Raw genomic sequence first — 57,671 nt, forward strand, 5'->3', positions numbered from 1 at the left:
GACCAATTAATGTTACTGGCATCTGATAAATCCTGAACAATAAAATTTCTAAAATCAGGATGTTTAATATCCGATACATTATCTAAATCAATAAGCGTATAAATTTTAGTGGTCAGTACAAGCGGTTCGCCTTGATAAATGCTTCTCTTATTCGGCGTTACTTTAATAAAAAGATCATCATTAGAAAATGAACCACTTTCTGATGAAGATTGATTTTGCTGTGCTTGAGATGATCCTGCACCAGCATTTTTAATGATTTCAACATTCAGCGAATTACTGGAATATTTTTTGCCATCAATTGTAATTTGAGCAGGGGCTATATTATACTTACCTTCTTTATCACATTTTAAAATGTAGGTATAAGTATATTGTCTGCTACGAGTCACTTTTCCATTAATAATTTGAGTGCTTGAACTCGTCATAACGCTCGGTCCCATTAATACAGAAAAGTCGGCTAAAGGAGGTAACCTGAAATCTTCACCTTCTTCGTTGACTGAATATACCAACTGGAATTTTTCTCCAGTTAAAACGGCCGATTTGGCTTTAGCCGTAAACTGAATATCTTGCGCTTTAATATTGCTGATAAAAGCAAATAATAAGCAGGCAAATAGTATGTATTTAATTTTGTACATCATCTCAATGTTGAAATTCTTAGGCAAAAATAGAATTTTTATCTAGTTGTGTGCGAATAAAGCTTTACCAGTTTTTTTCAATGCTTTTAACTGCTTTACCTTTTTTCTTTTGCATGTTTTCTTGCAATTCCTTTTCATCTTCGTTTAGCGCATTTAAAATACGTTGCGCATCTTCCTTCGAAATTTGGTTTGGATCTGGCTTTTGTTCCTGGCTATCTGGTGTTCCATCGTTGTTGGAATCTGTATCACGATAGTCTGGCGTTCCGTCTCCATCTGTATCTTTGGGCTCATTAGGATTATCTCCAGCTTCTTGCTTATCAGGTATCCCGTCATTATCCGAATCTTCATCTTGATAATCAGGTTTTCCATCCTTATCAGTATCCTGCTGTTCGTTTTGCTTTCCGTTTTGGTCTTCTTTTTCCTTTTCGTCTGGAATACCATCACCATCAGAATCTTGTTTTTGCTGATCCTGTTGATCTTGATTCTGGTCCTTATTTTGATCTTGGTCCTTATTCTGATCCTTATTTTGATCTTGGTTTTGTTCCTGGTCTTCTTGTTGCTGTTTCATCTTCATGGCAGCAATCAGGTTGTACCTAGTTTCATCATCCGAAGGATTGTTTCTTAAAGCATCCTTATACGACTTAATGGCATTATCAATATCCTTTTTAGCCATGTAGGTATTACCAATATTATGCTGCAAAATAGCTTTCTGCTCCTTGCTTAAATCTTCCTGATTAATACTTTTAAACTGGTTAAAAGCCTCTTCGTATTTTTCTTGTTTATAGTAAGCATCGCCCAGATTAAACTCCGCCTCAAAAGATTTTTCTCCTTCTTTTAAATTATCCAAGGCTTTTTTATACTCAATTTCCGATTCTATAAAGTTACCATCCTGAAACTCACCGTTTCCATTGCGAATAAACTTACGTTCCTTTTGTGCAAAGGAACTTACTGACAAGCTAAAAAGTGCTATATATATAAGTGCTAGTCTCATTTTTTATCCTCCTCTTCAAATAAGTTAATTTTACTGAGGTATTTGTTTTTACGCTCCAATACAATAAACTCAATTAATAGAAACAGCAAAGCTAAAATGGCAATAAACTGAAACTGACTTTTGTAGTCGGTATATATTTTAGCTTCCATTTCGGTTTTTTCAAGTTTAGATAGATGGTCTACCAAATCGTTCATTCCTTTACGGATGTTATTGGCAGCAATAAATTCGCCTTCACCCGCATTGGCAATGTCTACCATCATAGCCTCATTCAACTTCGAAATAACCACATTTCCTTCACGGTCTTTCATAAAGTTGTTTTTTCCACCACCGGGAATCGGTATAGGAGCTCCTTTGGGTAATCCCATACCTACAGTGTATACTTTAATGCCTTTTTCAGCAGCCGCTTTGGCAGCTCCAATGGCGTCGTCCTCGTGATTTTCTCCATCCGTAATAACAATGATAGCTCTATTTACATCTTCTTGTGCACTGAAAGAGCCTGCACACTTATTAATAGCAGTTCCAATGGCTGTACCCTGTGTTGTAACTATCCCTGTATTGATAGTTGAAATAAACATACGTGCTGAAGGATAATCTGTAGTAATTGGAAGCTGTGTGTAGGCTTGACCTGCAAATACCACTAATCCAATTTTATCATTCTGTAGCTTTTCTACCAGCTGATATATCGCTCTTTTGGCTCTGTCCAATCTGCTAGGCTCAATATCCTGCGCATTCATACTGTTAGAAACATCGAGTGCAATGATAATTTCAATTCCCTTGCGTTTTACCGTTTCTAGCTTTGTGCCAAATTGTGGTCCAGCCAAAGTAAAAATGATGGCGATTAAAGCCAATAGCATTAAATAAAACTTAATCACTGGTCGGGTAGAGGAGGCGCTTGGCATCAATGGGTTTAATAACTCAGGATTACCGAATCGCTCCAATGCCTTTTTTCTTCTTTTACCAATAATTAAACTGGTAAATGCAAGCACAGGTATAAGTATGAGTAAGTATAGAAATTCTGGATGTTCAAATCTAAACATGATAATATAGTTTTAAGATTAAGGAAGGTTACGTAAAACCGTACTTCTTAAGAATACTTCTGCCAACATAAATACGGCTGCTAAAATGGCCCATATCATATATTCTTCCGACCTCTTTGTGTATTCTTTTACCTCAATCTTCGTTTTTTCCAATTTGTCAATGTCCTCGTAAATCTGTTTAAGACCTTTTTTGTCAGTAGCTCTAAAATATTGACCTCCCGTAATGTCAGATATTTCCTGCATCATTTCTTCGTCAATTTTAACTTCTTCTTCTACCAATCGAGTGCCGTATGGTGTTTGTACAGGGCGTTTAGCAATTCCTTTAGAACCAACCCCAATGGTATAAACTCTAATGCCAAATGTTTTAGCAATTTCGGCAGCTGTTAACGGAGCTACTTCACCTCGGTTATTTACTCCATCGGTTAAGAGGATAATTACCTTCGATTTTGCTTCACTATCCTTAATACGGTTAACCGCAGTAGCTAATCCTAAACCAATGGCAGTACCATCCTGCACCATATGAGTTTTAATTTCCGACATCAGATTAACCAAAACACCTTTGTCTGTGGTTAGCGGACATTGCGTAAAGCTCTCACCCGCAAAAATTACCATCCCAATTTTATCGTTTTCACGAGCTAAAATAAATTCTTTAGCCACATCTTTTGCAGCTTCCAGTCTGTTGGGTTTAAAATCTAAGGCTTCCATACTCGACGAAATATCCATCGTCATAACAATGTCGATACCTTCGGTAATGACATCGTGAGAGCTATTGGACGACTGTGGGCGAGCTAGCACAAACACCAACATGGTAATGGCCAGCGACCTTAAAACGATAGGTACATGCCTTAAATATACTTTCCAGGAAACAGGTGCATTCTGAAATCCTTTTAAAGTAGATATTTGAAGCGATGCTTGTGAACTCTTATGTTTCCAGATGTACCAACCAATTATGAGTATCAAAACCAATAAAAGGTAAAAGTAATATGGATGTAAAAAATTAATGTTGCTCATTGTATATTATTGTTTCGCAATAACCTAAATTACTTCTCGTCGGAATCACCTTCTTCTGCTTCAGACTCTTTAGCTAAGAACTCTTCTTTTTCTTCCTCCAAGGTTTTTATCTCTTCTACCTTAGTTTGATTCACAAAAAAGTATGAATTCATTAAGGTTAAACCATTCTCATCTGGCAATGGCTGAAACTTGGCAAACTTAACCAAATCGGCTAATTCAAGTATCTGCGTTAGCTGCTCCATTGATGTTTTATCCATATCTACACTTTTCAGCGAATCGAATATTTCAATGGATGTTTGCTCTAATGCAGGTTGCTCATATCTATGCTCAATGTAATTTCTGATGGTGTTAGAAACCTCAGTATAAAACTCTTTCACCTTATCGTGTTCCCAAAGTTTTGATTCTTTGATTTTATCCAACTCTCGCAGTGCGATGATATGAGGTGGTTCTGTTGGTTTTGGCTTGCTAAATGAAAGACCGCCTTCTGTGCGATTTTTACGTAAGTATAATATCAACCAAACAATTAAACCTAGCCCTAGTAGTATTCCCCCGTATAAATATATATAACGTAATATCTCTACAATTTTAAAAGGAGCATCCTGCGGTCCTTTAATGTCAGTAACTCCATCTTCGGGGTTGACTACCTGAAATGGGTTGACTACCATTAAACTCAAAGCATTGGAAGCTGCAATATTCCTGACTTCATTTTGAATAATTTCAAACTCGATAGGAGGGATGTAATGTAATCCGCTATCGAAAGAAGTAATGCGATACAATTGAGACAGCACCAATCGGTTATTGTCCATTCGTAAACTATCTACGCCACCTTTTTCAATTATCTCTATGTTTTTAGTAATTGTATCGGTAAAGTGCGGAAAGTTGACTTGTAAATCGCCTGGTTGACTCAGCTCAAGTTTTAAGTCTATCTGACCACCAATAAAGATTAAAGTAGAATCTAATGTTGCCGTAGCACTAACCTCTTGCGCTTTTGCTGAAACGCCAATAGCCAGTGTAAACAGGGCAACAAAACCTAATTGTTTACTCCATTGCTTTATATTTTTGACAAGTGTAATACGATTCATTACATTCGTTTTTTAAATAAGTACATTAAAGACTTTACATAGTCTTCATCGGTTCTGATGGAGGTATTGTCGATGCCACATTTTCTGAAAATTGAATTTGTGTTTTCCTCGCTATCTTTCCACCATTTATTATACGCTTCTCTAACCTGACTATTCGAGGTGTCTATCCATGAATACTGCCCTGTTTCGGCATCTTTCATTTTAATCAGTCCCACCGAAGGCATTTCAGTTTCGCGTTTATCGTAAACCTTTAAGGCCACCACATCATGTTTCTGATTGGCAATCTTAAGCGGGTTTTCAAAATCATCATCCATAAAGTCGGAGATAACAAAAGCCGTACATCTCTTTTTAATAGCATTGGTCAGATAACGCAAAGCCTCGCCAATGTTGGTGGTTTTATTATCAGGCGTAAACGAAATAAGTTCACGTATAATATGTAAGATGTGCTTTCTTCCTTTTTGTGGAGAAATAAACTTCTCAATTTTATCAGAGAAGAATAAAACGCCTATCTTATCATTGTTCTGAATAGCAGAAAAAGACAATACTGCGGCAATTTCTGTGATGATGTTCTTTTTATACTTATAAGATGTACCAAATTCTCTTGAGCCAGAAACATCAATCAAAAGCATCACCGTGAGTTCTCTTTCCTCTTCAAAAACCTTGATGTAAGGGTGATTAAAACGAGCCGTTACGTTCCAGTCTATATTTCGAATGTCGTCGCCATATTGATATTCACGAACTTCACTAAAGGTCATACCTCTACCTTTAAAGGCTGAATGATATTCTCCAGCGAATATATTGCTGGAAAGCCCTCTCGATTTAATCTCTATCTGTCGAACTCGTTTAAGAAGCTCTGCTGTTTCCATAGTGTTTTATTTTTTGCAACTATTTAGTATAAAGTATTAAGATTTAAGTATTAAGACTTGTTTTTAAAAGTTATTTAAATGATTGCTATAATTATGACAGTCATTAAACTTAAGTCTTTTGTCTTTATACTTTTGTCTTTCTACTGAATATTAACCTTGATTATAAAAAAAAACTATGGTACTTCAACTGTATTTAAAATATCATTAATCACATCAATAGAAGTAATGTTATTGGCCTCTGCTTCGTACGACAAACCAATTCTATGACGCAATACATCGTGGCAAACAGCACGTACATCTTCAGGAATAACATACCCTCTTCGTTTAATAAAAGCATACGCCTTAGCTGCCATAGACAGACTGATACTGGCACGAGGAGAACATCCGTAAGAAATCATTTCTTCATATTTCTCTAAACTATATTTTGCTGGAAAACGTGTAGCAAAAACAATATCTACAATGTACTTCTCAATTTTCTCATCCATATATACATCCTTTACTACTTTACGAGCACGGATAATATCGTCTGGCTTTAGGATAGAAGAAGCTTTAGGGAATGACTGTGCCAAATTATGACGGATAATCATTTGCTCTTCTTCTTTTTGTGGATAACTGATCACTATTTTCAGCATAAAACGGTCAACCTGTGCTTCAGGGAGCGGATATGTACCTTCTTGCTCAATGGGGTTTTGCGTGGCCATTACCAAAAATGGTTCCTCCAATTTATGCGTAGTATCACCAATGGTTACTTGACGCTCTTGCATAGCCTCAAGTAAAGCACTCTGTACCTTAGCTGGGGCACGGTTAATCTCATCGGCTAATACAAAGTTAGTGAAGATTGGTCCCTTCTTCATTACAAACTCTTCATTCTTCTGGCTATATATCATTGTACCCAAAAGGTCGGCAGGAAGCAAATCAGGGGTAAACTGAATTCTACTAAAATCCGCATCAACTACAGTTGCTAATGTGTTAATGGCAAGCGTTTTTGCTAACCCAGGAACTCCTTCTAATAAAATGTGTCCATCACTTAATAAACCAATTAATAGGCCTTCCACTAAATGTTTCTGACCTACAATAACCTTGTTCATTTCAATGGTTAGTAAATCTACAAATGAACTTTCAGCTTTAATTCGTTCGTTTAACTCTCTTATATCAACAGATTGCTCCATGATTTTAATATTATTGTTAATGATTTTATATTTTTTCTACTGGATTCCAAAATTAGTTTTTTAATGAGGAGTGCTATATGTAGGATTGTTAAAAAAAGTTAATTTAATATCCGAATCAGGCATAAATACTCTACTTTAACACTTCCTTAACTTTTTGTATGGGATGCTTTAACGGATGAACCAATTTTAATATTTTTGGTTTTAAGTATTTAAAAAGTGTTTTTGTGACAGACTTAGTAATTTTACAAAAGAGTTTGATAGAAAATAGTTAAAAGAAACATTATAAAATAGACAAGATGAGCAAGTTTGAAGATAGAGATTTTGTGTGTAAACACATGATGCTAAGAAAAATTGATTTAGTGAATACCATTCATGAGAAAAACCTAAAAACGGTAGAGGATATTCAGGACGAAACCAATGCAGCTACTATCTGTGGTTCCTGTTATGATGACCTTTCAGATATTTTAGAAGAGGAATTAAAGAAAGGGAAGTAGAGAATTTATTATTTTAATATGGAGCTGTCTAATTATATTAGATGGCTTTTTTTATTTTTCAAAAGGCAGGCTGGGTTTAATTCAACTCCGAATTTATAAATATATAGCTATGTTAAAATTATAATGGAAAAAGCTTATGAAGTAATACTGGTTCATGGCCCACAGTTTTATTAGCCTTATTGGTATTAATTATTCCTTTAAATATAAATCAACAAAATTTTTCTCTCGTTCTAAATCTGAGATTAAATGAGGCATTCTATTGCGCGTATCCATAATTAAAGAATTAAGCTCGCAGTTCGAAGAAGATAATTCATTTAACAATTCATTTGCCGCATATATTCCATTGTCAGCGTTATCGATTAACTCTTTAACCTGTGTGTCATTCAGTTCTGGATCTAGAAAATATCTATTTTTATGATTGATAAATAAATTAAAATATTTCACCCCGAAATTAAATGTATCAATCGCTAAATTGTATTTTCTATTCGTTATTTGAAGAATATTTCTGTCAACTTCTTTTTTAATAAGATTGTTTATTATTCCATTTTCAATAATTCGTTTATTCGACTTTTCAAGTTGAGCCAATTCATTGCCTTCTTTGCGTTTTTTTATATAATCGTTAAATGCAAAAGTACCTTGCACATCAAGTTTTGAAAAGTCTTTTGATATGAACTCATTGTTATTAATTGGGTTATCCAAAAATTGCCATATTGGGTCAAAAGGCATATGGTTTTTTATAAATTCTTTTGGTGATATGATAAAATAATCATCTCTAAATTCATGAATGTATTCATCTTTAAATTTATACCCTGCCGCCCATGTTACATCAATTAAGTAATAACTTGAATCAATTTCAATCCCATTCCATGCATGACCCTCATCTGAAATTTCACCAAATGAATTGCGTGTATATCCACCTATCAAATAACTATTTAACCCAGCAGACTTACTCATGGCGTGAAATAATTCTGAGTAATGTTGGCATACTCCTTTTCGTTTAGTGAGAACCTCGTCAATGAAATCTTGTGAAGATTCATAGCTTGTATTTGAATATGAATGGTCCAAGTCATATTTAATATTGTGAGCAATCCAAATGTATATTGCTCTAGCTTTTTCCTTATCGGTTTTTAAAACATCGGTTATATAGTGAGCTATCGCTTCGTTGTTAATTATGGAGTCAGGTACTGTTTTTGAATTTTCATCAACTACTAAATATTCTGAAGGTTTAGAAGGTGCACATCCGAATGTTGTTATTAAAATAAATCCAAAAAGTAAAATCTTATTAATCATCTATAATTTATTATTACTCACATCTATGTGTATACCGCATTAAAACATATTTCAGAAAAGCATTTTAGCGAACTCTACCTAACTAAAAGTTGCGGCGTATTCAAATGTAGAACTATTGTTTATATCCCCTAATCGTTTAAATTTGTTATACACAGATAACAAGCACGATTTATTTTTATACGCACTAAAATAGTATTTTATCTTATTAATCATATGACTAATAGCAATGGACTTTAAAGCTGTGTGCACACAAAAGTCATCATAGCTTAATACAATGATCGCTTAGAGTCACTCGGATTCCTGATAGCTTAGAATTTCTGCTTTTTTAAAAGAATTAAATGATACTTGTTTTTCTGCAATATATAAAACAGTTCTTTTCAGATTACTAATTTATAGTACTTTTAATGTTCAATCAATAGGTGAGTACCCCTTAAAATATTTACAGTTTAAACCAGAAAAATGAAAAACGTATTATTATTTGTTGTCCTTGTCGCAAGCCTTGTTGCTTGTAAAACAGAGGAAAAGCCCAATGTGGTATTGATTGTAGTGGACGATTTAGGCTGGACTGATGTGGCATGTTATGGTAGTGATTTTTACCAAACACCCAATGTAGATAAGTTAGCCGCTGATGGTATGAAATTTACCAATGGATACGCAGCATGCACTGTATGTTCGCCCACCCGAGCGGCTATTATGAGTGGTAAATATCCAGCTACGATTAATTGTACCGATTGGATTAGTGGGCATAAAAAGCCATGGGCTAAAATGGCTATTCCTAGTTGGACAGAATATATGGCTGTGGATGAGACTACTTTGGCAGAATCATTTAAGGCAAATAACTACAATACGATACATATTGGTAAATGGCATTTAGGTGAAGAAGAAAAATATTGGCCCGAAAATCAAGGTTTCGATATTAATATAGCTGGTTATAAAGTAGGTGCTCCGCAGAAAAAGAATGGTGGGAATGGCTATTTTCCTCCATATTTAAACCCTCGTTTAGAAGATGGTCCGGAAGGGGAGTATTTAACCGAGAGACTAGCGCAAGAAGCCGTTGCTTATATTGAGAATCATAAGAATGATAGCGAACCTTTTTTTATGAACTTATGGTTTTATAATGTACACACACCTTTGCAAGCTAAAAAGGAAAAAATAGCCAGGTACAAGACCTTGATGGATACTACCAAGCATCATAGTAACCCGGTTTATGCTGCTATGGTTGAGCATATGGATGATGCAGTAGGAGAGATCATCAATAAATTAAAAGAAGCTGGTTTAGATGAGAATACCATTGTAATGTTTACCGGGGACAATGGTGGTTTGTGCGGTAATAAAGGTAAAGTCACTTCTAACTTTCCTTTGCGTTCTGGTAAAGGTGATATTTACGAAGGCGGTGTTCGTGAGCCTTTTATCGTAAAATGGCCGGGTAAAATTAAAGGTGGTTCGGTGAATGAAACGCCTATCATGTCCATTGATATTTACCCTACTTTGTTAGGCTTAAGCGGTACTGCAAAGAAAAGCGCAGACCAAATAGATGGACTTGATTTTACCGAATTGCTTACCAAGGGAATGAGCGTTGAAAGAGAAGCTATTTTTTGGCATTATCCACATTATCATTTAGAGGGGGCTAAGCCATATAGTGCCATTAGAAAAGGAGACTGGAAGTTGATAGAAGTATTTGAAAATGATTCTCTAGAGCTATATAATCTAAAAGACAATATTGGTGAGGATATTAATTTGGCTGCTACAAATCCTGAAAAAGTAAAGGAGTTAATGGCAGATTTAAAGACTTGGAGAACCAAAGTAGGAGCACAAATGCCTGTCCCAAATCCTGATTATGATGAAGTTTGTGAGGAGTTTTGGCCCAAAGGTAAATGGGCAGATAAATCAAAAGAAGAAGTTAAAGCATTTTTATTGAGTCAACAGAAGTAGTCGTTTTATAAAGGTATATCTAATAATACAACCTTGTAAGTTGTTTTTTAATTTAAAAACCATTTTAATAATTGATAATAGCAAAGCCATCTCTGCATTGAGGTGGCTTTGTTGTTGCTAAACTCAACTTGTTTCACTTTTACATTCGGCTGATAACTTATTTTAGTGGATGATGGTCATCATCCTTATTCGAGTCTTTAGGGTATTGGACGCCCAGATAAGAGGCGTTTAACTCCTAGTATTAAGCAACTCTGTATTCTCTTCACCTTTCTTCAATTTTTAAGCCTTAACCCTTACTGGATTTTTCTCTCCATTTACAAGTTCGTCAGTTTTAGTAATGACTTTTTCTATGTTTTTGTTATCCTCCATATAATATTTTCTTATTAGTTCATGGCTTTCACGCGCAGTATAGTATCGGTTATGGCTACTGAATCTTATTCCTCATGGATGATTATATGAAAAATAATCCTGCGCTAACCTATAAGTGTTTTATAATGTCAATTATTCTGCAAGACTACATCAAGATCTAGTTAATATATGTATTTGTTATTCTTTACTGTGGCTATACAAGAGGGGCTAATTAGTTAATTAATACAAGGTGTAGGGGTGTGTAGGTGGGTGAAATGCAAATAGAGCAGCGGTAAAAAATATTTGTACGCTTGTAATGTGTTGAATGATAATTGTTATGAAGTGTGTGTGCTGGTCGGTTTTATTAGGTATTGGAGTGATGTGTACGTTTAGTTAATATTTCATAAGAGTCAATTATACAGGTTTATGAGTGCTTTGTGCTCTCTTGTTGTACATTTTCTGTCTATCTGTCGTATTCTAATTTTAGAGGGGAATTCTCCCTGCTCTTTGTTGCTGTTTTCGGTTAAAATATACCCACTGATAAAGGAAAAAACCCCTCCTGTAGAATGAATCTTTCTAATATACTTTTGAAATGTTAAAAAATGTGCACGAATTAAAATGAATCAAAATGAAAGTAAAAAGTGGTTAAAGCACTAATTGGTAAAACAAACATTTAAGAAAGCAAAAAAAGAGAACCTTAATTCAAAAGTAATTTATGTAGTATGAAAAACAATTTGAACAAGGCAAGTACATTAAAACGATTGCAGATGTTAATACTAACTCTGACAATATCAGTATTTAGTGTTTTTGCACAAAAAACTTCTGTAACAGGTACGGTCCTCGATAATGATGGATTGGGTATACCAGGTGTTAATGTATTTGTTAAAGGAACTACCGTTGGTACCATAACAGATTTTGATGGTAACTATACTTTGTCTCTAGACAAAAGCGAGGGAGTAACCTTAGTGTATAGTTTTATTGGTTATCAAACACAAGAGATAGTAGTTGGTAATCAGTTAAAAATTAATGTAGCCTTAGTTGGTGATACAGAACTGTTAGATGATGTAGTAGTAGTAGGTTTTGGTACACAGAAGAAGAAAACAGTAATAGGTTCTGTTGTACAAACAACAGGTGAAGATTTATTGCAGGTAGGTAATGTTAGTACTGTGAGTGAGGCCTTAGCAGGTATGCTACCAGGTGTTTCTACAATGCAGGCGGCAGGTATGCCAGGATCATCCAATTCTACCATCCTTATTCGAGGTCAATCTTCATGGGGTAGTAATGCACCGCTATATATGGTGGATGGTGTTGAAAGGGATTTTAATGATTTAGATCCTAACGAAATTGAATCTATTTCGGTGCTTAAGGATGCTTCAGCAACAGCTGTATACGGTGTAAAGGGGGCAAATGGTGTAATCCTTGTAACTACTAAACGTGGTCAAAAAGGTAAAGCTAAAATTTCCTTTACAGCTAACGAAGGTCGTAAAGTCGCATCAAGTAACTCCGATTATATGGCCGAATATGCCACTGCTTTAGAGCATTATAATATGGCAGCTATGGCAGAGGGAAATTACCACAAACTTCAGCCACAAAGTGATATCGATGATTGGAGAAATCCGAATAGGGATATGGATTTTTATTCGTATACAAACTGGATTGATTACCTGTTAGGAACAGGAGTTGCGCGATCATATAACTTAAATATATCAGGAGGTAATGACTTTGTAAAGTACTTTACATCTTTTGGTTATAACTACGATGGAGATATGTTTGATATTGATGAGCAAGAGTTTATTGATCCAAGAACTTCTCAAAAGAGATATAACTGGCGTAGTAATCTTGATTTTCAGTTTACTAAAACAACTAGCTTAAAAGTTAATATTTCAGGTGATTTTAAAGATTGGCACGGTAACCGTTTCTCTAGTAGTAGTGGTGCTTCTGCAGGTTTTGATGCGAGTGGAAATACTTATTCTGCATTATATAGTAATGTACAGGTAGGTACACCTCCAATATTAAGTAACGGAGAGTTAGGTGCTGGTGATGAAGCCAAGGATTGGACAAAGGCTAATTACCTTGGTTTAATGGAAAGAGAAAGTGAAAACACTAAAAGATCTACACGTTCTAATGTAGATATCACTTTTGAGCAGCAATTTTTAAAGGACTTTACCTTTAAAGCTAAAGTAGCTTATGATTATACAGAGTCATATAAAAGTTCTATTTCATTAACGGGAGATCAAACTAGTTCACCAATTTATTACAGAACAAACTATAGAACTGGTGAAATATGGCAGTTTGGCGATCCAGACAAGGTTGAAGCTTTACCTAAAGTAAACAATGAGACTTTAGATGGATTTTCTAATAATTTATATTACGAGGGTTCTTTAAATTATAATAAATCTTTTGGTGAGCATGATGTTAGTGCATTAGCATTATTTAATCGTCGTGAGGCTCAAAACAAGGTCGCTTTTCCTAAGTACGAAGAAAGTTGGGTAGGACGTTTAACTTATGCCTATAGAGATAAATATTTATTTGAGTTTAACGGAGCGTATAACGGTAGTGATCAGTTTGACTTTGGTAAAAGATTTGGATTTTTCCCTTCTCTATCTTTAGGATGGGTTGCATCAGAAGAGCAATTTTTTAAAGATAATTTATCATTTATCGACTTTTTTAAAGTTAGATACTCATATGGTAAAGTTGGTAATGATATCTTAAGAATTAATGGGCAAACAGTTCGTCACTTATATTTTGATACTTATGGTACACACTCTACTGATCCTAATAAAGTTTGGCAATATAAAGGATATCCTGGAGGTTTTGGTGGTTCAGCTAGTCAACAGTATATGGGTACATTATACTTTGAGGATACGCCAGCCAATTATGATGCAACTTGGGAAACAGCTATAAAGCAAAACTTGGGATTTGATATTAACATTTTGGATAGTAGGTTAAAGACCATCATTGACTTATTTGATGAAAAAAGAACCGGAATTTTAATGGAGCGTCAATCTATACCAGCTTGGTATGGAGGTATTACACCTAATGCTAATATTGGAGAAACGCAAAATCATGGTTTTGATGTGGAGTTAATTTGGAATGATAGAATTGGTAGCGACTGGAGATATAGATTATCAGCTAACCTTTCTATGAGTGAAAACAGAATCACTGAAAGAGATGATGCGTTTTATGCTCCTGAATATCAAAAGCAAGCAGATAAGCCAATTGGTTGGCAAACAGGATATATTCAAGATGATATACATAGTAGTTGGGATGATATTTATATCGGAACTCAATCGAGCCACTCAACACTACGCCCTGGAGATTTTACTTACGTAGATTATAACGGTGATGGTATTATTTCTAATTTAGATAGAGTGCCTATTGGAGAACCTTCGTATGCATCTAATTCATTTGCATTTAACGTAGGTGTTACTTATAAGCAATTAAGTTTAAATGCTGTGTTTAATGGTGTATTTGCCATTTCTAAAAACTTAGATAGAAGTTATTTATGGGAGCATGCAACAACAGGAGGTGACTTAGATTTTCGTATGTTAAACACAGAAATGTTTGATTTCTGGTCTCCAACTAACTTAGGAGCATCTCGTCCAGGTCTACGAACTGTTGACAATATACATAACTCTCAACAGAGCACATATACACGCAGAAGAAGTGATTTCATTCGTCTTAAAAATATTGAGCTTAAGTATAAGTTCAGCAAAAATATTTTGGATAGAACGGGCTTTATGGATAATCTAGAAATTTTTGTGAATGGTAATAACTTAATTACATGGCAAAAATTACCTGAGGAATTTGACCCAGAGGCAAGAAGCTTATCTGTATATCCGATAGCGAAAAGGTATAATGTCGGTTTAAGAGCTTCATTTTAATTAATTTATAAAAAGAGATAAAATGAAAATAAAATATTTTATAGGCATCTGTCTGTCGGTATTAATATTTGCTTCATGCGAAGATTATCTGGATAAAAGTCCAGAAATGGGGCTTACCGGAGATCAGGTGTATAGCGATTATGTAACCTTTAAGGGTACTGTGGATAGAGCGGTTGGATTATTACATAATTATGTTTATGATCCTTATGATTATGGTGGTGAAGTAGGTACTTTTTCAGATGAATGTCAGTTAGCACGACCAACAGGTATTGGTTCCGCTATTCTTACTTCTATTAATACTGGTAATTGGGAAAATTACAGAAACGCAGGTATGCGCTGGGATATGGGTATTGGAGAAGTGGCAACTGGTGGATCAACTAACGATGAGTGGGCTTATAGACATCATTATAGAGAAGTTCATGCTGAAGCTGCAGTGGGTATTCGTGCAGTAAATGTAGCCCTGCAGAATATGGATAAATTGCAAAGCTTTCCCGAAGGATCGGTATATTCTCCAGAAGAGCTAAAAGCTCAACTAAAAGGGCAATGTTACTTTCTAAGAGCTTGGTTTTATTTTATGATTATTCGGGACTATGGTGGAATGCCAAATATGCAAAAGGCTTATTCTTCGGATGAAGATTTTGATGTAGTTCGTCCAACATATCAAATGTCTAGTTACTGGGCAACTCAGGATTTGGATAGTGCTATTGTTTATTTACCACAAGATTGGTCAGATTCTCCAAATGATATTGGTCGTGCTACAATAACTACTGCTAAGGCTTTAAAGTCAATGGTTCAGTTGTATGCAGCCAGCCCTAATTATAATATACCGCTTAACGAGAGCTTAGGTTTCTCTGGTGATGCGATGAGTAAGTTTAACACTGCAATGGCGGATACTGCTTTGAATTCTTGTATTGATGCTATTAAAAGTGCAGAAGATCCTTTTACAAGATATACAATGTATGATGCAACTACTTATTTACAAAACTTCCACCAAAGAGCGGCTGAAGGCAAGGGATTAAGTAATGAGGCCATCTTTCAGCCTTATATCCGATTTACAGGAGGTGGTAATATTGCTGGTGCAGGTATGTATTTACCTAGTTGGGATGCTAACCAAGGTTGGGCTAACTTTTCAGTACCAACACATAATGCTGTAGATTGGTTTGAAACTGCTGATGGTTGGGAAGTTGGTGATAACTGGCACTTGGGTGTTGGTGATGCAGAAGATAATTCAACTGTATGGTCACGTACAGACCCTTATGCTAACAGAGACCCAAGATTAAAGAAGTTTATCTTTTGTCATGGAGATAATATGTACAATGGCTCTAGAGATGGAAACCTAGATAATAGCGCTATAAACAAAGACAGACAAGGTTTACCTCCTGTTTTAGGTGCTGATAATCCGAATGGAGCACATTATACCTACGAAGTTAATCAAGGATGGAATCATACTGGATTTTATCATGCAGGTAAATATCGTTGGTCAGGTAACAACAATGCTAACAGAACTAATGGATATGGTAGAATTTTCCCATTTATTAGAATGGCTCAGCTTTATCTTGATTTTGCAGAATTAGCCAATGAATTATACGGACCTCAAGGTGGAGTGCCTAATAATAGCTCTTCTGTTGGAAATGCTGTTGATGCAATTGATCGTGTAAGAGAACGTGTAGGTATGCCAAAGGTACGTCCAGAATACTATGCTTCTAAGGAAATATTCAGAGAATATATTAGAAAAGAGCGCGCTCGTGAGTTATTCTATGAACAACATCGTTGGTGGGATTTAAAACGATGGAGAACTGCACATGTTGAATTAGCTAAAGGAATTTGGGTGGCTGATATCTCTGAAGCAAACGGTACATATACTTTCGGTAAAAAGCAATCAGGTTACCCAAGAGTATTTGACAATAGACACTATTGGTACCCTTTCCATACGGATGAGATGAACCTATTCAAAAATTTTGAACAAAACCCAGGTTGGTAACAACTAGTTTATAATAATTTATAGTAAATGAAACGATATAAACAAATAGAAAAAGTGTGTACTAGATTCTTATTGGATTTAACGTTTCGTTGTAAGCAGATTTCATGGAATACGCTTAAAAATTATAACAATAATGAGATGAAAAAATATTTATTAATAATAACAGTTTTATTGCTCTCCAACTTTGTGGTAGATGCACAAACCGACTCCTTATCGGTGCAGAAGGAAACGGTAAAATTGCCGTATGCCGATATCGAAAAGGATAGGGTAGTTGGAGCAGTAGATGTAATATATGGCGACGATGTTAGACGTTCAGGAGAGTATCGCGTCAGTAACTCATTGGCAGGTCTTGCTTCTGGTATGTATGTAAATAAATATGCCGGACAACCAGGTGCTAACTGGAGCTCCTTAAATATTCGAGGACGTGCCCGTGGAGGAAGAAGTGATTACCCTATGGTAGTAATTGATGGTATTCCAAATAGATCTATGGATAATTTACCTATGGAATCTATTGAGTCTATTCAGGTATTAAAGGATATTACTGCTAAAATGTTATACGGTAGTGATGCGACAAATGGAGTTATTTTAGTGACTACCAAAAGAGGATATGTAGCAGAACGTAAACTTTCGTTTTCTGCAGAGGGAGGTATTAAAACGCCCACTGCAATGCCTGAGTATTTAGATTCTCCTGGTTATGCTCGTTTGTTTGATCAGGCCAGAGTTAATGATGGTTTAGATGCACAACATACCGAAGATGAGTATGCATATTATACTGATGGTAATCATTCGGTTACTTATCCAAACGTAGATCTTTATGATTTAATACTTAAAGATTTTTCTGACTACCAAAGATTCAATGCTGTTTTAGAAGGTGGTGATGAAAAAACCAAGTATTTCTTAAACATGGAATATGTAAGAGAAACTGGTTTAGAAAAAGTGGGTGTTAATAATACCAACAATATTGTAAACCTAATGAGTAATTTAGATTATGAGGTAAATGATGTTGTAAGTGTAAGCTTGGATATTTCATCAAGAATGGGGGTAAGAGAAAATGCCCGATTAGGATCCAATGATATGATGGCTGATTTATCCACGCAAAGACCTAATGACTTTCCTACTTTTGTTACTGCTGACGGTTCTATCAACAAAGATTCTTTAGGTTATCATGCTAATTATAACAATGTGTACGGAGATTTAACACGTTGGGGATATAGAGATACTAAAGAATTTCGAGGACAAACTACTTTTGGTATTGATTTTAATTTAGACAAGTTTGTAACTGGATTAGACGGTGGTATTTCAGTAGGTTTTGATGCCTTCCGTACTATTACATCTGGTAAGAATTTACAATACTCAAGGTTTGAAGTGATTGAAGGTGATACACCTGAAGAATATACCTTAAACGAAATTGGAGACAATGTTCCTGCTGGTAATGAAGTGAAAGTCAGTGACAACTTTTACAGAAATGTTGTAGGAACTGCTTTTATTAACTACGATAGAACATTTGGTAAACATGCCATTACTTCTAACTTGGTTTACGCAGCTCGTACCATTGCCTATAAAGGTACATCAACATACTCTGGTGGTGTGCGTCAGGATGATAAGAATATCAATCTGGGTTTAAGAGCGAACTATGCTTTTGATGGCAAATATGTGGTAGAAGGTACTTCATCTTTAATGGGATCAGACAAGTTTGCTCCGGGTAACAGATATGGTTTATTTGGTAGTGTTGGTGCTGGTTGGATTCTTTCTAATGAAAATTTCATGGCAAATTCTTCTATCATAAACTATCTTAAAATTAAAGGTAGCTATGGTGTAATGGGATATGATAGATATCAATATAATGATGCCAATAACACAAGTAATAGTTTTGAGTATTATAAATATATTGATGAGTATCAAACAGCTGGTAGTGTAAGACTGGGAGAAGATAACTCTGGTCCTACAAAATATGGTACAAAGCTGACTACTAGAGGAAACGAAGATTATACTTTTGAAAAGTCAAGAGAAATAAATGTGGGTATTGAAGCTACATTGTTTAAAAACTTGTCATTAGAGCTTAATTACTTCGATCAGTTTCGTTATGATATGCCAACTAATGTAGGTAGTGTAATACCAAGTTATTATATGAGTGTATCTCCTAAGGCTAATTACGAAGAGTTATCTAATACAGGTGTTGATATGAGTATTCAATACTCTAATAAAGCAGGAGATTTCTCATATAGTATTGGGGGGAACTTTATGTACTCAGAATCTAAATGGGAAAAATTAGATGAAATTAGTGAGTATGACCACTTGTTGCGCACCGGAACAAATACGGATGCTATTTGGGGTTGGGTTTATGATGGTGTATATAATGATCAAGCTGATATTGATAATTACGGAGTATCTACATCATATGGAAATAGAGGTATTGTTCCTGGAGATCTTAAGTTAAAGGATATCGCAAATAATAGAGAAGATGATATTATTGATGGCAATGATGTAGCCGTAATTGGTAATGCTTTTCCTCGTATTAATTATGCTTTAAATCTTAACTTACAGTATAAAGGTATTGAGTTGTATGCACTAGGACAAGGAGTAGCTGGATTGGATAAAATGTTAACCAATAGTTATTACATGCCTTATGGTACCAGAAAATATTCTGATAAAGCCTTAGCTGATGACTATCCTACTTTAACTTCCGTTAATAATGGTCATAGTTTCCGCAACTCATCTTATTGGATGGAAGATGGTTCTTATTTTAAATTAAGAGTATTAGAGTTAAGTTATTTGTTACCTACTAACATTGCTAATAAGATATCTGCAGATAAAGTTCGTTTTTATGTAAAAGGAACCGATTTATTTTCGATCTCAAAAATTAAAGATCTTGATCCTGAGGATATCAATGCAGGTGTAAGTAAGTATCCAATGTTTACAACGTATTCACTGGGGTTAAAAGTGACATTTTAATTATTTAAAAAAAATAATATGAAATATTATTCATTATTCATTTTTGCAATTCTACTGCTAGCTAGCTGTGGCGAAGAATTTCTGGATCCTAAGTTATCCACAAAAATGACATACGAGCAATTACTAACACAACCTGATAAGATTGAAGGTTTGGTAGTATCTGTATACAGTAAAAGTTTTCCAGATAGATTAGACAATACGGGAGGTGGATTCCTGGATTGTGGTACAGACAACGCTGTAATAAATCTTGAAACTCAAAACATATATAAAATAGCTTCCATTCCAGGGTATTTAAACCCAAATACAACCATCTTTGGTGGAACGTGGGGATGGGGCACTTATTATGAAAGTTTAAGAGATCTTGATATGTTCTTTGATATTGTTGAAGAGAACGATATTGTATTTAAAAAGTCTACAGAAAGAAACGATAGTATCTTTAAAAGAAACCTTTTTGGAGAAGCATACTTTTTAAGAGCCTGGACGATGGCTAGTTTACTAAAAAACTTTGGTGGAGTTGACGATGCAGGTGAATTAAAAGGAGTGCCTATTCCTGTAGGAGATGTTGATTTGAACAACTACGAGGAATTACCAAGAGAATCGTATGACGTTTGTTTAGATTATATTAATGAAGCATTAGATAGTGCTATGGTTTATCTCCCATTGGAGTGGAATGATAGTGATGATATTTACACCAATAGAGATCAAAACTTTGGTAGACCAACACAAGTAGTAGCGCAAGCATTGCGTTCGAGAGTTGCTTTGTATGCTGCTAGTCCAGCTTTTACTAAAGGATTATCTGATGATGTAAAAAGAACCAGATATCAGGCTGCCGCTGAGGCTTCCAGAGTAGCTATTGACCTTGTTGGAGATTTAGGTGATATCTATACAGATTTAGAAGATTTCTATTGTAATGCGCAAAATGAAGAATTATTATATAGACGTATAGAGGGAGCTAATACCTCATTGAGATTGGAGCAACAAAACTTTATTCCAACTCTTTATGGTAATGGTCGTACTAATCCAACTCAAAATTTGGTAGACGCATTTCCGATGAGCGATGGTTACCCTGCTGGGGAATCGCCAACATACGACTATAACGATGATAACTCAATGTATCAAAACAGAGATCCTCGTTTTTATGCAACTGTACTTTACAATGGGGCTACCGTTACTTATGCTACTTCACAAACTCAAATAGTTGAAACTTTTGTGGGAGGAGATGATACACAGGCGAATCCTGATTTTGTAAATAGATCTACTAAAACAAGTTATTACTTAAGAAAATGGATGAGTACTGTTGTAAATCTTAGAGCAGGGCAGCAAGTAAAAGCTTTCCATTACGCAGTTTATTTCAGAAAGGCAGAAATGTATTTAAATTTTGCTGAGGCTGTAAATGAATTAGCTGCTTTAGGTGGACCGGATAATATTGGCGGATTAACTGCTGCAGATGCTATTGGTGAGGTTCGCGACAGAGCTTTACAATTAGCTGATGATGCATACTTAACAACTATTGGTGGTGATGTAGTTGCATTAAGAGATTTAATTAAAAATGAGCGTAGAATTGAATTGTGTTTTGAAGGACATCGTTTTTATGACTTAAGAAGGTGGGAAGATAAACTTGATAATTTTGCAGGATCAATGGTTATTGATAATGGTGTATTTACCAGAGAATCGGTTTACCAGTTAGCTTATGATCCTGATAATTATTACTTACCTATCCATCAAAACGAGATGAATAAAACAACATTAATTACTCAAAATGCAGGGTGGTAGAACAATCTTAAATTTTTTAAAGATGAATAGTATAAAAAAATTAATATTAGCTTCAGTATGTCTGATGTTCATCTTACAATCTTGTTACGAAGATTACAAGTTTGATTATGAGTATACATCAACATATTTTTCTTATCAATATCCACTAAGAACCTTAGTGGTAGAAGATCAGAAAGATTTAAAATTCGATTTTGGAGTCGTACTAGGAGGAAAGCGTAGCAACAATTCAGCTGAAACGGTGGATTATGTAATTGACCCTTCGTTAATTACTGATATTCCAGAGCTGCAGTTATTACCTGCCGATCGTTATACCATTTCAGGTACCGAAGGTCAATTAACAATTCCTTCTGGAGAAATAACAGGTAGAGCTACAGTAACTATTGATAAAGATTGGTTTTTAGATCAGGAACAAGCAACAGGTGTAGTATATGCATTGCCTATTCAAATTGTTGATCATTCAACCGATTCTGTAACTGATGGTAAAGATTTTACCATTATCGCTTTACGCTATTTTAACGAGTTTCACGGTGTGTATTGGTTAAACGGTGCAGATAAAAAGTATAATTTCTTATCTAACGAAGTGGAAGATGAGTTCGTTTATACTAGCGATGACGAGGTGATTAGAGGGTATAAAAGAGTTGACTTAACTACCGTAGATAGTGCTACGGTTAAAGCGGCTTACACAGGTCGTCAAACTGTTGGTAATTACAGCATGCTTTTAAATATTCGTAAAGCAGATGGTGTTGTAACTATTACTCCAGATCCAGAATCAGAAATTAAGGAGCTGAGTGGAACTGGTTTGTACGATGTACAAGATGGTGCGCTTTATTTGGACTATACTTATTATTATGATGATACTCATGACGAGATAAGACATGAAGTAAAAGATACCCTTTACTATCTGGATACTTATTTAGAATTAGAGGAATGGACTAAATATATAACCGTTGAAGAATAATAATATGAAAAAGATCAATTATATATTATATATACTTCTTGCGATGTTTTTTGTCGTAGGATGTGATGATGATACTGTAAAAGAAAAGGAAGAAGAGGCGGTAGTTTTAGATTATGGTGCAGTAGAGGCTTTATTTGAAACCAGAGCTATTAGAGGTGAGGTAATTACCGAAATAGCTATGGGTGATACAGTTTCTTTAGCAGATATCAGTAATGGACGCCCGGATGTTAGAACGTGGACGGTAACAGGAGCTGATGGAAGTGTAATTGCTTTAGATGAGTCTAAAGTGCATAACTTTCATTTTCCTAAAGGAGATATGGACTATAGTATTAAACTTAATGTAGAACGTACCTCAGATGGAGAAAGCGATGAATTATATGTAGAAGACTACATCCATGTTAATAAAATTGATGTATTAGCCGATTTTATTACTAATGGTCCAGTTGATAAAGATGGTGCTGGAGATTATACTGTTGGTAGAACTTTACCACTTACATTGTTAAATAAATCAAAAGGGGTACCTGATGATTTTGAATGGGAATTTGAAGAAGGAACGCCTGTAAGTTCAGAAGGTAATGATGAAACTGTCGTTTTTAATAAAGATGGTGTTTTTGAAGTTACTTTAACTGCAACTAGAAGTTCTGATGGTAGTACAGATCAGGTTACCAAGCTAATTCGCGTTATTCAAGAGTACATGGATATTGTAAAATCTACAGTTGATAATAGAACAATCATTCTTAAATATGATCAACCTATTATGGAAGATCCTACTGCTGCTAAGGATGATATTTCTGTAGATATATATACTGCTGCTGGTGGTGTAGTAAGTGCTGCTATTGAATCAATTTCTTCATCTAATGTTGATTCTACATTGACTATAGTGATTGATCAAGACACTTATAGTGATGATGTAGTTACTTTATCGTATGATGCTATTAATGCAAGTTTAATATCTACAGATCCTGCATATATTGCTCGTACTATGGATAAAACACATGCAGTTGATATCAATAATATGTTGTTCCATGGTAACTATGAAGGAGGGTTTGAATCATTTATTGATAAAGCAACTAACCTAGTAGATGATCAGGGTAACCGTAGTAAGTATACGTTTGAAGTGGAGGAAAATATTACCTTCTCAGGAAATAAGTCAGGTTATTTTGGTATAGGAAGTTATGGAGATGCAGGTGCTTATGCTGATATATTGCAGAATGTAAATAAAGAATATCATCCAATTGAGGTAGGAACAACCTATCAGATTGGATTATGGATTTATGTTGAGGAAATGGCAGGAGCTTCGTTAGCTAAGGTAGGGATTTACTGGCGTTATGGTGCTATGAGTATACCTTGGTGGCAAGCTGCAGCTGGCAACGGTTATAATTTTGGAGAAATTAGCAATACAGATATCGGTAGGTGGATTTATGTAACTGGAGAGGTTGGAACTGGTAGTTTATCAGGAGACACAGGTGAATTCATGTTCAGAATCGGAGATAATGCTAAATGTTATTTGGATAACATGAAAATGTATCCTTCAGGTTCATTTAGAGCTCGCCCTTAACTAAGAGTTTACTTTAGTTAATTGTAAATATAAATTTAGAGGTCGCCTTTTTAGGCGACCTCTTTTTTGTGTCTTTTTTTTACTAAAATATATGGTGGTGTTTGCAATTGAACTGTTTATTTATAAAGTGTTTTATTAGTTAAGATGTTCATAATAAATAAATTGCAATAAATTTTCAGTTGCATAACGTGGACAGATTGAAAGTAGTCCCCGTCAAAATACATGTGCGTGGATGTAAACTTATCCCAACCTTATTATTCTAAAATACCGCCCGTCTATATCAGGTAAATTAAGCTTTTTTGTAATTATAGTTTAACGGATGTTTAAAGATGATAGAATGAATAAAAGTCTACTTAAAATTTGGAAGGAGAGTGCCCTGCTTGTATTGCTTGTATGCCAGGTAGGAAATGCTCAAGAAAAGATAATTGTTAATGTGGATGTGAAACACAAATTAGGAGAGGTGGAAACGTTCGACCGACAAAAATTTGTGAATTTTCATGGTACAATCGAACAAAACAATTGGAATACGGATAATAAGATTGATAATTTAATTGAAGATTTTTTGGGTGATAAAGATGTTCACGTAGGTCGTAATACGGGCACGATTTCCTGGGCGCTTAAAAATAATGTTATCGAAGATTCTGAACGACCGGGTTTTGCTGATCCTGCTAGTATTGCAACTCATGGTCAGAATAACAGAAATACTTATGCTGCTAAAACATGGGCACATCCATATGAGTATCTAGATAATCAGATTCTATGTACTCAGATACATCCATTTTATCCAGATGGAAAAACAACAAATAGAGGTTGGGCTTTTTCTCAAACAGATACAGAAGAAGAACCTTTGGGAACAGCATCGGGTGAGTTTTTAGGTCGCTATATTCAAGAGTATTATGGTACAGGTGGAATTACAGGGCAACCTGTACCTTCCTTTGTAGAGATTACCAACGAACCGCTTTGGGATTTGGTAACGGTTGCAGATGACCCTCATGATTTAACAGATATTTTTAAGTTCCATTCAACGGTAGCTAAAGAAGTGCATAAATATAACCCAGATATGCAAGTGGGTGGTTATTGTGCTGCATTTCCCGACTTCGATACAGACAACTTTCAGCGTTGGCACGATCGCGATAAGCATTTTGTTGATATTGCTGGAGCAGATGTAGATTTCTATACAATTCACCTTTACGATTTTCCAACTTTTAATGGGAAGGCAAAATATCGTAAAGGAAGTAATGTAGAAGCTACAATGGATATGTTGGAGCAATATAGTTGGATGACCTTAGGTAAAGTAAAGCCTTTAATGATTTCGGAGTATAATGCACAAACGCACGATTACAATAGACAAGGATGGTCGGGCTATCGCGATTGGTTAAAGATGAAATCAACAATTTCTATGATGATGCAATTTATGGAACGTGCTGATAAAATTAATTATGCGATGCCCTTTTTTATGCTAAAATCGGAATGGGCATATAATGCAGAAACAGGACCAACGTCGGTTCATGGTGCCCGTATGTTACGTCGTGAGGATGAACCATCAAGTTATACTGGTGACTTTGTTTATACTGAGGTGATTAAAATATATGACCTTTTAAAGGATGTAAAAGGAACAAGGGTAGATGCTTATACTACGAATATAGATATAATGGTAGATACCTATGTTGATGGAAATAAGGTATTTGTATTAGTAAATAATTTAGACTTTGTATCGCACAATCTTGATTTAAAACTGTCGGGTTTAACAGAGGATGCGGTTGATATAGAGGTGCGTCATTTGCGTTTAAACGGAAGTAACGATCGCTCTTTACCTATACTTGAGGTAAATAATTATAGCACCTTTGATGAAGATTTTAGCATAGCACCAGAGGGCACCTATGTAATAAAGTATACATTTTCTTCCGATATTACTATTGACAAAACTTCTGAAGAGACAAAATATTATGCAGATACTTATTTAAAGCAAATATCAAGCAATTCGGCTATTACATTTAATATTGATGATGTTGCATTAAATGAGTTTGGAGAAGCTGTATTAAGAATAGGAGTAGGGCGTGACCATGGTAAAGCAATCAGGCCAACGGTAGATATTAATGGAAAAGCTATAAGCGTTCCAACGAATCATAGAGGAGGTCCTCAAACGGATAGAGATAACTTTTTTGGAGTATTAGAAATTCCAGTAAGTTTTGAAGATTTACAAGAGGACAATGAAATTACCCTTACTTTTCCTGATGCAGGAGGTTATGTAAGTACGGTAACAATGCAGGTATTTAATTTTAGTCATGATATTCGCTCAAAAGACACCGCTATTGGAGATGAAGAAAATGCCTTGAAACTTGATGTGTTTCCAAACCCAAGCGAAGGAGAGTTTGTGGTTTCTTTAGATGATGCCAATATAATGTACGACATTAAAATGTACAATGTAGCTGGTCATAAAGTATACGAATCTAACGACAATAGAGGTAAGAAAGTGGTACATGCAGATAAGCTAAAAAAAGGAGTTTATCTGATAAATATTATCAATAACGATGTTAATGTAGTTAAACGAATTGTTCTAAATTAATAGTCTTTAACGACTAGATTTAGTCTATTTCCCAAATATTGAAAAAAGGGTGCTTGAGGTTTCAAGTGCCCTTTTTTCGTTAGTTGTCTGTTGTTAGGCTTTTTAACACAAAAATATTTCATTTTTTTTACTCTAATAAGATACTATAAATCTTAAAAATACACATTCATGTAACTATGTGCATTGTGTGTAACGTCTTGTTTTATATTTGTTTATGGTTTTTATTTGTAACGAATTTAAAACAATTAATAATGAACAGAATATTAGTAGGTGTTGTTTGTATATTAATGCTTTCAACTAGTTCTTATTCACAAAAATCAGAAAACATGAGCGAATCAAATGAAACAGTAAAACCTTATCCTAAAACGTTTTCTCATATTGGAATTACGGTTCCTAATATTGAGGAGGCTGTTAAGTTTTACACCGAAGTATTAGGATTCTATGTTATTATGGAACCAACATTAGTTAAAGAAGAAAATGAAACAGCCATAGGTCAGATGTGTATCGATGTGTTTGGTGAAGGCTGGGGTACATTTAAAATCGCACATCTTTCAACAGGTGATAAAATTGGGTTCGAACTTTTTGAGTTTAATGAGAGTAAAGAACAGAAACCAGTTTTTGAACCGTTCCGTTCCGGATTATTTCACTTTTCAATCCAAGACCCAGATGTAGAAGGCGTTGTTAAGAAAATTGTTGATGCTGGTGGCAAGCAAAGAATGCCCATTAGAGAGTATTATCCTGGCGAAAAACCTTACCGTATGTGTTATGTTGAAGATCCTTTTGGTACTGTATTCGAAATTTATTCTCACTCATATGAGTTGCACTATTCTCAAGGAGCATATAAGTGATGTTTGCTTGCAAAATCTTGTCCCCATTTATTCAATTCAAGAACAATGGGGATAAGTGATTTGCCTTCCTCAGTAAGTTCATATTCTACCTTAGGAGGTGTCACAGGATAAACTGTTCTTTTAACCAAGTTATCCTTTTCAAGTGCTCGAATAGAGTAGGTAAACATTCTGTTTGAGAGGTCCGTAATACTTTTTTGTAACTCTCCTGACCGCTGAGCCCCATCTTTCAAGTGATAAATTATCAGGCTTTTATATTTATCTCCAATCAAATGCAAAGCAAACGCCAATGAGCAGTTAAATTCCTTGTCGTTATATTCTATCAGTTCCTTTTTTGCATCATCTTCCATTGTAATATTTTTAATGAGAGCTAGTGCTCAGATGTATTACTCTAAGCAGCGGTATTATTATTTTTACACTTATAAAGTTGCATATTACTAACATTACGAGCAAAATATACGACTCTTTTTATCTTCTAACTTTAGATATTTGTAGTAATAATTGATTTTGTTGAGTGCTATTTATCATCGTAATACACGAAGGTGCAAGGGTTATGTTGTTGAATGTTAGGACTTAGAGTGATGTTATACAATCTTTATACAAGATGCGTTTTGTATAATTCATCTTTTACCACTTGTTAAAATTATAAGTCTCCCTCGATCGATATATTTATAATTTAAATATTTGTATTCCGAGAGATTATGATATTGTTGGACTAGAAAGAAACGGAATGAGATTACTTAAAAAGTTATTTACTATCGTATTACTAATAAGTTTAGGATTTGGTGTATACGGACAAGAATTGGTGTTAAGTAAGGTTAATGGTGTTGAAAATCCAGAGCATGGAAACAACATAGGAAGTATTGCAAGAACAGATACCATTTTTGTGGAGGGAACTTATGCAAACCAAAATATTGAGTCTGTAAGTATTAAACTCATGACTTTTCAAAAAAGCCCTTGGTCAAAACTTGAATCGCATGATTTATTAATAGATGCAGCTGTTGATTTAAATGGTGTTATTGATACCTTCATTGTAACACCAGAGGATTATATTTTAGGAGGAAACATAGATAATTCTCAATTTGTACAAGTTAGAACTACCTATACGGGGGATGATATTTTTGCTAATTTGTATATAATAGTCACCGAAAAACCAGCCGAGCATAAAACATTGCTCGATTTTGATGAAGTATATGGTTCGTCTACAGGTAGTACCTTGGCAAGTAATGTGAATACAGCTCTTGCAACTATGCAGGAGGGAGATACCATTTTATTTAATAGTGCAGCGTATGATTTTGAGGCAGCTTCAATTACAATTTCAAAGTCTATTTGTTTTTCGGGTAAGATTCCAAGTGCAAGCGAATCGGATGAGAGAGGAGCTTATGAAGTAATTACTAAATTCAATAATCTGAAGATGTTAAAACTATCATCTGATGATATTCAAGTTGAAAATATTGAATTGAGTGCAGATGCTTCAACGGGTTATGTTTTTACCAGAGTTTCACACGCTACGAATGCTAAGCTATACTACTCAGGTATCCAATTTAATAATGTAATTTTTAGAAATGGTAAAGTACAATGCTTTGGGGGTAATGGAGCTTCCGTTGATTTTAATCATGTGTCGTTTCTCGATTTTACTCAAGGAGGGTACTTTTTAAATAGAAGTGAAAGTATTGATGAAGCTCCTGCATTTAATATGAGCAAGTGCTTTTTTCAGCCACTAACCGAAGCTATTAACTTTAATGTTCGCGCTATATCATTAGATGCAGGTAATACTGAATATCCTGTAGTATGGAATCAAAATAACTCCACTATTGATGATTGTTTAATGGATGGAACAGGTTTGGGAATTTCTTCGAAATGTTCGTACGTAAACGTAACCAATTGCCACTTTAAAGGATACCGTATGGATGTGGATATGATTCATATAGAAGAGTTTGGTCATCATTTTTTAATTGATGGAAATACATTTGAGCATATTAAACCTGCAAGAGGGATAAATATAGATAGGGAAATACAACAGAGTCATCATATTACCATTACTAATAATACCTGGATTGGAGAGTATGGCTGGATTATATCAGCGCATTCACCATACAATTTGGTGATGGAAAATAACGACTTTACACAAGCATGGGCAAAAAATACTAGCGACCTGACCATTGATTTAACTTTTGACCATGGTGAGGAAACACATTTTACGGAATATGATTTGCCAGCCAATAACATTGTATTTAAAAATAATACAGGTTTGGATAATGGTAAACATGGAATATTTGCTTACAAAGCTTTGGCAGATGAATCGAGCATTGAAATTGAATATCCTGCTAACTTAATTCAAGTTCATACCATCAATAAAGCGCCTAAGGCTATCATTAATATGGGTACTTATTATAGAATTAGAAATAAACAATCGGGTGAATATTTAAGGGCCGTTTCGGGTGAGCCAAAATTAGATTTTTCTGCCGAGGAAAAAACAGATAGTTCGGATATATGGCAGTTTACCTTTGAATATCCATATTTCTACCATATAAAAAATAGAGCAACAAAAGAACACATGGCAGTATATAGAGGATATACCATGGGTGATTATAACAATGGAACCAAAGAGCAAATATTTGTAGAACAAAGCGATTTCTTTAATACCAAAACAGAAAAGCCACGTTGGTACTTGCGTAAATTCGAAGAAGGGGGAGCTGACTTTTTTGAAATATTACCTGGAGGAAACGAGCGTAAATCACGAAACGTTCAGGTAGGAAACCACATGGAGTTAGAATATGCAAAGGTGGAGAATAGAGGACAATTGCCGCCAGAGGATGATAGTTCTTGGGAACTGATCTCTTTAAAAGCGGATGTTTCAGTAAAAAATGAATATCAAAACGCCGTAAAAATATACCCTAATCCTGCCAGTAAAGTCGTTAACATCGATTTAAAAGGAGTAGATCAGACAGTTCAAAAAGTAGATGTTTATTCTTCCAATGGGCAATTAGTATACAAGCAAAATGTGGCGTCTTATCAGGACGTTATTCTGCTTAATGTGGAAGATTATTCCACAGGCATTTATTATTTGTCTATAGAGCTTCTGGATATGCGAATCACGAAAAAGTTGAGTGTGTATTAGTGAGTTCATAATGTTATAAAGTCGATGGATACTAAAAAAATAAGTGTCTATTTCTCAAACCCCAATGTTATACACTACAGGTATAATGTTGGGGATTTTTTATAGATATTATACTTTCTTCATAAACTCCTCCAAACTAGCGTTCGTTTCAAGGTTTATCTTTTTCCTAATTCGATATCGAGCGGTGTGAACACTTTTTTCAGTCATGCCCAGTAGTCTCGAAATTTCTTTTCCTTTAAGGTCTAGTTTTACTAATGCACAAAGCTTTAAATCGTTTGTTGTCAGCTCAGGAAACTGTTTTGTCAATCGCTCATAAAAACCTTGGTGAATACTTACAAAACGTTTCTCAAATTCCTCCCAGAGGTTGCTGGCCAATTGTTTGCGTGCAAACTTTAACGATTTTGCTTCGGTGTTTTTGTCCTTGTCCAAATAACTGGTGAACTTATCTAATAAATCATCTCGCTCAATTAACTGTAACGAAGAGGTGGTAAGCTCCCTATTTTTATAGCGTAACTCTAACTGTGAAACTTTTTCTTTTTCTGCGGCTTTCTCCTGAATACCTTGTTTCTCGCTTCTGAGCCTGTTCTTAACGCTTCTGGTCCAATATAAAAATCCAAAGGCTACAATAAAGATTGCAAATACCAATATGACAATTCGTAACCTTAAATTGGCCTTGTCTTTATTAGCGAGCATTAGGTTTTTAGCCATAATCTCTTTCTCTTTTTCGTCTAGCTTTTCGATATAGGTATTCCTTATTTTTAATACGCCCTTGTTTCGTTCGCTGTTGGAAGTCAGGTTCTTTTCCGTGTATTTGTATGCCTCGTCTTGATACTTAAAGGCAAGATCATATTTCTTTTGCCGTTTATATATAGTCGCTATCTCGTTTAAAACTTTAGTTTGATGATCTAGTTTTTTCTGTAAACGTTTAATTAAATGAAGACTTTTAAATAAATGCTGTAATGCCAATTCATCTTTTTCTTGTTTTGAGTAAATTACACCAATGCCCCAGCTTATTAGTATAGCATTACTATAGTGATAGGTGTAATTTGATGTTGTGATGGACAGTAGGTCAAACTGTTTTTCTAAAGGAAGTAATATTTCCAAAGCCTGATTTAGACTGTCCATAGCTGTTAGGGCAGTAGACTTTAAACGTAAAATATTAGCCTCTTCTTCTTCAGAATTATCATATGCATTTGCCAATAATAAACATGTATCCAAATACATTATTGCATTCTGGTTAAGCTCTCTTTGTATATTTAATTCCGCAATATGGATGTAAGAATAAATCAATGTTTTATGACCTATTTTATTCTCTTTCATGCATGTTAAAAATATTCTATGGGCTTGCATTATATAATCTTCGCCATCATCAAAATGACCGTATTTACAATATAGATTTCCTAAATCAGCTAAAACACTTGCTTTGTTTATTATAGATTTTTTTAGGTCGGATAAGTGTAATGCTTCAGTATAAAAGTTTAATGCTTCAGGTAGTTTTTTCTGTTGGTAGCTAATCTTTCCCATACGACGTAAGCATAAAATCTGACTAGAGGTATCTTTCGCTTCTTTGCTTAAATTATATAGATTTTGATAGGGAGTAAATGCAGAATCAGGGTGATGCAGAAAAATAGAATCAGCGGATCTGAATTCTTGCTTTAAGTTATTAGCTCCAACGGCATGCATATATGGAGGTAGTATGATAAGCAAAAATAAATATTTAAATGAGTACAAAAGCCTTGATTTCATATTTGTCAAATAGTTTATATACAATAGTATAGAATAATAATAGTATATGCAATATGTTTGTGTTTAATTGAGTAAGAATGGAGGTTTATATTGAGTGATATTGAGGTTATATTGAGGTGTGTTTTACTGTAAATGGGTTTGAATTATATAACATTGTATATCACTTTTTGATAATGATGTGAATAGCTTTAAATACAAATAGTAGTAAAACATTTAAATAATGAATAAAAAAGATACATACTTTAAAATCTTACTGGCATTGTTGCTTATTTGCCAAACTACTTTAGCGCAAAATGAGAAGGATATAGCCAATGATTATTTCAGACAAGACGAGCAGGATGATTATGGTACGCAGAATGATAATCCATTGACGTATGATCTAAGCGGACATTTATGGAAAATTCAAGGGGCCTTGCCAGGAAGAGGAATGGAAGAGAAATTTCCTGAAATTAGTTACGACCATATGGGAGATGCCTTAAATTGGGCACCGGCTCATGTTCCGGGAGATGTTTTTTCAGATTTATGGCGTATTGGCCGTATTGATGACCCTCATTTTGGACGCAATAGTACAAAGGCCAAATGGGTAAATGAATATGAATGGTGGTATCTAAGGATATTCAACGTGCCTAAAGAGATGAAAGGTAAAAATGTTGAAATCACTTTTGATGGTGTAGACTATGCATGTGATGTGTTCTTAAATGGAGAACTTTTAGGTTCGCACGAGGGTATGTTTACATCTTTCTCATTTGACATTACAGATTTGATAAGTTACGACTTTAAACGTCGTGGTAGAAATATATTAGCGGTTCGTCTGCATCCTGCTCCCAGAAGGTATAGTCAGGTAGCTGGACGTAAACCTGCATGGCATGGTGACTATTGGGTTGATTTAGTTCCTACTGGAATATGGAAGCCTGTGAGACTAGAAGCATACGAAGATGCCAAGGTGAAGGATATATATATACAAACCAAGTTAGGGAAAAAGAATTCTGCTGAATTGGATATTCAACTTGAAGTTGAAAATCCAGGTAAAACAGAAAAAACAGTTGATATTGAAATTGATATTCAAGGAGAGAATTTTAAATCAAAAACATACACGACTAATATCAAACAGAAATTAGCACCGGGTATTAACGAGATTAAAACAAGCATTCATATACCTGATGCTAAACTTTGGTATCCGTGGGACTTAGGTGATCAAAATCTATATCTTGCAAATATTACTCTTAAGGGCGGTCAAAACACACTACTTCATACGGATAAAAAACTTTTTGGTATACGCGAAATTAAAATGGAGATGAATCCTGGCTATACCAAAGACGAGGTGGAAAATCCGTGGACTGTGATGATTAATGGTAGACGTCATTTTATGCGTTCTGGAACATGGGGTGGTCCACCTGATATCTTTTTTGGACGTGCATCTAACGAGAAATACGAAGAGCTAGTAAGACTGGCCAAAGAAGGTAATATGAATAACCTACGAATTTTCGGATGGCATCCAACGGAGATTCCTTATTTCTACGAGCTTTGTAATAGAGCTGGTATTACCGTTTGGCAGGATATTTTACCGATAGCTAGTTTGTCGCTACCAAAATCGGAAGAGTTCAAAAAAGCTATTTTTTCTGAAGCTATTTCTGTTGTTAAAGATTTACGTAATAACCCTTGTATGGTTATTTTAGAAGGAGGGGAAGAAATTTTGATGACCGCTTCCGATCCTGAGCATAATTTGAATTTAATGAAAGAGTTGGGTGAAGTAGTTCGACCTTATTCTGATTTACACTATGTACCAGTTTCTCCGTTAAGCGATCATATTGGTAAAAAATTAGGATTCAAACCTAAAGAAAGTATTCATGCTAATGGTCTATTTTATAGTGAAGGTAGAACCAATACTGAACGATTCTTTAACAAACAAGATTATGCCGCTGTAGCCGAACTAGCCATTTCATCATGTCCGAATGTAGAAAGCATTAAAAAGTTTATTCCTGAAGATGAATTATGGCCTCCAGGACCAAGCTGGGGACATCACTGGACTGATTTTGATGTGTTCAGAACTCTAAACTTTGAAATCGTTGGTTCTCAATCAACAGGTAGTATGCAAGAGTTTGTTGATGCTACTCAGATTTCGCAAGGGGTTATATTTCAATATGGATTAGAGTATTATCGAAGAAGAAAACCTAAGTCAAGTGCTATCTGTATTTGCCATTACATCACTTTTGCACCAGATATGAAGTGGGGAATAGTTGATTATTATCAGCAACCTAAAATTTCATACGATTATGTGAGAAATGCCTTTCAGCCGCTGTTAATATCCCTACAACATGATAGAAGAAGATGGTTGCCGGGTGAACAATTTGAAGGGAAGATATGGGTTGTGAATGATTTTTACAAGGAGTTTAAAGATTGTAAAGCTGAAGTGGTTTTTTACAACAATAACAAAGAGGTAAAGAGAGAAACTATTAAACTGGGTGATGTTAAGGTGGATACTTCTGAAGAATTTGCTACGGTTAACTGCAAAGTGCCGGGTAAATTGGGTGATAAGTTTAATGTAGAGATTGAAATGACGGACCATTCAGGCAAGGTAGTTTCTTCTAATAATTACTTATTGCTAGTAGCGGATGAAAAGGTAGACCTTCCGCGTTTACGTGAGATAGGTAAGGAAGCTATTGATAAAAAAGAAAAGTATGGTCCGCATAATTACTTCAGATATTTTGAAGGATTAAATGGAGCTAGAGGAATAAAACAGGCAGATGAAAAAATGCCTACAGTTAAAGAATTTGTAAAATAAAGATGTATGGGTAAGAATATTTCTGGTGGCATTTATGCTGCTGGGGATATTAATTTTAATCCAGGGAATTGAATTTTAAAAGTAAATAAGGTTTCAAGTCGAGTTACTAACTTCAATAATGGGTAAGCGAGTGCTGCAGTCGGCGATCTTTTTACCCACTTTTTTGAGTATAGAAAAAAGTGGGAGCCTTGTGGCTTGAGCAAGAAAATAGATTGTTTTATAGAAAAGATGCCTTTAATATTTAAAAAGAAATTTACCTGATTTACAACTTAATTATCAAAAAATAACACAATCATTATGAGGACTTTAAAATTCAATAGAAACATATTCATCATTGCTGCTGCTTTAATGCTTAGCTCCTTATCGTATGCCCAGGTGTATGTAGAAGTAAATATGGATGTTAACCATCAGGTAGGTGGCAATACCAGTTTTGATCGTTCTAAATGGATGGTGGTATCATCATCACAATCCTCTGGAGTATGGAGCGATGTAATGGACAAACTCGATTATATAGTCAATGATTTAGATACTTATTTTGGTAGAGAAACAGGACACATTAAAACAGCTTCTAAAAAAGTAAATGAAGACCCAAATCGTACAGGTTATGCTGACACTACACATATAAAGTCCTTGGGTGATGCAGATATTATTAAGTACAGTAATAAAACTGATCGTTTTCAATATGAAAAGGGTGATTTTATTGTGGCCAATCAACAGTTGCCTTTGTTTCCTAATGGTAATAATGCAACCAACGGAGGGTGGTTTTATTCTTCGGCCGATACGCCTACGGAACCATTTGGAACTGCGTCTGGTGAATTTTGTGCCCATTATTTCAATCATTATTATGGTGATGGAGGAACAAGTGGATTTCCGTTTCCTACCTATTTTGAAATTATGAATGAGCCTATTTGGCACTTTGTAGATGCTGATCATGATGGTGGAGGAACGGTAGAGCAGGTGTTTAAATTTCATCAAACCGTGGCGGATATAATTCATGAAAAAGTACCTGGACTTCAAGTAGGGGGTTATGGTGCAGCCTTTCCAGATTTGGATAAAGGTGGCGATTTAAAACAGTGGGATGAAAGATGGAGACGCTTTATTGAAGAATATGGTTCATCATTCGACTTTTATACTTTACACTTATATGATAAACCCATTTGGTATGGGAAAGAAGTATACCGTAAAGGAGGAAGAAACGAGGCTACCTTTGATTTAATTGAGCATTTTAATGAGCTTACATATGGAAGGGTAAAACCATTGCTTATCACCGAATACGGTACACAACTTTGGGGGCTTACAGATGAAGAAAGACTATGGCGACCTTATAATGATTGGGCCAGAATTAAAGCATTTAACGCTATGTTAATGCAGTTTTTAGAGCGTCCAAACACCATTCTTCGTGCTTTACCATTTGCCGTTCCTAAAGGAGAATGGGGCTATGATTCGGCAAAGGATATTCCATATAGATGTCGTTTGTTACGAAAGGCCAATGAACCCGAAGAGTATAGTGGCGACTGGGTATGGACAGAATATATCAAATTCTACGAATTATGGTCGGATGTTAAAGGTTTACGTTTGGATACCTACGCAGATAATCTAGATTTTCAGGTGGATGCATATGTGGATGGAAACAATGTGTTTGTAGTCATGAATAATATTGAAAACGTCAGCAAGGAATTTGATCTGAACTTAAAGGGTTTCGGGGATAATGAATTAGAGTCCGTTGAAGTGAAAAGGTTGTATTTTTCCACGGATCAAAAAGTAGTTTTGGATGTTGAATCATTGAATAGTTTTGATGGTGTAAAGCAACTAAAAGGGGATGAAACGATTATTGCAAAATACACTTATAAAAACCCTTTAAAAGTTGATCAAACATCTAGGGAAACTAAATATTATGCTTCTACCTATAAACAAGCTATTGTTGCGGAATCACCCGTTTCTTTTACCTTTAATAATATAAAAAAGAGTGTAAATGGGGAGGCTGTTTTACGTTTGGGTTTAGCTAGAAATATCAATAGTAATCATTTTCCTAAGAAGATCAAGATAAATGGAAAAGGTATTAAGCTACCTGAGAATTACCGAGGAGATATTCAAACGGATAGAGATAATTTCTTTGGAATGTTGGAGGTTCAAATTCCTTATTTTTTATTACAAGAAGGTATTAACGCAGTAGAGGTTATTTTTAGTGATACGGATGGGTTTATTAGCAGCAGTGCCATTCAAGTTTTAGAATTTTCTAGAGCCATAAATAGACCTTTGGATACAAGCGTTCCTGATTATATTCAAGGAAACGGAAAACAAAATAAAAGCACTAAAATATACCCAGTTCCAGTTAAGAATAAATTGACGATTGAAGGAGATGTACAGTCATGGAAAGTGATTTCTATGGCAGGAGATGTTTTATTAAGTGGGGTTGATAAAGAGATTCAGCTAGGACATCTTTCAACGGGTTCTTATCTAATTCAATTAGATGATTTAGAAACCAAGATTTTTACAAAACAATAAGTCTATTAGATACAGAGAATGCATAATCCTCATTAATAGGATTTATGTATTTTCTGTTTCCTTCGGCATCAGAAAGTGCCCAAAATATTGCTTACTATTTTCCATTAAACATGTTTATATTTTCTATACAAATAAAATACCCCGTGTTATATAGATAAATCTCCCTGATTAATTATTGCAACTTTTATCAAATTTGAAATATCGATAAACTTTCCATTAATACGGGGATGCTTATCATCAGGAAGTAACTTTTATTCCTGCAGTTTTAAAATATCGGAAATGTAATCGAAAAAAAAATAAGCTTTTCGGAAACGTTTCCGATATTTTGTTTCCACGCCAAATGTAGTTTTCAAATTCGAACATCCATAAGCTTTCCTGAAACAACAAAAACAAATTTAATAAGTGTCAAGAAGTCATAAGTATTTGATGATAGATTGATAAAAAGAAAATGACGAGTTATATTGTAAAAAACAAACATATGAAATTTAATCTCCTTTATAGTACTGCATTATTTTTATTGGTGTGTGCTGCGTGTTCTGATAAGGCGTCTCAAAAGCCAGAAGACAACTCTCCGTTTCCATATAATGTGACAGAGGAAACCGCAAATAAAAAGATGAGTGTGGCAATGCAACGTAGTTTTAATAATTACAGTGCTATACATCCACACGATAATGAGTTATATACCAAATTTAAATACACCAAGCTAAAAGGGTTCGATTACGATGATGAATCAGGTAAGGTAAGTCGTCGCGATCCTTCAAAAGTGATTTATGAAAACGGGAAATACTATGTATGGTATACTTACCGCAATACCGCAGTTCCGCCAATAGGTATGAATCGTGCTGATGAAGCTAATGATACAATTCCTTCTTCCGATTGGGATTTGGCTGAAATTTGGTATGCTACCAGTGAGGACGGATTTACTTGGCAGGAGCAAGGTTTAGCAGTGCCTCGACCACCCAAACCTCATGTAGGATGGAGAGCTGTAACAACCACCGATATATTAAAATGGAAAGGCAAGTATTATTTATACTATCAAGGATTTTTGGAGGCCAGTGGTAAAAAAGGAGATTACTGTCCTGTAGCGGTTTCATATGCGGATTCACCTGATGGCCCTTGGACTGCTACTAATGAAATAGTTATTCCTACTGGTTCAGAAGGTGCTTGGGATCAATACGCTATTCACGATCCTTACCCACTGGTTCATGACGGAAAGATTTATTTATACTATAAGTCAGCATTCAACAGGCCGGGTAATGTATGGGTAGCAGGAGGTTTAGCTATTGCAGATAACCCATTAGGGCCGTTTGAAAAATACCCATTAAACCCAGTATTAAACTCAGGACATGAATTAACGCTTTTTCCATTTAAAGAAGGTGTTGCAGCCATTATTGCTAAGGATGGGAATGAGCACTTTACAGTTCAGTATGCACAGGACTGGGTGAATTTTGAAATAGCCTCAATTCTTTCATTAGTTCCTGCCGCATCGGCACCTTATGTACCTGATGCTTTTACTGATACCAAAGACGGACAGGGGATTAGTTGGGGATTATGCCACTTTATTAACTTAGGAGAAAGAGGTAAGAAATATTCTATATTATCGAGGTTTGATTGTGATTTAAGTAGAAATGTAAATGATCATGAAATGAAAGAAGCCAGAGCGCTCATAAGCCCAGAGGAATATTTTAGGCATGGCTTAAGTAAAAAACAACGCGAAAGAATTAAGCAGGAAAATCAGCAGTAATTATTCTCTACTGTTATTTATTCTCCCACTAAAGGAGTTAGATAAAGTATTTACGGTTGTAAGTAATTGAAATGCAGAAATGTTAGATATTTAAGTGTTAGTCCTGTCCTGAAAAGACAGGACTAGCATGTTTTACTAGATTTTAAGTATTGTGTTTAAGTAGAATACGCTTTGGTATTTGATAACTATTTAATAGTCCTAAACGTTAGGTTGATATATTCTTTCGTTTTTTTCTTAGGCTTAGCTAGCTGATGAACCCAAAAGTGCTGCATTTCGCCTTTGGTAACAAGAATACTTCCGTGCGTTAAGTTAAGATCGAAACTACCTTTTTTAGATCTATGACGGAACTGAAATTTACGTGTGGCTCCGAAGTTTACATATACAACTGTTGGATCTTGCCCAAGCTCATTACCCGCATCCGTGTACCAATAAATAGAATCCTTTTCGTTACGAAATTGGTTTAAAATAACATTATTAAATTCATCATCTAGCAAGGATTTAATTTTTTGTTTTATAGCCAATATACTTTCAGTCCAGGCATGCGGAGTAATCATTTTTCCATCATAAGAATATGAGGTTTTCGTATCACCATATATAGCTTCAAGTCTTGGAGAGATGGTCTCCTTACCATACATGGTCTTCGATTCCTGCTTCCATTCAATATTAGTCAGTAAATCATCTAATAAATCATTTCCTTCTATCTTACTGAAAAATTTAGGGATATAAAGATATTCTCCATTGTTTACGCTTACCCACTTTTGTTGTTCTTCCATATAAATAGATGATGTTAATTTGCTTTTTGACCTAGTGATTTATGAATGAATTATCCATTTTCCGCAAAGGTATTGATATTTTAATGCGGTCAAATATATACAGTGGATAATGTCAAGTTTATCGGAATGAAATCATCTTTCTATTATTCGGTTTATAGTTTTGAGGTGGAATATTCATAGTTTACAGAATGACCATGATAGGCGTAGAGATTATAGTTACTATCTGTTTTCTGTGATGGCGAATTGAGGTATGAATGATATAACTTGATTAAGTGGATTTATTAAAAAAACTTCCCACATATTACTGTAGGAAGCTATTAAGAATAGATATTGTTAATAAACGTATGTTCTATAGGAGGTTCTTAACCTTTTATAAATTTGCCTATATAATCATTGATTTTAATTAGATAGAAGCCTTCTGATAGCTGACTTACATCAACCCAATCCTTGTCTAAATTTCCTTTTGAAACAACTTTTCCACCAGTATCACTGATAACATATTTTTGATTGTAGGCCATATCTACCACAAATAGTTTGTCATTAACTACAGGGTTGGGGTAAACCTGCATGGGTTTTGTTTTAGGATTAATAACTGAAATATCCGTATTAATGGTTATTGTAATAGTATCAGATTGACCAAGTGCTGTAACAACAATTCGTGCCTGCCCTGCTTGAAGTGCTGTTACCTTACCTGTTTCTGATACTATTGCAAAATCTTCATCTAACGATTTCCAACTCGGTGTTATACTTGATATTCCAAGAGGATATATGGTTGAATTTAATTGATGTTTATCATTTACCTTCATTTCTATTTCTTTAGGAGCTATAATAATGCTATCAACCTGTCCGATAGTACTACTCTCAATAAGCCCAGTGTACACTCCAGATGATTCAACTGCACACCATACCCTGTTTGGGTTGCCTGTATCAAAGGTTATATCTCCAATCATCATACTACCTCTTCCTTCGTTAAATTTGGTCCAGGTATTTTTATAATCTAATCCTCCTCCTGTTATAGAGAAAAACGTACCTGCATCAACTTTGCTGTTGCTTGAAGTTTCTCTGGTAACTACTACAATTATATCTTCATTTACAGGACTTGTGCGTACATGTGAGGTAAAAGGATGATCAAATACTTTTGTCCAGTCGCTTAGTTGGTAGCTGCCATCAGCTTTGTATTCAGCCTTCCAAACACCACCTTCACCCCAGTCGGCAACAGCACCTTCGCCACCTCCCGAAATATAAATGGCACTAGCCACACCATCTTCAAGATGCAAATGCACATCCCACACCGATTTTATGGTTGCAGGAATAGTCATCTTCGTCCAGTTTTGACTACCATTTTTCGAACGAAATAAACCTCCATCTACCCACCCAGAAGAACCTGCTGGAGCACGATATCGTCTAACAGCAGCATATAAACATGCTTCATTAGAAGGATCCATTACCAGCGCTTTTACAGTGGCACTATTGTTACCAACGGTAACATATGAAGAATTTCTTCCACCGGCTGTTATAGGTAAACCATTGTTTAAACAAGTCCAACTGGCACCTTCATTAGTGGATTTATAAATACCCTTTTGTGGTTCAGGGTTATAAATTCTTGTTTGCCCCATTGGGCGATTATCACTATCAATTACCTCGGCAATGGCATACATCGTTTTGCCATCCGACGCAATGGTTAAATCGCTCCAGTAAATACATTTCATTTCCGGTACATTTAATACATCAGGAACCTCAATAGGTTCTCCCATGGTTACATGTGTATCATTACCATTTGTGCATTTTCTTATTTCTCCTGTTCGTTGAGACATATAATAGAACACCTCTGTATTAGTAGGGTGACTGGCCATGGTTATGGGTGTATTTAAAGGCTGACCAGGAGCCCAGGTTGGTCCAATGTCAACAAGCATTGGAATTCTTTTAACGCCAACTATACCTGGGAATTCAGGGTGTACTTGTTGAGTTGATTTAAATGCAGAAGCTTCGTATTGCATCACAAACATCTCACCTGGGTGATGAATATCTGGCATAACTCCATATGCACCTGTATCATTGTTACCGTGACCATAGAATAAATCACCCTCCTGCGTGTTATCTACACTGATCCAGGAATCATCTTCCGTATTGTATTTATAGGTGTGGTATCCCTTAACAGCCGAAACATAAACAGTACCATCGGCCGAAATAGCCATGGAGCGTACACCTCGATTTTCATATTTCACAAAATCAGGCACTTTATGATCGGCAACACCTAGTTCTACATTTCTATTAGTACGCCCGTTCTGGCTGGTCTGCCAGTAGGCATCTTCTCCATATCCAGTACCAATCCTGAAAGCAGCAAACCAATTGCTACCCCCGTTGTTAGTGGCCCAAACACAACTAACCGTTGGTTTTGTAATAGATCCTCCCCAAATAGATAAATATACTTTGTTGGCATCGGTTGGGTCGCATAAAACACCTGAATAATCCTGAATGAACGATGTAGGAATAGTGACAGTGCTTTCTTCACCATTGGTATAACCAAACCACGACTTAAGCATATACTTAAAGTAGTTTTTATTGATATTTAATTGAGCCAGGTTAATGTTTAAACCACTGTTCATACTTGTCCATCCGCTCGATATTGATGCTGTTTCAGGAGTATTTGTTTTAAGTAAATCACCTGTTGAAAGTAAATTTGTACCATTTACTTCATATTCTGTTTGTTGTAAAGCGTATATCGTTAATGTGCTATTGTCCCAATTATAATCTGCTTTGGTGCAACCTACTACTATTTTAACCCAAGCGCTACTATTATTACTTTTGCGATAAACACCGGTAGATGTAGCTGCAAAAAGCATATCAGGATATGTAGTTGAATTTGGGTGACATATAATGTCAAATACCGCAGTAGAGGCGTCCATTCCAGTTCCGGAAATAGCTTCAATGGTACGAGTACTCTCCGTAATATTAGTAATTTTCCAAACTTTAGGCTGGTTTATATCAATATCGTTTAAAGGGTTTGTATTTACACCGGTGCGTAGATATTTATTATCTAACCCGTTTGCGACATACCATGTTCCAGCTTCAGTAGGATGAGCTTTAGCGGTATACCAAACTGAGTTTGGCTCTGAACCAGATGAATAGGAGGTAATTTTATTAAAATTATATCCACCATCTGTACTTAGGTAGATGTTTTTTTTATTTAAACTTAATACAATGTTATTGTTTTTGTGGTCACTTACAATGCATTCATCGCTTAAGGTATTACGTTGTGTCCATACTGCATCTGCAGGTATAGTGCTTTCCCAATGTTTACCTCCATCAATAGTAATATAATCGTTACCCATATCCGGGGTAACCCATAGTTTTAAAGGATCCACTGCATCTGTATAAATAGCCCTGTTACTGCCAGCCATTCCTGGAGCCATCTGTCTCCAATGTCCTGATACGTCCATTCCGTAATTTGGAATGTCATTAGTATTAGTTTGTCCTTCCGCTTGAAATGCTTGTAATAACAAAACAAGCATTATCATCCTCCATAATACTGATTGATTTTTTTGCATGGTATAAATTTTTCACTTAAAGCAGCTAACTCACATGGTATAAAATAACCGTTTTTATGTGTTTAAAAGCTCTAAATTGTGTGATTTGTATAATTTTTTGGTTTTTGAAAGAATTTCGGAAACGTTTCCGAAAAGTCTATTTTTTTTTCGAAATATATTCTTAACAATAAGAAGGAGGGTAGGTGTTACGATTTTTAGTAGATTATATTTCGGTTTAATAACATAAACTAAATCAAATATTGATATAAATATTGGAATTGGAGAGGGAGGTATTTTATAATGAGGAGTGGTGTTTTAATGTATAGACTTTTTAGAGTGCTTTAATATTAGATAGGTGATGTAACTTTGTGTCTCATAATTGAATATGTCCAATAATGAGGAAGGATTTTGCAAGTTTAAAAATGGATGCTTCATTTATAAAAAAAAAGGCCACCTCAAACAAGGTAGCCTTCAATTTCAATAAAAAACTAAATCTAAATTTACAATGATATTTTTGTTGTAGTTTCACCTACTTTAACGATATAAATTCCCTTAGCTAATGATAATGGAATTTGTACTGATGATCCATTAATAGAACCAGCTTCAACCACAGTTCCACTTAAGTTAAATATTTCAAATGTTTTGGCGCTTGCATCTTTAATGTTTAAAGTGCTTCCTGTAACATAAACAGAACCCGTTTCAACGATACTTTTGTTGATGTCAGTAGCTTGTGAAACTGTAATGTAGCCGTTTGCAAAAACATTCCCATTTGCAGTATTCCCAGATGCTGTTCCATACCAAACTCTTGTCTGAATAAATTGTGTTGAAGTTCCAGCTACGGCTAATGGAAAATCATTAGGGATTGTAAATGTGTAATCAATTGTACCAGCGGTTATATCACCTGTTCCATCAGGTCCTCCGAGTGCGATATCTCTTTTTTGATTTGTTAATCCACCGCTCCAGCTAGTTGCATAGTGCATGACAGCTACCTCAACAGAATATACGGGTTCTCCTGTGTTTTCATGGGTTGTTTCAAAAGTGCCAGTAACTTTAAATGTCGATCCTTGTTCCATAGCACCAAGATTGGCTTGGTTGTTGTAGTTAAGGCTAGCCTGTGACATAGCCCCAATACAAGCCATAAATAAAAGTGATAATAAGTAAATCTTTTTCATAAAATATAATTTTAAAAGTTTTAAATGTACAATACCATCATAGGTTAATAGGTGGTATTGCGTTTTGTCATTTTAAAATTGCAACTATTTAATTGCTCTATAGGGGGAGCGTTTTAGAATATTTGGTGGTAAAAATAAAGAGGTGGTGAAATGGTGGTTGTAAAATATGTTATTATTCTTGATTCTGTTAGCTTGCTATAACTATTTTCTAAGATCAGAAAAATCACTATTTAATATTTGATATTATTTATTCATTATTACTGACGAGTGGTAAAATTTATTATATTTAAACTACATTGATATTTTACCCCCTGACTAAGCTGTGGCGTTTTTAACTTGCTGTATCTGATTTTATTAATTTTGGCCTTGCATAATTTACATTAAAGCGTATGATTCATCGATTTCTAGTTTTTGGTTTCTTATTATTTTTATTTCCGTTTGCAAATGCTCAATATTATAGTGTAAATACTATCAACACTAAAAATGGTTTATCTCAGAATGATGTTACCTGTATTTTGCAAGACTCCTTCGGTTTTATGTGGTTTGGTACTCACGACGGGCTTAATCGCTTTGATGGAAAGACTTTTAAAAAATATCATAAAGGTAAAAATGGATTAAGCAGTGGTATTGTACAAAAAATAGTTGAGGATAAAAACCATAATCTTTGGATTGGTACAACCGATGGAGGTATTTGTAGGTTAAATTTAAAAACAGGAAAAATAGAAGAGTGTTTTTCGAAGGATTCAGAAACTAATGCTTTAATAGATCATGTAATAAACGATATAGTTTGTGATGACGAAGGAACTATTTGGTATGTTACCAATAATGGAGTTGGGAGTATTCGCTTGATAGGGGATAAATACATTGTCGGTGAATTGTCCAATCCCAGCAAAATAAAATACCCATCAGCTAAATTTGTTAAGGATGAAAGAGGTCAGATATGGGTATTTGCTATTTCTATTGGAGGAAGGATTGAGAATAATCAATTTATAAAAGAGTTTGGTTATAAAGGAGTATCATACAGAGAGTTTTTGGAGTATTCGGGTCAATATATATTTGCAACATCAGGAACCTTATGGTTTGGGAAGAATTTTAAAAGATACAATCAAGGAAAAATTATAGGTACATTTTCTGGAGAACAAACAAGAGAGATTGAATTGGATTATGACGGAAACCTATGGGTAGGAACAAGAAAAGGTTTATACAAATATAAATATGATAACGCTGATAAAACCTTTGTTCTAGATCAGAAATTTGAAAAGGAAAAAGTAACATTTGGGCTATACGACAAAGATGTAAGGAGTATATATGTAGATCGAACAGGTATTATTTATATTGGTACTTATGGGCATGGAGTTAAAAAGCTTAATCCTAAAGGTAAAAAATTTAGGCATTACTTATCTGATCCTCAGCGCAAAGTAGCTAAGATAAGAAGTGTTTATCAGGATAGTAAAAATGATATCTATATTGGTAGTCACGAAGGTCAGATGTTTGTTATTAATGAAGATGCTTTAAATAAGGATAAAATAGCATTTAAGGATTCATTTAATATTGATGTAGGCGCTATTTGCATTGGCGAAATTAAGTCTGAAAATAATAAACAATCGGTAATTGTAGGAGGTGAGTATTATAACGCATTAACTATAGTGGGTGGCGATCAAATAGAATTACCTAATATAGGCAATAATGTTTTTACCATATATCAAGGAAAAAATGGTTTGGTATGGATAGGAACCTATGGTGCTGGATTGTATAGATTTGATCCTTCAGGAAAACTGCCTTTAAAAAACTTCACTCCAACAGAAAGTGAAAATTCGATATCCTCTAATATTATTAGAACAGCTTGTGAAGATGTTGAAGGTAGGATTTGGATTGGTACAGATAATGGGGTGAATATTCTGGAAGAGGACGAACAATATAAAGAAAATCCATCTTTTATCAACATAAAGCATAATCCTGAAGACCCCAAGAGTATTAGTCATGATTATATAATTTCTATCATTCAAACCAAAAATAATGATATATGGTTGGGGACTATGGGAGAAGGTTTAAATAAATTAACCAAATATAGTCGTGAGGGAAAAGCGGAATTTGAATCCTATAAAGTTGAGCAGGGATTAATCAATAATGTTATCAGAGCTATTGTTGAAGATGATGCAGGCAACCTTTGGATATCTTCCAATAGAGGTATTTCAAAGTTAAATCCATCTACAAATGATGTAACCAACTTTGATGTTGAAAATGGATTGCAGGATTATGAGTTTAGTGATTTGGCAGGTTGTAAATTAAATAGCGGTATGTTATTATTTGGTGGTGTAAATGGTGTAAATGCTTTTTACCCTATGGAAATAAAAACAGATTGGAGTGATGCGCTCCCTGTATTTACTAGTTTTTCCATATTAAATAATCAAATAAATGTAGGTGATACTTTAGATAATCGAGTAGTTTTAAGTCAAGATATTAACTTAACCGATGAAGTTAATATTGATTATCAAAACAATAGTTTTTCTATACAATTTGCTTCTCTGCATTATGCACAAGCTAATAAAAATAAGTGCAAGTATATATTAGAAGGGTTTGATATGAATTGGACTGAGGAGCTATCAGGAGGTCAGGCAAAATATACCAATCTTCGTCCAGGAAAATATCAGTTTAAACTCATGGCCGCCAATGGCGATGGAGTATGGAATGAAGAAGTAAAATCATTAACCATTGTTATTAATCCTCCTTTATTATTAACCAATTGGATGTTTGGAGTATATGCCGTCATAATTGTGTTATTACTGTTATTCTTCAGAAAGTTTTCCATAATAGGAATTAAGCGTAAACATGAGTTAACCATTACAGAATTAGAGAAGGAAAAAGAACATGAATTGAATCAAATGAAAATTCAGTTCTTTATGAATATTTCGCACGAATTTAAAACGCCACTTACCTTAATTGTAAATCCATTGGAGCAATTGTTGGGTAAAGGTGTTTCGTATTCTCAGGATAAGCTCAAAAACTATCATGAGGTGATGTATAGAAATGCCAAAATGTTGATGCGCTTAATCAATCAGTTAATGGAGTTTAGAAAGATTGAGTTGGGAATGATTAAACTGAATTTACGTGAAGTCGATATTAAAGAGTTTCTATCTAAACTACACGAATCCTTTTCTACCATGGCTTCGCAAAAGGATATAAAATTTAATCTTGTTTATCATGGTATGATCGAAAAGCTTTGGGTTGATCCAGATAAGTTGGAGAAAGTGTTGAATAATGTATTATCGAATGCCTTTAAATACACACCTGAAGAAGGAGAGATAAGTCTGGAGTTAATTGATGATACCAGTGATTTTGTAACGGTTATCATATCTGATAATGGAGAAGGAATTCCAGCAGATGCGCAAGCCGATATATTTGATAGATATTATCGTGTTAGTCCAGAAAAATCTACGGTAGGAACTGGAATAGGCTTGTCATATACTAAGAGCTTAATTGAACTTATGCAAGGTGAGATTAAGTTTAAAAGTAAGATGAATGAAGGTACTGTGTTTTTCATAAAACTGCCTAAAGATAAATCAAAGTTTAAGGAGTCTTCACTAATGTCTAAGGACTTAATTACAGATGATTTTTCGGTAAAAAACGTAGATTTAAGTCTATTACAAAATAATACTTTTACCGATGAAGATAAGATGCATAATAACCAACTACCTACCATTTTAATTGTGGAAGATAATAAGGATTTATGTATTATATTAAGTGATGCATTGGTAGATAATTTTAATGTGCAAATTGCCAATGATGGTAAAGAAGGAATTGAAAAAAGCCTTGAGTTAGTTCCCGACTTAATTATTACAGACGTGTCGATGCCAATAATGGATGGTATTGAGATGACATCTAAATTAAAGAAAACTGTAGAAACATCGCATATTCCTATTGTAATGCTTACTGCACATGCCTCGGAATCGGATCAGATGAAAGGGCTGAAAACAGGAGCTGATATTTACATATCAAAACCGTTTAATATTAATGTACTTACCGTACAGATGGTTTCTTTACTTAAAAATAGACAGGCACTAAGGTCTAAATTTCAAAATGTAATTGACCTTCAACCGTCTGATGTAAGCCCGACTAACAAGGATGAAGAGTTTTTACAACAAGTAATGTCTATTGTTGAAGAAAATATTTCTAATGCTGATTTTACAGTTCAGGAGTTGGCAAAAAAATGTGGCTTTTCGCAAGTTACCTTAAACAGTAAATTAGATGCACTTACTGGTAAAAAAGCGAAACGATTTATCCGTTCCATTAGGGTTAAAAGGGCTTGTCAATTGTTACTGCAAGGTGATTTATCTGTTTCAGAAGTAACCTATGATGTAGGTTTTAATGATCTGAGATATTTTAGAGAATGTTTTACCTCAGAAACAGGATACTTACCATCTGAGTATAAAAGTAAGCAGGAAGAATCAGAATAGAATAATAGTACAATAGATGTTATTATTACTTAGTATAATATAAGTATAACAGGGGGTAAAAAGACTATTTAAAAACTAAAGTGGTTGATTATTAGATGATTGTTTGAGGGGGTGTATGTATGGCGGGTGTAAAAATAGCCACCATGAAAAAGTATTTTATACCCTATGCAATAGCTTGCTGTCAAGTATATTTGATAAAAATTACTGAAGGAAAGTTATAAAACAATCATATTAACAATAATTACCCCATGTTAAAAAACATTCTATTATCTGTTATTGTTCTCGCTACAGCTATTTCTTGTGTGCAAACAAAAACGGAAACAAAAGATCAAGGAGGATTTCCCTTTATTTTGCCAAAAGAAAAACCAGCGCGCGAATTGAGTGCGGCTATGGAAAGGATTTATACTGATTATGTATCACCACAACCACAGGATAATGAGTTATTCAGTCAGTTTAAGTATTCCGAATTAAAGGGCTTTGATTATAATAATTATGATGGAACTATATCTAGAAGAGATCCATCCAAAACTTTATTCCATAACGGTAAATATTACATTTGGTATACCTATAGAAATACCCCAACTCCACCACAAGGAGCAGATAAGTGTAATGATACAATTCCTTCGGCAGATTGGGATTTATCCGAAATCTGGTATGCAACTTCCACCGACGGTTTTAATTGGGAAGAACAAGGCGTTGCCATTGAAAGACCAGAAAAACCTAATGTAGGTTGGCGTTCTGTAACCACTACAGATATTTTAAAATGGAAAGGAAAGTATTATTTATACTATCAAGGTTTTATGCAAGCCAGTGGTAAGAGAGGCGATGACTGCCCTGTGGCAGTTTCTTATGCGGATTCACCAGATGGTCCTTGGACCCCTTATAACAAAATAGTAATTGCAAATGGTGCAGAAGGTGAGTGGGATCAATACTCTATTCATGACCCATACCCGCTAGTACATGATGGTAAAATATATATTTATTATAAATCGGATTTTGGAGAAAAACCACATTTGGTACGTATGCAAGGTTTAGCTATTGCAGATGATCCATTAGGTCCATTTACTAAACATCCTTTAAATCCATTGATTACATCCGGACACGAAACATCGCTATTTCCCTTTAAAGAAGGGGTTGCAGCTTTAGTCTATAAGGACGGACCCGAACATAATACCATTCAATACGCTAAAGACTGGGTGAATTTTGAGATAGCTTCTATTACGGAGCTGATGCCATACGCTGCAGCTCCTTATGTGCCAGATGCGTTTGATGATACAAAAGATGGTAGAGGTATTACATGGGGAATGGCTCATTTTATCAATGTAAATAGCGACTGGGATAGGTTTTGTTCTAAATTGGTGCGTTTCGACTGCGATTTAAGTCAAGATGTTCACGATCCAGAAATGAAAGCCCACAGAGTGGTTCATAAAACAGATGTTTATTATCGTCAGGGCTTAAGTGAAAAACAAAGACAAAGAATTAATCAAAAAAATACTCAGTTACTTAAAGTGAGTAGCTTAAAATAGGAGAGAACTGTAATATTGGTTTTGGAAAACAATTGGAGTTTTAATGGTAAATGCTCAGGAAGGATATTATTCTTTTCTGAGCATTTTTTATTTCATAGCTTACTTTATCTTTGGGTTCTTAATAAAAATTATACATGTCTACATTAAGTTACGATGAACCTGTTTTTCGTCCACCTGCAGAAGCCGCTTCTGTAATTCTTCAAGCGACCATTGGTTGTGCATGGAACAATTGCGCCTTTTGCGAAATGTATAAATCGAAGAAATTTAAAACACGTAGTCTGCAAGATCTTAAAGAAGAGATTAAGGTTCTTTCTTTGATTTATAAAGGAACGAAAAAAGTATTTTTGGCTGATGGTAATGCGATGGTGCTTTCTGCATCTAAATTGCTTCCAATTTTAGCTGAGATAAATAATAATTTCGGTAAGATTCAACGCATATCATCTTATGCTCTACCAAAAGATATTTTATCAAAGTCAGTTGTTGAGTTAAAGGAGTTAAGAAACCTGGGTTTAAAATTATTATATATAGGTATAGAAAGTGGAGATAATGAGTTACTCAAACTACTGAATAAAGGAGAAACGTTTCAATCTACGAAAGAAGGGATTTTAAGGGCTCATGAAGCAGGAATAGACACTTCTGTTATGATATTAAATGGACTGGGAGGCGTGGAAGGTTCAAAACAACATGCCATGCGTTCTGCGCAATTGGTCAATGCATTAAATCCAAAGTTTTTATCAACTCTAAACTTAAGTTTCCCTTATGGGTTAGAGCATTTTAAAAAACGTTATAATGCAACATTTACTCCCTTAAGTGTTTTAGAAATACTAGAAGAAATGAAACTGTTTATCTCAGAATTAAGTGTGACAGGAACGATTTATCGAAGCGATCATGTTTCTAACCAGCTAATTTTAAAGGGTAATTTGCCCAGGGATAAAAAGCGAATATTGCTTCAAATAGAGGAAGCTATAAACGCTATGCCAAGCAATATTTATCCGAACGAACCAATGATGTTATAAACCACGAGAGGCCGTCTTAAAAAAGACAGCCTCTCGTAATTTGTTCATTTTATCTTAGTCAAAAAACTCTACCTTTCCTGTTTCTACATCATACATGGCACCTACAATTATTATTTCACCTTCTTTCTCCATCTCTCTCAAAGCTTCACTTTCTTTTCTAATTTTTTCAATGGTAAATTTTACATTATTATTAGCTACCTCTTGAACAAATTGATGGTTCTTTGAAGAAGGATTTTCATATTTTCCACTTATTGAGTCAACAGCAGGTTTTAAGTTACTTAACATGTGCGTTAGATTACCTAACTCTACATTGTCGCATGCACCCTTAATAGCACCGCAATGGCTATGACCCATCACCACAATGGCTTTTGATCCTGCAACAACGCAAGAAAATTCAAGCGAACCTAAAATATCTGTATTCACAAAATTACCAGCAATACGAACATTAAATACATCTCCGATGCCTTGATCAAATACTATTTCAGCCGGCACTCTTGAATCAATACAACCAACTATGGCGGCAAAGGGATATTGTCCTTGTGCAGATTCAATCACTTGTTTGTTTAAATTCCTGGATATTTTATTTCCAGAAACAAAACGTTTATTTCCTTCCTTAAGCAATTGTACTGCCATTGCTGGTTTAACCTCACTTTGAGTATCTACACTTTGTGTTATACTATTATCTATCGTTAAATTCATAATTTCTTAATTTGATTTGTTAAAAAAAAGCAAAAGCTAGTTTGCATTTAAATCGCACGTTTTAAAACAACTCTACCAAGGTCTTCAACCGGGTTTTTTGAGCCTCTGTGACTAACCCCTATTAATTCCAGATGTATATTTCTGGTTTTAGCGTTTTCTTCAAAGTCGTTAATGATTTCAAGCACATCTGGGTGCATGCTTTGCGTTTTACTTCCATCAATAATCACATGTACATTATCGGGTAAATCTTGAAGTGTATGCATAATCCCGGCCTTATTTAAAAAACTTACATCTTCCGAAAGTTGAATGCGTATTGGCTTTCCTTCTTCAAACTCATGTGCTTCAAAATGGTAAGGGATTTTATAATTATTCCATAAGATATATAATACAGCTACCGCAATACCCAAGGCAATACCCATTAATAAGTCGATAAACACAATACCTGCAATAGTTACAATAAATGGAATAAACTGTGTACGGCCCATGCTATACATAGCTTTAAATAGAGCTGGTTTAGTTAATTTATATCCCACTACAAATAGAATTGCTGCCAAACTTGCCAGTGGAATTAAGTTTAATAAACTGGCAATAGATAAAGCACAAATCAGTAATAGAGCGCCATGTAAAAATGCAGAGGTTTTCGTTCTTCCTCCAGCTTGTATATTAGCAGAGCTTCGCACTATTACCTGGGTAACAGGAAGTCCTCCTACTAAACCAGAAACCATGTTGCCAACACCTTGAGCTATTAACTCCTTGTTTGTTGGTGTAATACGTTTTTGTGGATCTAATTTGTCTGTAGCTTCAACGCACAATAATGTTTCTATACTTGCCACCACGGCAATGGTTACTGCAACTATCAAAACTTGCGGGTTTAATACTTGCGAAAAGTCGGGTAGAGTAAACTGCCCAATAAATCCAGAGAATGATGACGCTACGGGAATACTTACCAATTGATCTGGTCGTAAAGCATAACTTGCATTAGAGCTAAATAATAAGTTTAAACCAATTCCTGCAGATACTGCCAATAATGGTGCAGGAATCACACTCATAAATGGAATTTTTTTCATAAAAGGTAAATCCCAAACAATTAGAATAAACAGTGAAACCAATGCAATAATAATGGCTCCAGGGCTTACCATATCTAACATATGACCCAACTGAAAAAAGGTATTATTTCCCTCTGTTTGTAAAAAGCTAAAACCAGCTTCTGATGTTTTATCATAGCCAAAAGCATGGGGTATTTGCTTTAAAATAATAATTATACCAATGCCAGAAAGCATTCCTTTAATTACCGATGACGGGAAATAGTACCCGATTACACCCGCTTTAATAAAACCAAGTATTAATTGAATAGCTCCTGCTAATACAACAGCCATTAAAAATGTTTCAAAAGCACCAAGTTCTTGAATGGCACCCAATACAATAACAGCCAAGCCAGCTGCTGGACCACTTACACCAAGTGGAGATCCGCTAAGCATAGTAACAACTACGCCTCCTACTATTCCTGCAATAACACCCGAAAATAAAGGTGCTCCAGAGGCCAGGGCAATTCCTAAACACAATGGGAGTGCTACTAAAAACACTACTATACTGGCAGAAAAATCATATTTAAAGTTTGCTAAAAACTTTGTGCTAGATTTATTACTCATCTTATAAATTAGTTTTGGTACTGCGTTGTGCAGTCACGTGAAAATCATTGCATGCGAATATTATAACATAAACGATATGCAATCATTAATTGGATTTAAGTAATGAAGGGACTTTAATTTGAGTTTTCTAATTTAAAATGAACTCAAATCTCTAGCAGTATTCAGGAGGAGGAGTAACGGTATCCATGCAGAAGTTTTGCCAACCTTTTAGGTGGTCGAGCATGGCAGTTATGTTATAGCTGTAATGTAGAGGATTATTAAAGTCAAAGTGATAATATTCATCAACATCACTTTTTTCCTCTTTTTCAACATTTTCCTTTTTGCTTTCCTTATCAGAAAAGTCACATGTTTCATGCATTGATTGACTTTCTTGAATCAGGTATTGTATAGTTATACCTCCCATTAAGCAACATAATAGCACAAGCTTAATAGCTACAAAATATGTGGCTTTTAGACTTTTATCGCTGTTTAGTATGTTTAGCTTAATATGTTCCATTTAAAATATAAAGTAACCTATTTTGGTTATAACTACTTGTATAATGCATAAAACGCGATTTTGTTGCATACTTAACATTTTTTAATAATTACTGAGTTCAATTAAATAGCTCAATTATCCTTATAATTGATTAGTTACATTATAGAATATCTCAATACAATTCCAGTTTGTACTTTATATTAGCTTAATCAGATATAACTTGTACAGAATGAGTAATTATTAAAAAAAGTTTATTGAGTTTTTTATTTTAATAACCATTAGCGTTATAAATGCAGGATCCACCTAACATATTGTTTATACTAACCTAATATAATGGAGGATGGTTTAAAAGGATTACTTCGCATAAGGTAAACTATATGGATATCATTGAAAATAATCCTATAGAATTGATGTTGCTGGTGATGCAGTAGCAGGTAATGATGCTATTTTTGGAACTCTAATAATAAATGGAACAACAGACATTAATCATTTAACCAATTGTGATGTGTCGATTAATCCTAATCCAGCTTAGGATGTTATTCATATCAAATCTTTCTGCAGGTGTATATGTCGTTCAATTACCGACCAGCAACGGTGTTTACTCGCAAAAGGTGATTATCTCATAACAATAATAAACAACAACGTAAATTTAAAGAGCTTGTTTTCAACATGGAAAACAAGCTCTTATTTATTTGTACTACTTAGGAACACCTAACTTTGTTAATATTTCATTCATTAAACACCATTTGGTAATGGAAGATTGAAGTAGGTTTATACCTACAAAACCTGTGAAAAATAGCCAATTGATATTTACATATACAGCTAGTAGAATACTAACTAAAATAAATACTCCAGCTACTGCTCTTACTATTCTTTCTTGCATAATGTTTTTATTTAATAAGTTATAAACCGTTTTCTATATTTAAGATATATGCCTGAATATTACAGTTAGGCATATTCTTTTTACAATGGCTTAATTCAATCAATAATTTATCTGCTTGTTCATCCTGAATCATGGTAAAAAAAGCAATGCTACTTGTTGATGTGGCATTACTTCCAAACCAATTGCCAGCACGATGCGGAGCCTTTTCTGGCTTACGTACACCATTTACTTCAAACTCATTAAATGAGTTCACTCCTTGTTCGCTAAAAAACTCTTCCAGTTTTTCTCTGTATTCTTCTACAGTTACCGCTACTAATAGTTTCATTTTGAATAAGTTTAAATTAGTTACTTAGCTTCTGCTGTTTGCGTTGTTTCCTCTAATTCTTCGGTTGAACTGTTGTCTTCAGTATTCTCCTTTTTACTTTCTACCATATAGTAAATCAGCGGAACAATTAATAAGGTTAAGAAAGTAGAAGCGATGGTTCCACCCATTAATGAAATGGCTAAACCTTGGAAAATAGGGTCGAATAAAATTACCACTGCACCAATAACCACTGTACCTGCCGTTAATAGGATAGGAGTTGTACGCACGGCTCCAGCTTCAATAACCGCTTCTTTTAAAGGTGCTCCCTCAGCCAGCCGAATATTGACAAAGTCGATGAGTAGTATGGAGTTCCGAACCATAATACCCGCCAGAGCTATCATACCAATCATTGATGTAGCAGTAAAAAAAGCGTCTAACATCCAGTGACCTAATACTATTCCAACCAAGGAAAGCGGTATGGCTACCATCATTACAAAAGGAACTTTTAGGTTTTGGAACCAGCCAACGATAAGCATGTAGATGATAATAAGTACCACAGCAAAGGCTGTTCCTAGATCACGAAATACCTCGTAGGTAATTTGCCACTCGCCATCCCATTTAATACCAAAGTTGCTTTCGTTAAAAGGTTGTCCGTTATAGAATTCTGTTATCTCATAACCATTAGGTAGCTGTATCTCATCCATACGGTCCGACATATCCATAATAGCATAAACAGGACTTTCTAGTTCGCCAGCAATATCAGCAGTTACATAAACCACTTGTTTCTGGTTTTTTCGAAAAATACTTTTCTCCTTAAATGTTTTTCTGATGTTTACCACATCGCCAATGGCAACCATACTACCATGCTGCGACATTAGGTTTATTTTCTTTAAATCATCAATCCCTGTCCTGTTTTCCTCTGCCATACGCAAGGTAATACCTACCTGGTCGTGGTCATTCTCCGCATAAAGGTTGGTTACTTGCGCTCCACGTAGGTTCATATTAATGGCATGCACTATCTGTTGTGCAGAGACGCCAGCCAACATCGCCTTTTCTTTATCAATATCAAATTTGTATTCCGGTTGATCATCTTCTACCATCCAATCAATATCCACTACACTTTCTGTTGTTGCAAACAAATCTTTTACCTGTTTGGCTACATCTATTTGAGAGGCATAATCGGGACCGTATATTTCGGCAACCATGGTACTCATTACAGGTGGGCCAGGAGGAACTTCAACCACTTTTACATTGGCATTAAATTTTGCCCCAATTTCTTGCAAACGAGGACGTAGCTCTTTGGCAATATCATGACTTTGTAAATCTCTTTCCTTTTTAGAAACCAAATTCACCTGTATGTCAGCCACATTAGAGCCTTGTCGTAAATCGTAATGACGAACCAAACCATTGAAGTTAATAGGAGCGGAGGCACCTACATAGGTCTGGTAATTGGTTACCAAATCGTGGTTTCGTAAATAGGCAGCAAGCTCTTTAGTAACATTAGCCGTTTGTTCTAAAGTGGTTCCTTCTGGCATGTCTATTACCACCTGAAACTCATTTTTATTATCAAATGGCAATATTTTAACTGTTACTGCTTTAAATAAAAATAAACTAGCAGAAGCAAATAATAAAACCGTAACACTTCCAATGAATACCCAACGTTTTACTTTGTTATCTATCATTGGGCGCATGGTTTTGTTATACACTTTGTATATCAAAGTTTTCTCCAGCGAATAATCTTTCTCTTCCTTGTCATCATCATCATGGCGTAATAGGCGATAAGCCAACCAAGGTGTAATCATCAGTGCAACGAATAAGGAAAAAATCATGGCAATAGATGCTCCAATAGGCATTGGACTCATATAAGGTCCCATCATACCCGAAACAAATACCATAGGAATTACGGCAGCAATAACTGTGAAGGTT

The 57,671-nt window shown here is 34.9% G+C and carries 37 protein-coding genes (2 of these 37 cut by a window edge); 18 read left to right on the forward strand and 19 right to left on the reverse strand.

All coding sequences use genetic code 11. The features are described from left to right. The 7 genes from A8L32_RS03785 to A8L32_RS03815 all read right to left on the reverse strand — a co-directional run. Positions 1 to 659, reverse strand: partial view of a BatD family protein gene (locus A8L32_RS03785; RefSeq protein ID WP_143525008.1) — the 5' portion only. It extends 1,204 nt beyond the left edge of the window; 659 of the gene's 1,863 nt are visible here — the first part of the coding sequence; its start codon is at positions 657 to 659; its stop codon lies beyond the left edge, outside the window. A gap of 37 nt (positions 660 to 696) precedes the next feature. Continuing rightward, the gene (locus A8L32_RS03790; protein ID WP_075590085.1) at positions 697 to 1,623 is read right to left on the reverse strand and encodes a tetratricopeptide repeat protein; all 927 of its coding nucleotides are present in this window, start codon (positions 1,621 to 1,623) and stop codon (positions 697 to 699) included. Beyond that, the gene (locus A8L32_RS03795) at positions 1,620 to 2,660 is read right to left on the reverse strand and encodes a vWA domain-containing protein (protein WP_075590086.1); all 1,041 of its coding nucleotides are present in this window, start codon (positions 2,658 to 2,660) and stop codon (positions 1,620 to 1,622) included. The genes A8L32_RS03790 and A8L32_RS03795 overlap by 4 nt, the downstream gene beginning before the upstream one ends. An 18-nt stretch (positions 2,661 to 2,678) precedes the next feature. Further along, a complete protein-coding gene (locus A8L32_RS03800) occupies positions 2,679 to 3,671 on the reverse strand; it encodes a vWA domain-containing protein (protein ID WP_198931724.1) in 993 nt (330 codons plus the stop codon). Positions 3,672 to 3,700: 29 nt separating this feature from the next. Next, positions 3,701 to 4,753, reverse strand: a complete 1,053-nt coding sequence (locus tag A8L32_RS03805; RefSeq protein ID WP_075590087.1) for a hypothetical protein — start codon at positions 4,751 to 4,753, stop codon at positions 3,701 to 3,703. Continuing rightward, a complete protein-coding gene (locus A8L32_RS03810) occupies positions 4,753 to 5,619 on the reverse strand; it encodes a DUF58 domain-containing protein (RefSeq protein ID WP_075590088.1) in 867 nt (288 codons plus the stop codon). The genes A8L32_RS03805 and A8L32_RS03810 overlap by 1 nt, the downstream gene beginning before the upstream one ends. A 173-nt stretch (positions 5,620 to 5,792) precedes the next feature. Then, positions 5,793 to 6,788 carry an AAA family ATPase gene (locus A8L32_RS03815; RefSeq protein ID WP_075590089.1) on the reverse strand — a complete coding sequence of 332 codons (996 nt, stop codon included), beginning with the start codon at positions 6,786 to 6,788 and terminating at the stop codon, positions 5,793 to 5,795. A 296-nt stretch (positions 6,789 to 7,084) separates the two neighbouring features. Here A8L32_RS03815 and A8L32_RS03820 point away from each other — a divergent pair, with 296 nt between their 5' ends. Continuing rightward, positions 7,085 to 7,282, forward strand: coding sequence for a (2Fe-2S)-binding protein (locus tag A8L32_RS03820; protein ID WP_075590090.1), 198 nt, complete (start codon positions 7,085 to 7,087; stop codon positions 7,280 to 7,282). Positions 7,283 to 7,471: 189 nt separating this feature from the next. On the opposite strand, the gene A8L32_RS03825 is transcribed toward A8L32_RS03820, so the two are convergent. Then, on the reverse strand, positions 7,472 to 8,572 hold the full coding sequence (locus A8L32_RS03825) for a transglutaminase domain-containing protein (protein WP_075590091.1): 1,101 nt from the start codon (positions 8,570 to 8,572) through the stop codon (positions 7,472 to 7,474). Positions 8,573 to 9,031: 459 nt separating this feature from the next. Here A8L32_RS03825 and A8L32_RS03830 point away from each other — a divergent pair, with 459 nt between their 5' ends. The 9 genes from A8L32_RS03830 (at position 9,032) to A8L32_RS03870 (ending at position 27,372) form a co-directional block, all read left to right on the forward strand. Beyond that, complete coding sequence (locus A8L32_RS03830) at positions 9,032 to 10,504, forward strand: sulfatase (protein ID WP_075590092.1); 1,473 nt, start codon at positions 9,032 to 9,034, stop codon at positions 10,502 to 10,504. Positions 10,505 to 11,619: 1,115 nt separating this feature from the next. After that, positions 11,620 to 14,736 (forward strand): SusC/RagA family TonB-linked outer membrane protein, encoded by a 3,117-nt coding sequence (locus A8L32_RS03835; protein WP_158027193.1) that lies wholly within the window; start codon positions 11,620 to 11,622, stop codon positions 14,734 to 14,736. 22 nt (positions 14,737 to 14,758) lie between these two features. After that, positions 14,759 to 16,717 carry a RagB/SusD family nutrient uptake outer membrane protein gene (locus tag A8L32_RS03840; protein ID WP_075590094.1) on the forward strand — a complete coding sequence of 653 codons (1,959 nt, stop codon included), beginning with the start codon at positions 14,759 to 14,761 and terminating at the stop codon, positions 16,715 to 16,717. A 138-nt stretch (positions 16,718 to 16,855) separates the two neighbouring features. After that, positions 16,856 to 19,669, forward strand: coding sequence for a SusC/RagA family TonB-linked outer membrane protein (locus tag A8L32_RS03845; RefSeq protein WP_075590095.1), 2,814 nt, complete (start codon positions 16,856 to 16,858; stop codon positions 19,667 to 19,669). 18 nt (positions 19,670 to 19,687) lie between these two features. After that, positions 19,688 to 21,442, forward strand: coding sequence for a RagB/SusD family nutrient uptake outer membrane protein (locus tag A8L32_RS03850; RefSeq protein WP_075590096.1), 1,755 nt, complete (start codon positions 19,688 to 19,690; stop codon positions 21,440 to 21,442). Positions 21,443 to 21,464: 22 nt separating this feature from the next. Next, positions 21,465 to 22,400 (forward strand): DUF1735 domain-containing protein, encoded by a 936-nt coding sequence (locus A8L32_RS03855; protein WP_158027194.1) that lies wholly within the window; start codon positions 21,465 to 21,467, stop codon positions 22,398 to 22,400. 4 nt (positions 22,401 to 22,404) lie between these two features. Then, on the forward strand, positions 22,405 to 23,958 hold the full coding sequence (locus A8L32_RS03860; RefSeq protein ID WP_143525009.1) for a PKD domain-containing protein: 1,554 nt from the start codon (positions 22,405 to 22,407) through the stop codon (positions 23,956 to 23,958). A 337-nt stretch (positions 23,959 to 24,295) separates the two neighbouring features. Continuing rightward, positions 24,296 to 26,524, forward strand: coding sequence for a T9SS type A sorting domain-containing protein (locus A8L32_RS03865; protein ID WP_158027195.1), 2,229 nt, complete (start codon positions 24,296 to 24,298; stop codon positions 26,522 to 26,524). A 251-nt stretch (positions 26,525 to 26,775) separates the two neighbouring features. After that, positions 26,776 to 27,372, forward strand: a complete 597-nt coding sequence (locus A8L32_RS03870; RefSeq protein WP_198931725.1) for a lactoylglutathione lyase family protein — start codon at positions 26,776 to 26,778, stop codon at positions 27,370 to 27,372. Here A8L32_RS03870 and A8L32_RS03875 read toward each other — a convergent pair. Next, complete coding sequence (locus A8L32_RS03875; RefSeq protein ID WP_083631171.1) at positions 27,354 to 27,719, reverse strand: winged helix-turn-helix transcriptional regulator; 366 nt, start codon at positions 27,717 to 27,719, stop codon at positions 27,354 to 27,356. The two genes, A8L32_RS03870 and A8L32_RS03875, sit on opposite strands and share 19 nt — an antisense overlap. A 380-nt stretch (positions 27,720 to 28,099) precedes the next feature. Between A8L32_RS03875 and A8L32_RS03880 the strand changes: the two genes are divergently transcribed. Further along, positions 28,100 to 30,490, forward strand: coding sequence for a T9SS type A sorting domain-containing protein (locus A8L32_RS03880; protein ID WP_075590100.1), 2,391 nt, complete (start codon positions 28,100 to 28,102; stop codon positions 30,488 to 30,490). A gap of 108 nt (positions 30,491 to 30,598) precedes the next feature. Here the strand turns inward: A8L32_RS03880 and A8L32_RS03885 are convergent, their stop codons facing one another. Beyond that, positions 30,599 to 32,197 (reverse strand): tetratricopeptide repeat protein, encoded by a 1,599-nt coding sequence (locus tag A8L32_RS03885; protein WP_143525010.1) that lies wholly within the window; start codon positions 32,195 to 32,197, stop codon positions 30,599 to 30,601. 259 nt (positions 32,198 to 32,456) lie between these two features. Between A8L32_RS03885 and A8L32_RS03890 the strand changes: the two genes are divergently transcribed. The 3 genes from A8L32_RS03890 (at position 32,457) to A8L32_RS03900 (ending at position 39,267) form a co-directional block, all read left to right on the forward strand. Further along, positions 32,457 to 35,018 (forward strand): glycoside hydrolase family 2 protein, encoded by a 2,562-nt coding sequence (locus tag A8L32_RS03890; RefSeq protein WP_075590102.1) that lies wholly within the window; start codon positions 32,457 to 32,459, stop codon positions 35,016 to 35,018. A gap of 297 nt (positions 35,019 to 35,315) precedes the next feature. Beyond that, on the forward strand, positions 35,316 to 37,523 hold the full coding sequence (locus A8L32_RS03895) for a hypothetical protein (protein ID WP_075590103.1): 2,208 nt from the start codon (positions 35,316 to 35,318) through the stop codon (positions 37,521 to 37,523). Positions 37,524 to 38,001: 478 nt separating this feature from the next. Next, the gene (locus A8L32_RS03900) at positions 38,002 to 39,267 is read left to right on the forward strand and encodes a glycoside hydrolase family 117 protein (protein WP_075590181.1); all 1,266 of its coding nucleotides are present in this window, start codon (positions 38,002 to 38,004) and stop codon (positions 39,265 to 39,267) included. A 185-nt stretch (positions 39,268 to 39,452) separates the two neighbouring features. On the opposite strand, the gene A8L32_RS03905 is transcribed toward A8L32_RS03900, so the two are convergent. The 3 genes from A8L32_RS03905 to A8L32_RS03915 form a co-directional block, all read right to left on the reverse strand. Beyond that, the gene (locus A8L32_RS03905; protein WP_075590104.1) at positions 39,453 to 40,040 is read right to left on the reverse strand and encodes an alpha-ketoglutarate-dependent dioxygenase AlkB family protein; all 588 of its coding nucleotides are present in this window, start codon (positions 40,038 to 40,040) and stop codon (positions 39,453 to 39,455) included. Between the two features lie 362 nt (positions 40,041 to 40,402). After that, positions 40,403 to 43,588 carry an Ig-like domain-containing protein gene (locus tag A8L32_RS03910; RefSeq protein WP_075590105.1) on the reverse strand — a complete coding sequence of 1,062 codons (3,186 nt, stop codon included), beginning with the start codon at positions 43,586 to 43,588 and terminating at the stop codon, positions 40,403 to 40,405. A gap of 479 nt (positions 43,589 to 44,067) precedes the next feature. Then, a complete protein-coding gene (locus A8L32_RS03915; RefSeq protein WP_075590106.1) occupies positions 44,068 to 44,739 on the reverse strand; it encodes a T9SS type A sorting domain-containing protein in 672 nt (223 codons plus the stop codon). Positions 44,740 to 45,128: 389 nt separating this feature from the next. Between A8L32_RS03915 and A8L32_RS03920 the strand changes: the two genes are divergently transcribed. From A8L32_RS03920 to A8L32_RS03930, 3 genes are all read left to right on the forward strand, one after another. Next, complete coding sequence (locus A8L32_RS03920) at positions 45,129 to 49,193, forward strand: hybrid sensor histidine kinase/response regulator transcription factor (protein ID WP_075590107.1); 4,065 nt, start codon at positions 45,129 to 45,131, stop codon at positions 49,191 to 49,193. A gap of 248 nt (positions 49,194 to 49,441) precedes the next feature. Beyond that, positions 49,442 to 50,719, forward strand: coding sequence for a glycoside hydrolase family 117 protein (locus tag A8L32_RS03925; protein ID WP_075590108.1), 1,278 nt, complete (start codon positions 49,442 to 49,444; stop codon positions 50,717 to 50,719). A gap of 134 nt (positions 50,720 to 50,853) precedes the next feature. Next, on the forward strand, positions 50,854 to 51,735 hold the full coding sequence (locus A8L32_RS03930; RefSeq protein WP_075590109.1) for a radical SAM protein: 882 nt from the start codon (positions 50,854 to 50,856) through the stop codon (positions 51,733 to 51,735). Positions 51,736 to 51,789: 54 nt separating this feature from the next. Here the strand turns inward: A8L32_RS03930 and A8L32_RS03935 are convergent, their stop codons facing one another. From A8L32_RS03935 to A8L32_RS03945, 3 genes are all read right to left on the reverse strand, one after another. Next, the gene (locus tag A8L32_RS03935; RefSeq protein ID WP_075590110.1) at positions 51,790 to 52,434 is read right to left on the reverse strand and encodes a carbonic anhydrase family protein; all 645 of its coding nucleotides are present in this window, start codon (positions 52,432 to 52,434) and stop codon (positions 51,790 to 51,792) included. Between the two features lie 47 nt (positions 52,435 to 52,481). Then, positions 52,482 to 54,083 carry a SulP family inorganic anion transporter gene (locus tag A8L32_RS03940; RefSeq protein ID WP_075590111.1) on the reverse strand — a complete coding sequence of 534 codons (1,602 nt, stop codon included), beginning with the start codon at positions 54,081 to 54,083 and terminating at the stop codon, positions 52,482 to 52,484. Between the two features lie 151 nt (positions 54,084 to 54,234). Beyond that, the gene (locus A8L32_RS03945; RefSeq protein ID WP_075590112.1) at positions 54,235 to 54,579 is read right to left on the reverse strand and encodes a hypothetical protein; all 345 of its coding nucleotides are present in this window, start codon (positions 54,577 to 54,579) and stop codon (positions 54,235 to 54,237) included. Positions 54,580 to 55,091: 512 nt separating this feature from the next. Here A8L32_RS03945 and A8L32_RS23840 point away from each other — a divergent pair. Next, the gene (locus A8L32_RS23840; RefSeq protein WP_075590113.1) at positions 55,092 to 55,184 is read left to right on the forward strand and encodes a T9SS type A sorting domain-containing protein; all 93 of its coding nucleotides are present in this window, start codon (positions 55,092 to 55,094) and stop codon (positions 55,182 to 55,184) included. A 71-nt stretch (positions 55,185 to 55,255) separates the two neighbouring features. On the opposite strand, the gene A8L32_RS03955 is transcribed toward A8L32_RS23840, so the two are convergent. The 3 genes in view from A8L32_RS03955 to A8L32_RS03965 are tightly spaced (at most 20 nt apart) and all read right to left on the reverse strand, a layout consistent with a single transcriptional unit that may run on beyond the window. Further along, positions 55,256 to 55,441, reverse strand: a complete 186-nt coding sequence (locus tag A8L32_RS03955; protein WP_075590114.1) for a YgaP family membrane protein — start codon at positions 55,439 to 55,441, stop codon at positions 55,256 to 55,258. A gap of 19 nt (positions 55,442 to 55,460) precedes the next feature. Further along, a complete protein-coding gene (locus tag A8L32_RS03960; protein WP_075590115.1) occupies positions 55,461 to 55,766 on the reverse strand; it encodes a hypothetical protein in 306 nt (101 codons plus the stop codon). Between the two features lie 20 nt (positions 55,767 to 55,786). Further along, positions 55,787 to 57,671 carry the 3' portion of an efflux RND transporter permease subunit gene (locus A8L32_RS03965; protein ID WP_075590116.1) on the reverse strand. The gene runs 1,364 nt beyond the window's last position, so the window shows 1,885 of its 3,249 coding nt (coding positions 1,365-3,249); its start codon lies off the right edge, out of view — the gene reads right to left on this strand; its stop codon occupies positions 55,787 to 55,789.

The organism is Labilibacter marinus (assembly GCF_001659685.2).
Taxonomy (GTDB): Bacteria; Bacteroidota; Bacteroidia; order Bacteroidales; family Marinilabiliaceae; genus Saccharicrinis; species Saccharicrinis marinus.

Coding starts and splice junctions, on each gene's coding strand:
- A8L32_RS03790 (WP_075590085.1), bottom strand. CDS start 1,623: ATGAGACTAGCACTTATATATATAGCACTTTTTAGCTTGTCAGTAAGT.
- A8L32_RS03815 (WP_075590089.1), bottom strand. CDS start 6,788: ATGGAGCAATCTGTTGATATAAGAGAGTTAAACGAACGAATTAAAGCT.
- A8L32_RS03925 (WP_075590108.1), top strand. CDS start 49,442: ATGTTAAAAAACATTCTATTATCTGTTATTGTTCTCGCTACAGCTATT.
- A8L32_RS03865 (WP_158027195.1), top strand. CDS start 24,296: ATGAATAAAAGTCTACTTAAAATTTGGAAGGAGAGTGCCCTGCTTGTA.
- A8L32_RS03825 (WP_075590091.1), bottom strand. CDS start 8,572: ATGATTAATAAGATTTTACTTTTTGGATTTATTTTAATAACAACATTC.
- A8L32_RS03870 (WP_198931725.1), top strand. CDS start 26,776: ATGAACAGAATATTAGTAGGTGTTGTTTGTATATTAATGCTTTCAACT.
- A8L32_RS23840 (WP_075590113.1), top strand. CDS start 55,092: ATGTTATTCATATCAAATCTTTCTGCAGGTGTATATGTCGTTCAATTA.
- A8L32_RS03890 (WP_075590102.1), top strand. CDS start 32,457: ATGAATAAAAAAGATACATACTTTAAAATCTTACTGGCATTGTTGCTT.
- A8L32_RS03850 (WP_075590096.1), top strand. CDS start 19,688: ATGAAATATTATTCATTATTCATTTTTGCAATTCTACTGCTAGCTAGC.
- A8L32_RS03860 (WP_143525009.1), top strand. CDS start 22,405: ATGAAAAAGATCAATTATATATTATATATACTTCTTGCGATGTTTTTT.
- A8L32_RS03905 (WP_075590104.1), bottom strand. CDS start 40,040: ATGGAAGAACAACAAAAGTGGGTAAGCGTAAACAATGGAGAATATCTT.
- A8L32_RS03945 (WP_075590112.1), bottom strand. CDS start 54,579: ATGGAACATATTAAGCTAAACATACTAAACAGCGATAAAAGTCTAAAA.
- A8L32_RS03910 (WP_075590105.1), bottom strand. CDS start 43,588: ATGCAAAAAAATCAATCAGTATTATGGAGGATGATAATGCTTGTTTTG.
- A8L32_RS03845 (WP_075590095.1), top strand. CDS start 16,856: ATGAAAAAATATTTATTAATAATAACAGTTTTATTGCTCTCCAACTTT.
- A8L32_RS03810 (WP_075590088.1), bottom strand. CDS start 5,619: ATGGAAACAGCAGAGCTTCTTAAACGAGTTCGACAGATAGAGATTAAA.
- A8L32_RS03930 (WP_075590109.1), top strand. CDS start 50,854: ATGTCTACATTAAGTTACGATGAACCTGTTTTTCGTCCACCTGCAGAA.
- A8L32_RS03800 (WP_198931724.1), bottom strand. CDS start 3,671: ATGAGCAACATTAATTTTTTACATCCATATTACTTTTACCTTTTATTG.
- A8L32_RS03920 (WP_075590107.1), top strand. CDS start 45,129: ATGATTCATCGATTTCTAGTTTTTGGTTTCTTATTATTTTTATTTCCG.
- A8L32_RS03935 (WP_075590110.1), bottom strand. CDS start 52,434: ATGAATTTAACGATAGATAATAGTATAACACAAAGTGTAGATACTCAA.
- A8L32_RS03960 (WP_075590115.1), bottom strand. CDS start 55,766: ATGAAACTATTAGTAGCGGTAACTGTAGAAGAATACAGAGAAAAACTG.
- A8L32_RS03940 (WP_075590111.1), bottom strand. CDS start 54,083: ATGAGTAATAAATCTAGCACAAAGTTTTTAGCAAACTTTAAATATGAT.
- A8L32_RS03805 (WP_075590087.1), bottom strand. CDS start 4,753: ATGAATCGTATTACACTTGTCAAAAATATAAAGCAATGGAGTAAACAA.
- A8L32_RS03900 (WP_075590181.1), top strand. CDS start 38,002: ATGAAATTTAATCTCCTTTATAGTACTGCATTATTTTTATTGGTGTGT.
- A8L32_RS03955 (WP_075590114.1), bottom strand. CDS start 55,441: ATGCAAGAAAGAATAGTAAGAGCAGTAGCTGGAGTATTTATTTTAGTT.
- A8L32_RS03875 (WP_083631171.1), bottom strand. CDS start 27,719: ATGGAAGATGATGCAAAAAAGGAACTGATAGAATATAACGACAAGGAA.
- A8L32_RS03820 (WP_075590090.1), top strand. CDS start 7,085: ATGAGCAAGTTTGAAGATAGAGATTTTGTGTGTAAACACATGATGCTA.
- A8L32_RS03840 (WP_075590094.1), top strand. CDS start 14,759: ATGAAAATAAAATATTTTATAGGCATCTGTCTGTCGGTATTAATATTT.
- A8L32_RS03895 (WP_075590103.1), top strand. CDS start 35,316: ATGAGGACTTTAAAATTCAATAGAAACATATTCATCATTGCTGCTGCT.
- A8L32_RS03830 (WP_075590092.1), top strand. CDS start 9,032: ATGAAAAACGTATTATTATTTGTTGTCCTTGTCGCAAGCCTTGTTGCT.
- A8L32_RS03855 (WP_158027194.1), top strand. CDS start 21,465: ATGAATAGTATAAAAAAATTAATATTAGCTTCAGTATGTCTGATGTTC.
- A8L32_RS03915 (WP_075590106.1), bottom strand. CDS start 44,739: ATGAAAAAGATTTACTTATTATCACTTTTATTTATGGCTTGTATTGGG.
- A8L32_RS03880 (WP_075590100.1), top strand. CDS start 28,100: ATGAGATTACTTAAAAAGTTATTTACTATCGTATTACTAATAAGTTTA.
- A8L32_RS03835 (WP_158027193.1), top strand. CDS start 11,620: ATGTTAATACTAACTCTGACAATATCAGTATTTAGTGTTTTTGCACAA.
- A8L32_RS03795 (WP_075590086.1), bottom strand. CDS start 2,660: ATGTTTAGATTTGAACATCCAGAATTTCTATACTTACTCATACTTATA.